This window comes from Sphingomonas sp., assembly GCF_035714405.1.
Lineage (GTDB): Bacteria > Pseudomonadota > Alphaproteobacteria > Sphingomonadales > Sphingomonadaceae > Sphingomonas.
The window spans coordinates 54,998-111,958 of the sequence record NZ_DASTMA010000018.1; the positions used below are offsets into that span (position 1 = coordinate 54,998).

Genomic DNA, 56,961 nt, shown 5'->3' on the forward strand with positions numbered 1-56,961 from the left:
CAATGTCTCGACCTTCGCGGCGGCTTTCCCGATGGACGCGCCGCGCTATGTGGTGATCGCCATGATGGACTCGCCCAAGCGCGTCGAAGCGAACCAGTTCCAGACGACGGCGGCCTATACCGCCGCGCCGGTGGTCAGCCGCGTCATCACGCGTGTCGGCGCGATGCTGGGCGTGATGCCGGACGAGCGCCGCGACGTCGATCTCACCGACCTCAAACCGATGATCTGGCGCGCGCCGGGCGAGGCGGGCTCGCATGGCGAGTAGGCGATGAAGCTCGGCGCGTTGACCGGCGGCGACGAGCAGGTCGCCATCACCGGCTTCGCGATCGACCATCGCAAGGTGGCGCCCGGCACGGTGTTCGGTGCCTTTCCGGGCGCGCGTGTCAACGGCGAGGACTATATCCCCGACGCGGTGCGCGCAGGCGCCGCGGCGGTGGTCGCGCGGCCCGAGGCGCGCGTCGAGGGCACTACGCACATCGTCGCCGACGAGCCGCGGCAGCGGTTCGCCGCGCTCGCCGCGCGGTTCTTCGCGCCGTTCCCCGCTACCTGCGTCGCGGTGACCGGCACCAACGGCAAGACCTCCACCGTCGAGATGACGCGGCAGCTGTGGCGGATGGCGGGGCACCATGCCGCTTCTCTCGGCACACTTGGCGTGACTACCGCCGACGAGCGGGTGACGACCGGGCTCACCACGCCCGACGTGGTGACGTTCCTGTCCAACGTCGCCGGGCTGGCGCGCGAGGGCGTGACGCACCTCGCCTTCGAGGCGTCGAGCCATGGGCTATCGCAATACCGGACCGAGGGACTACCGATCGCGGCGGCGGCGTTCACCAACCTGTCGCGCGACCATCTCGACTATCATGGCGACATGGCGGCGTATCTGACCGCCAAGCTGCGGCTGTTCTCCGAGGTGCTCGCCGATGACGGTGCGGCGGTGGTGTGGGCGGATGATCCGGAGTCGGCACGGGTGATCGACCTGGCGCGCGAGCGGGGCAACCGGCTGCTGACGGTCGGTACCCGCGGCTGCGCGCTGCGGCTGACCGGGAGTGACCCGACGCTGCTGGGCCAGGGGCTGACGATCGAGGCGGCGGGGCGGACGTTTCATGTGCGGCTGCCGCTGATCGGGGGCTATCAGGCGGCGAATGCGCTGGTCGCGGCGGGGCTGGTGATCGCGACCGGCGGCGATGTCGCGGAGACGCTGGCGAACCTCGCGCGGTTGCAGCCGGTGCGCGGGCGCCTTGAGCGCGCGGCGATCACGCGGGCAGGCGCGCCGGTCTATGTCGATTATGCCCACACCCCGGACGCGATCGAGGCGGCGGCGGCGGCGTTGAAGCCGCATGCCGGCGGCAGGCTGATCCTGGTGTTCGGCGCCGGCGGCGACCGCGACGAGGGCAAGCGCGAGGCAATGGGCCGGGTGGCGGCGGCTAACGCCGACCGCGTCATCGTCACGGACGACAACCCGCGGTCGGAGGATGCGGGTGCCATCCGCGCGGCAGTGCTGAAAGGCGCGGTGGGCGCGGAAGAGATCGGCGACCGGCGCGCGGCGATCGCGGCGGCGGTGACGGACGCCGGGCCGGAGGACATCGTGCTTATCGCCGGCAAGGGTCACGAGCAGGGGCAGATTGTCGGCGACCTGGTGCTGCCGTTCGACGATGTGCAGGTGGTGCGGGAGTGTTGTTCGTGATCGGGGCGGCATTCCCTGCCCACTTGCGGGAGCGGCTAGGGGAGGGGATGTTTCTCGACCGCCCCGAACATGCCCTCCCCCAGCCCCTCCCGCAAGCGGGAGGGGAGTTTTGACGGTCCTCTGGACCGCCGCTGAGATCGCTGCCGCTTGCCACGGGACCGCGTCTGGTGACTTCGCCGTGACCGGCGTTGCGTTCGACTCGCGCGAAGTCGGGGCGGGCGACTTGTTCGTAGCCTTGAAGGGCGGGGCGACGGATGGTCACCGCTTCCTGCCGCATGCGTTTGCGCAAGGCGGGGCGGGGGCGATCGTCTCGGAAGCCTGCGACCATCCGCATGTGCTGGTCGCCGATACGATACTGGCGCTCGACGACCTCGCGCGTGCCAGTCGTGCGCGAACGGCCGCGACGATCGTCGGTGTCACGGGATCGGTCGGCAAGACGAGTGCCAAGGAGGCGCTGTGGGCGGCGCTCGATCGCGGCGCGCCGGGACGGGTGCATCGCTCGGTCAAGAGCTACAACAACCATACCGGGGTGCCACTAAGCCTAGCGCGGATGCCGCGCGACAGCCGGTTCGCGGTGTTCGAGATGGGCATGAACCATGCCGGCGAACTGGCGCAGCTGACCCGGCTGGTGCGCCCGCATGTGGCCGTGATAACCACCGTCGCCGCGGTCCACATGGAGTTCTTCGCGGACGAGGCGGCCATCGCTGACGCCAAGGCGGAAATCTTCCAGAGCCTGGAGCCGGGCGGCACCGCGATCGTGCCGTTCGACAATCCCCACCGCGAGCGGCTAATCGCGGCGGCACGACCTCATGCGGGGCGGCTAGTCACCTTCGGCAGCGCTGACGGTGCGGACGTGCGCGCGCTGGAGGTGATGCGCTCGGACAGCGGCGGCAGCTTCGTGACCGCGCGGGTCGGGGAGCGCGAGCTGTCCTTCACCTTGTCGCAGCCTGGCGCACACTGGGTGGCCAATGCGCTGGCGGTGCTGGCGGCGGTTGACGCGGCGGGCGCCGATCTGGGGCTGGCCGGGCTGGCGCTGGCGGAACTGGGCGGGCTGCCGGGGCGCGGCGCGCGGTTCCGGACCGCGAGCGGCGCGCTGGTGCTGGACGAGAGCTACAACGCCAACCCGACATCGATGCGCGCAACGCTGGCGGTGCTGGCGGACGAGCCCGGACGGCACGTCGCGGTGCTCGGCGCGATGGCGGAGTTGGGCGTCGACTCAGCGGCCTACCATGCCGATCTGGCGCAGCCGGTGCTCGACGCGGGCGTCGAGACGATTCTGCTGGTCGGCGAAGCAATGGCGCCGCTAGCCACAGCGCTTGAGCAAAAGGTTAACGTCGTGCATGTGCCCGATGCGGCCGCGGCGGTGGCGGCTTTGCGCGATGTCGTGCGGTCAGGCGACGCGGTGCTGGTCAAGGGCAGCAATTCGGTCGGGCTGTCGCGTGTGATCTCGGCGCTTGGGGGTAAGGCGTAGATGCTGTTATGGATTGCCGAATATCTGGGCTTTCCGGGGCTGCTCAACCTCGTGCGCTATCAGAGCTTCCGGACCGGGGCGGCGGTGACCACGGCGCTGTTCTTCGGGCTGCTGATCGGGCCGAAGTTCATCGGTTGGCTGCGCGTGCGCCAGGGCAAGGGACAGCCGATCCGCGCCGACGGGCCGCAGACCCACCTCGCCAAGCGCGGCACGCCGACGATGGGCGGGCTGATGATCCTGACCGCGATGAGCCTGGCCATCCTGCTGTGGATGGACCTGACCAATTCCTATGTCTGGGTGTGCCTGTTCGTCACGCTGGGGTTCGGCGCGATCGGGTTCCTCGACGATTACGACAAGGTGACCAAGGCGACCACGGCGGGCGTGCCGGGGCGGGTGCGGCTGCTGCTGGAGTTCATCATTGCCGGCGTCGCGGCGTGGATCATCATGGAGCAGAACGGGCCGCGCCTGTACCTGCCCTTCACCCAGGCGATGTATTTCGAGCTGGGCTGGTTCTTCCCGCTGTTCGCCGCCTTCACCATCGTCGCGTTCGGCAATGCGGTGAACCTGACCGACGGGCTGGACGGCTTGGCGACGATGCCGGTAATCATCGCCTCGGTCGCGTTCATGATCATCGTCTATCTGAGCGGCAACGCCAAGTTCGCCGACTACCTGGGCATCCCGCATGTGCGCGGTGCGGGCGAGCTGGCGCTCTTCTGCGGCGCGGTGATCGGGGCGGGGCTGGCGTTCCTGTGGTACAATGCGCCGCCGGCGGCGGTGTTCATGGGCGACACCGGCAGTCTCGCGCTCGGCGGGGCGCTCGGCACCATCGCGGTGGTGGCGCATCACGAGATCGTGCTGGGGATCATCGGCGGGCTGTTCGTGGTCGAGGCGATGAGCGTCATCGTCCAGGTGTTCTGGTACAAGCGCACCGGCAAGCGCGTGTTCCGCATGGCGCCGATCCACCACCATTTCGAGCAGCTCGGCTGGAGCGAGCCGACGGTGGTGATCCGCTTCTGGATCGTCAGCCTGGTGCTGGCGTTGGCTGGACTCAGCACGTTGAAGCTGCGGTGATCACCAACAGCGCCTGGGCGGGGAAGCGGTTCGCGGTGCTCGGGCTGGCGCGCTCCGGCGCGGCGGCGGTTGCTGCGCTGGTGGCGAGTGGCGCGAGCGTAGTGGCATGGGATGCTGACGCAGATCGCCGAGCTGGCTTTTCTAACTTCCCCGGCGTCCGCCGGGGAGGGGTCGGGATGGGCGATCTGGATGATCTCTCCGGCTTCGACGCTCTGGTGGTGTCGCCTGGGGTGCCGCTCAACACGCATCTGCTGGCCGCGAAGGCACATGATGCGGGTGTGCCGATCATCGGCGACATCGAGCTGTTCGCGCAGGCCCGCGCCGAACTGCCGCCGCACAAGGTGGTCGGCATTACCGGCACCAACGGCAAGTCGACCACTACGGCGCTGGTCCACCACATCCTCCAGACCGCCGGCTTGCCGAGTCTGATGGGCGGCAATATCGGGCTGCCGATCCTCAGCGTCGAGCCACTGCCCGAGGGCGGCGTGTATGTGCTGGAGCTGTCATCCTATCAGATCGACCTGACGCACACGCTCGACTGCGACGTGGCCGTGCTGCTCAACGTCACGCCCGATCATCTCGACCGCTATGACGGGTTCGAGGCCTATGCGGCGTCGAAGGCGCGGCTGTTCGCGATGCAGTCGCCTCGTCACGAGGCGGTAATCGGGATCGGGAACCTCCCTTCCGCGAAGATCGCGCGTTCGCTCGCGGATCGGGGTGAGCGTCTGACCAAGATCGCGCCGGGCGTGTGCCTCGACCAAGGGCGCTGGCCGGCGCTACAGGGGCCGCACAACGCGCAGAACGCGCTTGCCGCGATCGCCGTGTGCAAGGCGCTGGGTGTCGCCGAGCGCGACATCGACCGAGGGTTGGAGAGCTTCGCCGGCCTGCCGCATCGCATGGAGCGGGTGGCGACTCGTGGCGGGGTGCTGTTCGTAAACGATTCCAAGGCGACCAACCCGGACAGCACCGCGCCGGCGCTGGCGGCCTATGATCGCGTGCACTGGATCCTGGGCGGCCGCGCGAAGGGCGACGACCTCGACGCATGCGCCCCGCATTTCGGGCATGTCGCGCGTGCTTACACGATTGGCGAGGCGGCACCCGTGTTCGCCCGCGCGCTCGACGGCCGCGTGCCGGTCGAGCAGGCGGAGACGCTCGACCGCGCCGTGGCGAGTGCCGCGTCCTACGCGCGGGCCGGCGACACGGTGCTGCTCAGCCCGGCCGCCGCCAGCTTCGACCAATTCCGTGACTATGAGGATCGCGGCGCCACGTTCCGGCAGTTGGTGGAGGCGCTCGCGTGACCGATGTGATGCGCCGCGAGGGTCTGGTTGCGAAGGTCAAGCGGCGCGGCGGGCGTGGCGATCGGTCGCCGCTGGGCACCTGGTTCTGGGACATCGACAGGATGCTGCTGGGGCTCACCCTGTTCCTGATCGCGATCGGGCTGGTGGCGGTGGCCGCCGCGAGCCCGGCGACGGCGGTGCGTTATTCGGGCGAGAAGCATCAGATCGCCCCGCTCTACTATTTCTGGCGGCAGGTGATGTGGGTCGCGGTGTCGCTGCCGGTGCTGATCGGCATTTCCATGCTGCCGATCGCCACCGCGCGCCGCTTCGCCTTGGCGGGCGCGGTGTGCTTTGCGACGCTGCTGGCGCTGACCCCATTCATCGGCGTGGTCCATAACGGCGCGCGGCGCTGGCTAAGCCTGGGCCTTTCCGAGTTCCAGCCGTCGGAGTTCCTGAAGCCCTTCTTCATCGTCGCGATGGCCTGGGTGCTGTCGCTGAAGTCGAAGGAGGAGGAACTGCCGGTCGTGCCGATCACGATGGGCATGACCGGCGTGGTCGCGGTGCTGCTGATGATGCAGCCCGATTTCGGGCAGACGGTGATCTATTGCTCGGTGTGGCTGGCGCTGTTGATGATCGCCGGCACGCCGATGCGGGTGCTGGGCGGCTTGCTGGCGATGGTGCCGGTGGGGTTGGTTGCGGCCTATTTCTTCTACAGCACCGCGCGCGAGCGGATCGACGCCTTCCTGTTTCCCGGCCACGAAGGGGACGGCGCGGCCGATCATTTCCAGACCGATGCCGCGCATGCGACGCTGACCGCCGGCGGCTGGACGGGCACCGGCCCTGGCGGCGGACAGGCAAAGTTCGGGCTGCCCGAGGCGCATACCGACTATATCTTTTCGGTCATCGGCGAGGAGTTCGGGCTGCTCGCCTGCATGGTGATCAGCGTCGTCTTCTTGGCGATCGTGGTAAGAGTGTTCGTCAAGCTGCTGGACGAGCAGGACGAATTCAAACTGCTCGCCGCGTCCGGGCTGGCGGTGCAGTTCGGGGCGCAGGCGCTGGTCAGCATGGCGGTCAACACCGGGCTGGCGCCGTCAAAGGGGATGACGCTGCCGTTCATTTCCTATGGCGGGTCGTCGATGATCGCGCTGTCGATCGGCATGGGAATGCTGCTGGCGTTCACGCGGCGCAACCCGTTCCTGACGCGAAGCCCTTACGTTGTTAAGTGGGGCGCATGAAGAGCAAGCATTATGTCCTCGCCGCCGGAGGGACGGGTGGCCACATGGTCCCCGCTGCGGCGCTGGCGACCGAGTTGATGAACCGCGGGCATCGCGTGGCGCTGGTCAGTGACGCGCGGGGGGTGCGCTTTCCCGGACTGTTCGAGGGCGTGCAGACGCATGTCCTGCCGGCCGGGCGCTTTCAGGCCAAGCGGCCGCTGGGGTGGCTGAGTGCTGCGCGCGAGATGTGGCGTGGGCGGGCGATGGCGCGCGAGCTGTATCGTACGTTCAAGCCTGCCGCGGTGGTCGGCTTCGGCGGGTATCCGGCCTTCCCCGCGCTGCTCGCGGCGTTCGCGGACAAGATCCCGACTGCGGTGCACGAGCAGAATGCGGTGCTCGGACGAGTCAACCGGCTGGCGGCGCGGCGCGTCGACGCGATCGCGACCTCCTACGACACGACCGAGCGGCTGCCGGCGACGCTGAACCCCAAGGTCCATGTGGTCGGCAACCCGGTGCGCGAAGCGGTGCTGCGGCTGCGCACCAAGGCCTATCCGCTGCTGGAAGAGGACGGCATCTTCCGCGTCCTCGTTACCGGCGGCAGTCAGGGCGCGAGCATCCTCAGCCAGGTGGTGCCGGACGGGCTGGCGATGCTGCCGGTGCAGTTCCGTCGCCGACTGCAGGTGACGCAGCAGGCGCGGATCGAGGACATCGACGCGGTGCGCGCCGCCTATGCCGCGCACCAGATCCCCGCCGATCTCGCCACCTATCTGCCCGACATGCCCGAGCAGCTCGGCTGGGCGCATCTGGTGATCGCACGCGCCGGCGCCTCGACGATCGCGGAGCTGACCGCCGCGGGGCGGCCGGCGATCCTGGTGCCGCTGCCGGGTGCTACCGACGACCACCAGACCGTCAACGCGCGCGAGATCACGCAAGCCGGCGGCGCGCGGACGATCGCGCAAGGAAAGTTCACCGCCGTCGAGCTCGCCAAGCAGATGCAGAAGCTGGGGCTCGATCCCGCCGCGCTGGAGAATGCGGCAGGGCGGGCGAAGAGCGTCGGCAAACCCGATGCGGTTAGCGATCTCGCCGATCTGGTCGAGAGCCTCGACGCCCCCGTCTCACGCCTGCCGGTGGTGGCGCCGAGCCGGCCCAGGGAGGCCTGGGCTTGAAGCAGCTCCAGACCGATATCGGCACGATCCATTTCGTCGGCATCGGCGGGATCGGCATGTCCGGAATCGCGGAGGTGATGAAGAACCTTGGCTACCGCGTGCAGGGGTCCGACGTGGCGGAGGGCTATGTCGTGCAGGGGTTGCGCGACAAGGGCATTCCGGTCGCCATCGGGCATGACGCGGGCAATCTGGGCGACGCGGCGGTGGTCGTGGTCTCCACCGCGATCGTGCGCTCCAATCCTGAGGTGGAGAGCGCGCTGGAGCGGCGGATCCCGGTGGTGCGGCGCGCCGAGATGCTGGCCGAACTGATGCGGCTGAAGTCGACCGTCGCGGTGGCGGGAACGCACGGCAAGACGACGACCACCAGCATGATCGCGGCGCTGCTCGACGCAGGCGGGGTCGATCCGACCGTCATAAACGGTGGGATCATCAACAGTTACGGGTCGAACGCGCGACTGGGTGCGAGCGACTGGATGGTGGTCGAAGCCGACGAGAGCGACGGTTCGTTCCTGCGGCTCGACGGCACGGTCGCCGTGGTCACCAACATCGATCCCGAGCACCTCGACCATTATGGCTCCTTCGACGCGGTCAAGGATGCGTTCGTGGAGTTCGTCGAAAACGTGCCCTTCTATGGCGCGGCACTGCTGTGCCTGGACCACCCCGAGGTACAGGGCATCCTGCCGCGGCTGCGCGACCGGCGGATCGTCACCTATGGCTTCTCGGCGCAGGCGGACGTGCGCGGGGTCAATGTGCAGCCGGTCAAGGGCGGCAACCGCTTCGAGGTGATCGTGCGCGAACGCGACGGTGGCACGCGCTCGATCGAGGATATCGAGCTGCCGATGCCGGGGCGCCACAACGTCCAGAACGCGCTGGCGGCAATCGGCGTCGCGTTGGAGCTGGGCATCGACGACGCGACGATCCAGCGCGGGTTCCACCTGTTTGGTGGCGTCAAAAGGCGCTTCACCAAGGTCGGCGAGGTGCCTTGTGCCGACGGCGGTGGCGCGACGATCATTGACGATTATGGTCATCACCCGGTCGAGATCCGGGCGGTGCTGGCAGCAGCGCGGGAGAGCGCGGTCGGGCGGGTTTTCGCGGTGGTGCAGCCGCATCGCTATTCGCGGCTCGGCAGCCTGATGGAGGAGTTCCAGACCGCGTTCAACGACGCCGACCGGGTGCTGGTGACGCCGGTCTATGCCGCGGGCGAAGCGCCGGTCGCGGGCGTCGACGCGCAGGCGCTGGTCGACGGACTGAAGCGGCGCGGACATCGCGGCGCGGCGCCGGTCGCGGACGCGGACGCTCTCGCCGCGGAACTGGCGGGCGAGCTGCGCGCGGGCGATCAGGTGGTGTGCCTGGGCGCCGGCGACATCACCAAGTGGGCGGCCGGGCTGGCGAATGGGATTGTCGCCAAGCTCCCCTCCCGCTTGCGGGAGGGGTTGGGGGAGGGGATGTCCGCATGACCGCCGCTTCGCTCGCGACAAGCCCTCCCCTAGCCCCTCCCGCGAGCGGGAGGGTGAGCCCTCGCGGCCGTCTCACGTCCGACGCTCCGCTGGCGCCGTTGGTGTGGTTCAAGGCGGGCGGCGCCGCGGAGCAGCTGTTCGAGCCTGCGGATCGCGACGATCTCGTTGCGTTCCTGCAGGTGCTTGACCCGGCGGTGCCGGTCTATCCGCTCGGGCTCGGCTCCAACCTGATCGTGCGCGACGGCGGGATGCCGGGCGTGGTGGTGCGACTGGGCAAGCCGTTCGCCAGGGTCGAGCGGATCGACGCCATGGCGCTGCGCTGCGGCGGCGGGGCGAGCGGGATCCTGGTCTCCTCGACTGCGCGCGATGCCGGGATCGCCGGCGTTGAGTTCCTGCGGTCGATCCCCGGCACCGTCGGCGGGTTCGTGCGGATGAACGGCGGCGCCTATGGCCGGGAGGTCAAGGACGTGCTGGTCGAGGCGACGGTGGTGATGCGCGACGGCTCCGTCGAGGTCTGGCCGGCCGAGCGGCTCGGCTACACCTATCGGCACTCCGAGCTGCCGGCCGGCGCGATCGTGAGCGAGGCGGTGTTCCGCGGCGTGCCCGGCGACCCGGCCGCAATCGGCGCGGAGATGGACCGCATCGCCGCCGAGCGCGAGGCATCGCAACCGCTGCGTTCGCGCACCGGCGGATCGACCTTCAAGAACCCGCCGGGGCACAAGGCCTGGGTGCTGATCGACACGGCTGGCTGTCGCGGGTTGCGGCGCGGAGACGCGCAGGTCAGCGACAAACATTGCAACTTCCTGCTCAACCTTGGTGCCGCGACGAGCGCGGATATCGAGGCTCTGGGCGAAGAGGTGCGGGCCCGGGTGAAGGCGCATTCCGGCGTGACGTTGGAGTGGGAAATCCAGCGCGTGGGCGAGTTCCCCTCCTTGCGGGAGGAGTTAGGGGAAGGGATGTCACCACTCGCCAGAAAAGCCTTCCCCCAGTCCGTCCCGCAAGAGGGAGGGGAGCTTGGCGCCGCGCGCCTGTCCCTCTCCCCCGAAGGGAGAGGGTGATGACCTCGCTGCATATTGCGGTTCTCTACGGCGGCTGGTCCGCCGAGCGCGAGGTGTCCCTGCTGTCGGGCACAGGGGTTGCCGAGGCGCTGGAATCGCTCGGGCATAGCGTCACGCGCATCGACATGGGTCGCGACGTCGCCGCCAGGCTGGCGGAGGCGAAGCCCGATCTGGTGTTCAATGCCCTGCACGGTACGCCCGGCGAGGATGGCTCGGTGCAGGGCATGATGGACCTGATGGGGCTGCGCTACACCCATTCCGGAATGGCGACGTCCGTGATCGCGGTGGACAAGCAGCTGACCAAGCAGGTGCTGGTGCCGCACGGCATCCCGATGCCCGGCGGGCGCATCGTCCGGTCGGCCGAGCTGTTCGCGGGCGATCCGCTGGCGCGACCCTATGTGCTCAAACCAGTCAACGAGGGCTCATCGGTGGGCGTCGCGATCGTCACGGCAGAAGGCAATTACGGCGCGCCGATCGGCCGCGACGTGGCCGGGCCGTGGCAGGACTTCGAAGAGCTGTTAGCCGAGCCGTTCATCCGCGGGCGCGAGCTGACGACGGCGGTGCTAGGCGGGCGCGCATTTGGGGTCACCGAGCTGCGGCCACGCTCCGGCTTCTACGATTATGACGCCAAGTACACCGAGGGCATGACCGAGCATCTCTATCCGGCGCCGATCCCCGACGAGGTGGCGCGGGCGTGCGAGAGCGTGGCGCTGGAGTCCCACCGGCTGCTGGGCTGCAAGGGCGCCAGCCGCGCCGACTTCCGCTGGGACGACGATCGAGGGGTCGACGGGCTGTTCCTGCTGGAGGTGAACACGCAGCCCGGCATGACGCCGCTCAGCTTAGTGCCGGAGCAAGCGAAGCATAACGGCATCGACTATCCAACCCTGGTGCAGATGATCGTCGACGAGGCCTTGCTGTGAGCCGCACCATCAAGCGCGGCACACCGCCCCGTCGGCCGACGGTGAAGCGGCGCACCAAGCCCAAGGTGTCGCGGCTCGACCGGCTGATGGCGCGGCTGCCGGCGAGCGAGGAAACGCTGAAACGGTGGGCGACGCGCGGCATCCTGGGCATCGGTGCCGCGGCGCTGCTGCTGGGAGCGTCCTATGCCGGTGTGCCCGGGATGGTGGGCACGGCGCTGGGCGAGGCAACCGGGCGTGCCGGGTTCCGGCTGGACGAGGTGCAGGCGCCGGGGCTGAAGCGGATGGACTTCATGACCGTCAACGCCATCGTGCTCGAGCAGCAATCGCGCGCGCTGCCGCTGATCGACCTGGAGCGCATCCGCGAGCGGCTCCTGGCCTATGGCTGGGTCAAGGACGCGGCGGTGTCGCGGCGGTACCCGAACAAGATCCTGGTGCGGATCACCGAGCGGACGCCGGCGGCGGTCTGGCAGCACAATGGCGAGCTGACGCTGATCGACGCCGAGGGGGTACTGCTGGATCCGGTCGAGCGCGACGCGATCCCGGACCTGCCGCTGATCATCGGCCCCGGCGCGGACAAGCAGGAAGCGGCATATCAGAAGCTGCTCGGCGCGGCGCCGGCGCTGAAGCCGCGGGTGGTTGCGGCGACCTGGGTGGGCAACCGGCGCTGGGATCTGCGCTTCGATTCCGGCGAGACGTTGAAGCTGCCGGAAGAGGGCGCGGCGGCGGCGCTGCTCAGTTTCGCCAAGCGCGACGGCGCGCGGCCGCTGCTGGGGCGTGGCTGGCTGAGCTTCGACCTGCGCAACCCCGACAAGATGGTGGTGCGCAAGCCCAAGACCGAAAACAGGCAAGTGGCCGATCCGGGCGAACCGGTCAGCGCCACGCCGCCGAGCGAAGGGCGCACACGGGGGATGGAAGGTTGAAGAACTCCGTTCGTGGTGAGGAGAGGCTGAGCTCGTCGAAGCCTCGTCTCGAACCACATTGTCCTTCGAGACGCCACTTCGACAAGCTCAGTGGCTCCTCAGGACGAACGGTTTTGCGCTGGCGAGAGGGGTAAGGACATGGCCAAGGCGGCACCCGAGGGACTGATCACGGCTCTGGACATCGGCTCGTCCAAGGTGTCGGCGATGATCGCGCAGCCGGGAGACGGCGGCGAACTGATCGTGCTCGGCACCGGTCAGCGCGAGAGCCGGGGGGTCAAGCGCGGCTATATCGCCGACATGGTGGCGACCGAGGCCGCGGTGCGCGAGGCGGTGGAGCAGGCCGAGCGGATCGCCGGGCTCAACATCGAGGACGTTTGGGTGGGCTTTTCCGCCGGTGGTCTGGTCAGCGACGTCGCCGAGGTCGAGTTCGAGCTGGGCGGGCACCGGGTCGAGCAGAGCGACATCGACGCGCTGCTTCACGCCGGGCGCAGCTCGATCGACCCGCAGGGCCGGATGGTGCTGCACGCGCAGCCGGCGCTTTATACGCTCGACGGCCTTACCGGCGTCAAGAAGCCGCTCGGGTTGCATGCCGATCGGCTGGGTGTGCACATCCATGTCGTCGCCGCCGACGGTTCGCCGGTGCGCAACCTCGACCTGTGCGTCCGCTCGGCGCATCTGGAGGTCAAGTCGATCATCGCCGCGCCGGTCGCGACCGGGCTCGCCTGCCTGTCGGAGGAGGAGCGCGAGCTGGGGGTGGCGCTGGTCGAGTTGGGCGCCGGGATTACCAACGTGTCGCTGTTCGCGGGCGGGATGCTGGTGGGGCTGACCTCTATCCCGATTGGTTCGGCGGACATCACCGACGATATCGCCTCCGCCTTCGGCACCCGGCGGCAGCAGGCGGAGCGCATGAAATGCTTTCACGGCTCCGCCAATGCGAGCCCGCGCGACAATCACGAGATGATCCCGCTGGTCGGGCTGGGCGAGGAAGAGGCGCGCGACGGCAACCAGATCACCAAGGCGCAGCTGATCGGCGTCATCCGCCAGCGGCTGGAGCACCATATGGGCGAGATCCGCGCGGCGCTTGCAAAGCTGAAGTTCGAAGGGCCGGTGGGTCGCCAGGTGGTGCTGACCGGCGGGGGCGCCGAGCTGAAGGGCATCGCCGACTATGCCCAGGCGGCGCTCGGCCGCTCGGTCCGGATCGGGCGACCGCGCGGGCTGACGGGGCTGCCGGAGGCCCATGCCGGCCCGGCCTTCGCGACGCTCGCGGGACTCGCCTTCTATGCCGCGAGCGACCCGGTCGACCTGCGCAGCGCGCAGCCGGTAACCACCGCGGTGCATCGGCCCAAGGGTGCGGGCCTTGTCCGCAAGTTGATCCAGGCTGCGCGGGCGAACTATTAAGACACTCTCTGCGCTTTTCGGCTGGAATGCCGGGAATCGTTGGGGCAGAACGGTTAATCATGTCACTTGAGTGACTGGACCAGAATTCCTGGGGGCGGAGTAGCAGCGCGATGAGTATCGAATTTCTGGCCCAAGACGATCATGGCGAAGTCGACGAGCTGACACCGCGCATCGCGGTGATCGGCGTCGGCGGCGCGGGCGGCAACGCCATCGCCAACATGATGCGGGCCGAGGTGCAGGGTGTGGACTTCCTGGTCTGCAACACCGACGCGCAGGCGCTGAAACAATCCACCGCGCCGACGCGCATCCAGCTCGGCACCAAGATCACGCAAGGGCTGGGCGCGGGCAGCCGGCCGGAGATCGGCCGCGCCGCCGCCGAGGAGTCGATTGACGACCTCGCCAAGCGGCTGGAGGGGGCGCACATGTGCTTCATCGCCGCGGGCATGGGCGGCGGCACCGGCACCGGCGCCGCGCCGGTGATCGCCAAGGCGGCGCGCGATATGGGCATCCTGACCGTTGGCGTGGTGACCAAGCCGTTCGCGTTCGAGGGCAACCGTCGCGCCAAGTCGGCCGAGGGCGGCATCGAGGAGCTGCAGAAGTACGTCGATACGCTGATCGTCATCCCCAACCAGAACCTGTTCCTGATCGCCAACGCCAACACCACCTTCAAGGAAGCGTTCGCGATGGCGGACGAGGTGCTGCAGCAGGGCGTGCGCGGCATCACCGACCTGATGGTGATGCCGGGCCTCATCAACCTCGACTTTGCCGACGTCCGCTCGGTGATGCAGGAGATGGGCAAGGCGATGATGGGCACCGGTGAGGCGAGCGGCGACAACCGCGCGCTCGAAGCCGCGCAAAAGGCGATCGCCAACCCGCTGCTCGACGGCGTGTCGATGCAGGGCGCCAAGGGCGTCATCATCTCGATCACCGGCGGCGACGACATGCGCCTGCTGGAGGTCGACGAGGCGGCGAACCACATCCGCGACCTGGTCGATCCGGACGCTAACATCATCTGGGGCTCGGCGTTCAACCCCGATCTGGAGGGGCGCATCCGCGTCTCGGTGGTGGCGACCGGCATCGAAGCGCAGGCACGTCCCGCCGAGCAGCCGGCCGCCGCGGCGCCGGCGCGCTCGTTTTCGTTCGGCGGCGGCAAGCGCGAGGAGACCACTTCCTTCCGCCCCAGCGACGCGCAGCAGCCGGTCGCGGCCGCGCAGCCCGAAGCGGCGCCGGAGCCGGAGGTCGCGGCCGCCGATGAGGAGCCGCTCGATCTCGGCATGGCCGCGGATCTTGCGCCTGAGACGGCGGACGCCGCCGACGAGGAACTGGTGCTGGGCGCCGAGGCCATCGTGTCGACGCCTCCGAAGACCTTCTCCGACGATGCCTATGGCGTCCCGCCGGTGCGTCCCGCTGAGCCCGCGCGCCGCTGGCTTGCCCCTGGCAACGAGACCGATTCGGCGCCGGCGCAGCCGACGCCACGCGTGAAGCTTGGCGGTACGTTGTTCGAGCGCATGTCCAACGCGGCGCGTGGCGCGCAGCGCGACGAGGCTGCGGACGGAGCGGAGGCGGTGGATATCCCCCGGTTCCTGCACAAGCAGGGTAATCAGTAGCGCGCGGGCGCCGCGCCAATGGGGTCGGCGGCGCTCCTCCCTCCAACGATGCTGTTCCGCTGCGGCGTAGCCAGTTGCCTGCAAGCCATCCATACTCGCCTTTGTCAGAGGATGCGGGACTCGTCGGCGGACTGCGGAGGTGAGGACCTGTCCTTGACGAGCGAAGACGCTCCGTCGCGGCAGCTAACTGCCCGAGCCACGCCGAACCGCTAAGTCTCCCTTCTCTCTCGCCGCGGTGAGGGAGGGCTCCGCAACCACTTCGTCTTCCCCGCGCCTCCGGCTGCCGCGCGGACGCTTGCGGTCGGAGCACGCGTCGAGTGTAACGGTTGCCTTGATCGATGTTGCGTTCGGTTGCGCCGCTACTAACTGGAAGTCCATGACTTTTCCGCGAATGACCTTGGCCTTGTTGCTTGCCACGGCTTCGGCGCCGGTGCTTGGACAGGGGATGTACCAGCCGGTCGGCGTGTCGGACGCCGATGCTTTGGCGATGGCGGTGCGGCGTGTCGGGTCCAACCCGCTCGATCTTGATGCGCTGCTGACCGCGGGCGAGCTGTCGGTACGACTGGAGGATTTGACCGCCGCGGGCTCGTTCTTCGTGCGGGCCGGAAAGATCGACCCGCGCTCTGGCCGCGCCAAGGCAGGGGAGGGCGCGATCCTGGTCCGCTCGCAGCGGCCGGCGGAGGCGATGCGCTATTTCGCGACGGCGGAGCTCTATGGGCTGCCGGCGGCGCGCTTCGCCGGCGACCGGGGCTTGGCCTGGGACCTGCTGGGCGACCCAGGGCGGGCTCATCGCGACTACAAGCTCGCGCTCGCCAGCCGGCCCGACGCGGAGACGCGGCGGCGCTATGCGATGTCGCTGGCGATCGCGGGCCGGCAAGCACAGGCATTGGACGAACTCGCGCCGCTGATCCGCCAGAATGACCGGGCGGCGTGGCGCACGCGGGCGTTCGTGCTGGCGTTGAGCGGGGATGCGGCGGAAGCGTCTCGAATCGCGCAGACCATGATGCCGCCCGGCGCGGCGACGGGGTTGAGCAGCTTCTTCGCCGAACTGCCCCGCCTGTCGCCAATCGACCGGGCGTTCGCGGTGCATTTCGGCGAGACGCGGCCGTCGCAGGTGCGGCTGGCCGATGCGCGGCTGGCGCCACGACAGGCGCCGCTCGCGCTGGAGCCGTTGCCGGTGCGGATCGCGGCCGCGCGGCCCGCACCGGCCGTCGAGCCAAAGCGCAATCGGCGCGATCGTGACCGGGACAATCGCGATTGGCGCGACCGCTATAGCCGGGATCGCGACGGAGAGGATCGCGATCGGCAGGCTCGTGACAGGCGAGATCGCGACCGGCGGGAACCGGTACAGCTCGCGACGGTGCCGCCGCCGCCGGTCATGCAGCCGGCGCCGCAGCCGCCCGCCTATCAGGCGCCGCTCTACCAACCGCCCTCGACGGTGACGGCGATGCGCGATCGGCCGCTGTCGCAGGGCGAGCTCGCCAGCCTCACGCGCGCGGGCTTGCGCAACGTGCCGCGCACGACGCGGTCAAGCGAGTCTCGAGGGACGAGCGTGGCTCCGGTCAATGGCCGTGCCTTGACCCAAGCGGAGCAGGCGAGCCTCGCCGCCGCGACGATCCGTCCGCGGGGCACGATCCCCGCCCCCCTCCGTCGCGATCCGGTGTTGGCGGCGAGTGCGGCGGTGCCGATGGCGGTGGCGACTCGATCACCGGTGCCGCGTGTCGGGGTGGCGCCGCAGACGTCGCTCGCGCTCGGCCCGACCGATCCGACGACCACGACCGTCGTGGCGCCGATCCCGCGCGAGCCGGTCATGGCGCCGGTCCCGACCGCGGCGGCTAACAACACAGCCGTCGCGAATGCACTGGCTCCGCCGATGACGCTCGGGTTGGCGTCTACGATTATCAGCCCGGCGCCGAGCCCGGCCGCCGGAGCGGCGCGGGCGCCGACGCCGGGCTTTACGGTTCCGCCCGTTGCCCCTGCGACCATCCTTGCCCCGTCGACGCCGGTACCGACCGTGACCGTTCCTGTAGCGAGCGGCGCGCCGGTGACAGCTATGACGGGCATGGCCGCTCCCGAGGTTGTGGCGCCGCAGCCGCCGGTCGCGCCTCCCTTGGCTGCGGTCCTGCCCGCTCCGCTCGCAGCCGGGCCGCAAGCCAACGGCGACCCCGGCGTGAGCCTACCTGCCGCCGTCGTGGCGACCCCGTCACCGGTCGCGGCCAGCCCTTCCGCCACGATCGTGGCCGCAGCCCCAACGCCGCTGCCGGTGGGGATCTCCACGAGCGACGCGCCGGCCCGTCCGGTCATCGCCGTCGAGCCTGCGAGCCCTGCGGTCGCGGCGGCACAGACGCCGATCACGACTGTGGCGCCGGTTGCCGTGCCGACAGCCGTCGTGTCGACGCCGCTGGCACCGCTCGTCGCCCGGGTCCAGGCCCCGCCGGTGCTGGCCTCACGCCGTTCCCGTTTGGCGCGGGGCGAGGGGGACACGGCTTTGTCGAAGATCGTCGCCGGCCTGACCATCCCGGCATCCGAACTGGACGTGGCGCAAACCGGGCCGCAGCGTACGGCCGCTCGGCGCATGACCGAGGCCAAGAGCCTGGTGGATCGGACCGCGGATAAGGCCGCCGCGGACAAGAAGGCGCTGGCCGAAAAGAAGGCGGTGGCGGACCGCAAGGCTGCGCAGGACAAGAAAGCGGCGTCTGACAAGAAGGTGCTCGCCGAGAAAAAGGATGCCACGGACAAGAAGGCCGTGGCCGACAAGGCGGCGGCCGCCGAGAAGAAGCTCGTCAGCGCGGAGCCGAAGCGGATTTGGGTGCAGGTCGCCGGCGGCGCCAACGAGGGCGACCTTATCAAGGCGTGGCGCGCCGCCAGCACCAAGGCGCCCGACGCGCTGTCGGGCCGGCGCGGTTATACGACCCCGTTGCGCGCAACCAACCGCGTGCTCACCGGCCCATTCAAGACCGATGCCGAGGCGCGCGCGCACGTCAACCAGCTCGCCAAGGCAGGCGTCTCGGCCTTTACCTTCACCAGCGAGCCCGGACAGAAGATCACGCGCCTGGACGCCAAGTGACGCCTGCCCCTTATGCCGCGGACCCGGCGCGGAGCCGGGGGCGGCGGCACCATGAACCGACCGACGCGCTGCGTGGGCCTCGGGATGCTTTCCAGCGTGATCGCGACCGGGTCATCCACTCGATCAGCTTCCGGCGGCTTCGCCACAAGACGCAGGTATTCATGGCGCCCGACGGCGACCATTTCCGCGTCCGCCTGACGCACAGCCTGGAGGTGGCACAGATCGGCCGCACCGTTGCGCGCGCGCTCGGGCTGAACGAGGATCTGACCGAGGCGATCTGCCTCGCGCACGACATCGGCCATCCACCCTTCGGCCATGCCGGCGAGGATGCCCTGAAAGCGGCGCTGAACGAGGCCGGAGGCTTCGACCATAACGGCCACACGCTGCGCGTATTGACCGCGATCGAGCGGCCGTATCCGGGCTGGGATGGGCTGAACCTCACCTGGGAATGCCTGGAGGGGCTGGCCAAGCACAACGGCCCGCAGCGGCACTCCGGCTGGGCGATGCGCGAGGCGGATGCGGCTTTTCCGCTACAGCTCGACAGCTGGCCCTCGCTGGAGGCCCAAGTCGCGGCGATCGCCGACGACATCGCCTATGACAATCACGACATCGACGACGGTCTGCGCGCAGGGCTGTTGACGCTGGACCAGTTGATGGAAGTCCCGATGGTCGCGCGCGGCTGGGCGGCGGTGCAGGCGCGCTTCCCGGACATCGCGGCCGATGCTTCGGGCTTGCGGCTCCATCGCGAGCTGGTGCGCGCGCAGATCGGCGTGATGGTCAACGACCTGCTCGCGGAGACCCGCGCGCGGATCGCCGAGGCGCGGATCGACAGCGTGGACGCGGTGCGCACGACTCGGCATGCGCTGGTCGGCTTCACTGCCGCGATGCGAGAGGAGGAGCGGACGCTGAAACGCTTCATGTACGCCAATCTCTACCACCATCCCCATCAGCTGACCGCCGCGGCCGCGGCACGGACGGTGGTCGCCGGCCTATTCGACGCCTTCCACGCCGAGCCAGCACTGATGGGAGACAGGTGGAGCGTCGTGCCGTCCGACGAGCCGGGACGAAGTCGGCAGGTGGCCGACTATATCGCAGGCATGACCGATCGCTTCGCCGTGTCGAAGTACCGAGAGATCATCGGGCCGGTGGAGTTGCCCGAAGGCTTCTAGTCACGTCACCTCGGGTTCGGCCCCGAGGCGACGTGACCGAAGTCAGCGTGCGGCGACGAGGGTCGCGCTCGGCTTGGGAGTCCGGAACGACACGGGTTGCCCGCCGGACATGCCGTCGACGCGCTTGCCGTTCACGACCAGCCGGAATGCCGAGCCGCTGGGCAGGCGGTGGCCCTCGATGACCTGGCGGCCCTTGGCGGCCGGAGTGACCGTGTAGACGTAGGTCATGCCGTCGCGGGTGAAGCGCTGCTCAGCGGCCTGCGCGAACGCCGTGGCGGGGATGAAGAGGGCGGCCAGCGCCGCGCTCGAGAGAAACGTCTTCATGATCAGACCCTCGCTGTTTGATGCGTCGAGCCCGTCAGGTCCTTCCTCTAAACTTCTACTGCCTGAATATTGCGCTGCAGCATGAGTTGCAAATGCAAACGCAATGCCGCCGATTGCGCCGGGTGCATGTGCAGGTCAGCCTCTTTGCGGTCCCTGCGCTATGCCGCTAGGGCGACGCCATGTCTCTTTACGCCCGCTACGCCGCGCATGTGGATGCCGCGCTCGACCAGCTGACCGCCGTGGGCACGCTGCCGGGCGGCGTGGACCGCTGCAATGTGACGGTCGAGCCGCCGCGCGACACCGGTCACGGCGACCTCGCCACCAATGCGGCGATGGTGCTCGCCAAGCCCGCCGGCACCAATCCCAAGGTGCTCGCAGAAGCGCTGGCGGTCGAGCTGCGCAAGCTGGATGAGGTCGCCGAGGTCGCGGTCGCCGGGCCGGGCTTCATCAACCTGCGGCTGAGCGACGGCGCGTGGCGCGAGGAGGTAGCGGCGATCACGTCCGCCGGAGACGACTATGGTCGTTCCGACCGTTACCGCGGCATCACCGTCAACATCGAATATGTCTCCGCCAACCCGACCGGGCCAATGCATATGGGGCATTGTCGCGGTGCGGTGGTGGGCGACGCGCTTGCCGGACTGCTGGAGTTCGCGGGCGCCGAGGTGATCCGCGAATATTACGTCAACGATGCGGGTGGGCAGGTCGACGTGCTCGCCCGCTCCGTCCACCTGAGGTACCGCGAGGCGCTCGGCGAGGCGGTGGAGATCGGCGAGGGACTGTACCCCGGCGATTATCTTGTACCGGTAGGACACGCACTTGCCGCCGAGTTCTCCGATCGATTCTCGGGTGCGGCCGAGGCCGAATGGCTGCCGCTGTTCCGGACGCACGCGGTGGCGGCGATGATGGACCTGATCCGGGGCGACCTGGCGCTGCTCGGCATCCATCATCAGGTCTTCGCATCCGAGGCTCAGCTGCAGGCGGCGGGCAAACCGGCAGTGGCGGAGGCCGAGCTGCGCGCGCGCGACCTGATCTATGACGGGGTGCTGCCGGCGCCCAAGGGCGAGACACCGGACGACTGGGAGCCGGTGGTGCTGCCGCTGTTCCGCTCCACGGCGTTCGGCGATGACCAGGACCGACCGATCCGCAAGTCGAACGGGCAGTGGACCTATTTCGGCGCCGACATGGCCTATCATTTCCAGAAGGCCGAACGTGCCGATCAGCTGATCGACATCTGGGGCGCGGACCATGCCGGCACCGTCAAGCGGATCGTTGCGGCCGTGGCGGCCCTGACGGGCGGGGCCAAGCCGCTGGACGTCAAGCTGGTGCAGATGGTGCGGCTGCTCCGTAACGGCGAGCCGGTGAAAATGTCCAAGCGTTCGGGTAACTTCGTGACGCTTGCTGATGTCGTGGAAGAGGTTGGCCGCGACGTCGTGCGCTTCACGATGCTGACCCGGCGCTCCGACGCGCAGATGGATTTCGACTTCGCCAAGGTGGTCGAGGCGTCCAAGGACAATCCCGTCTTCTACGTCCAATACGCGCATGCCCGCATCGCTTCGCTGCACCGGCGGGCGATCGAGGCGGGGATCGCCGACGGCGCCGGCGACCTGTCCCTGCTTGGGACGGAGGCGCTGCAGCTGGTCAGGCTGGCGGCGCAGTTCCCGCGCGTGGTCGAGACCGCGGCGGCGGCACGCGAGCCGCACCGCATCGCTTTTTATCTCTACGACTTGGCGGCGGCCTTTCACGGGGAGTGGAATGCGGGCAACGACGATCCCGCGCGGCGTTTTCTCCAGCCCGACGACCATGAGGCGACGCGCGCGCGTCTCGCCTTGGCGGACGCGGTCGGACAGATTATCCGTAACGGGCTGGCGCTCATGGGCGTCGAAGCGGTCTCGGAGATGAAGTGATGGCGGATGCGGTGGATCTGAGGGACGAGGATCGCCTGCCTTGGCTGGAGACGGTGGAGCCGGACGAGCCGGAGGGTCCCCCCGCCGGCCGCGTGATCGCGCTGGTGCTGCTCGGCCTCGCCGTGCTGGCGATGATCATCTTCGGCATCTACCAGCTGCAGAACCGCACCCCCGCCGCCGATGGCGAGCTGATCGCCGCCCAGGAAGGCGACTACAAGATCAAACCGGAAGACCCGGGCGGGCTGAAGGTCAAGGGCGAGGGCACGACCGCGGTCGCGACCAGCGACGGCAAGCCGGGCAGCGGCGCCATCGACCTGAAGGCGGTGCCCGAAGCGCCGGTCGACGGCAGGCGCGCGGCGCAGCCGCTGCCCCTGGGAGGTGCGGGCGGACGCAATGCGGTGGCGCAGGTGCCCGCTTCGGGCGGCAAGCTGGTGGCCGCCAAGCCGCTGACGGCAACACGCACCACCGCGCCTGGGGCAGCCTCGGGTGGCTCGCTGGTGCAGCTCGGCGCCTATCCGACCGAAGCGGCGGCGAATGCGTCGTGGACGTCGTTCTCGAAGCGGTTTGCCTATCTGGCGCCGCTCGGCAAGTCGGTGCAGCCGGTCGCGACCGGGGGCAAGACGCTGTATCGCCTGCGCGTTAATGCCGGCGGTGCAAACCAGGCGGCGGACATCTGTGGCCGGCTGAAGGTCGCGGGCGAGAGCTGCTTCGTCGCGAGCTGAAATACCGGGGCGTAGATAGGATCACGGCCAAGTTCAGGGTGACGAAGGCGGGGTGGGGAGGTTAGACCCTCGCCATGAAGCCCGTCATCTACGGCCTGTCCGGCCCTACGCTCACCGCCGACGAGCGCGCCTTGTTCCTCGACGCGCAGCCGTTGGGGTTCATCCTGTTCGGACGTAACATCCAGAATCGGGCGCAAGTGCTTGCGTTGACGGACTCGCTGCGGGCGATGACCGGTCGCGACGACCTGCCGATCCTGATCGATCAGGAGGGCGGGCGGGTCGCGCGAATGGCGCCGCCGGAATGGCCCGCCTTTCCTGCCGGCCCCGCCTTTGATCGTCTTTACGAAATCGCGCCGATGACCGCGATCCAGGCGATGCGCGCCAATGCCGAGGCGCTAGGCCTGATGCTGCGGGAAGTCGGCGTGACCGTGGACTGTGCGCCGATCCTGGATGTGGCGCGACCCGACACGACCGAAGCGATCACCTGCCGCGCCTATGGCGCTGAACCCATGCGGGTCGCGGCCTTGGGGCGGGCCATGCTGGAAGGCCTGCGCGCGGGCGGTGTGGTCGGCGTCATCAAGCACATGCCCGGCCATGGTCTGGCGCGGGTGGACACCCATCATCTCCTGCCGACCGTGACCGCGACGGCGGCGGAGCTGGAGGTCGATCTGGAGCCGTTCCGCACGCTCAACGGTGCCGGCATGGGAATGACCTCGCACATCGTGTTCGAAGCCTGGGACCGCGAGCGACCGGCGACGCTGTCCCCGACCGTCATCGCGCAGGTCATCCGCGGTGCCATCGGCTTCGACGGCTTGCTGATGACCGACGACATCGACATGAAGGCGCTGTCGGGCAGCGCGGGCGAGAAGGCGGCGGGCGCGATCGCTGCGGGTTGCGACGTGGCGCTCGATTGCTGGGCACGCATGGACGAGATGGTCGAGATCGCGTCGCTCTTGGGCGACGCACCACCGGCGACCTTGGCGCGGCTGGAGCGGGCGATGGCGATGCGGGATACGCCGGACGGCGACTTTGACGAGCTGATCGCGCGCCGGGACGCGTTCCTGGCGATAACGGGCTGAACCTTCGCCAATGCGAGGTGGCAAATGACGGCAAGGGCGCCTAAATGCCGTTGCTGTCACCAGGAGATACGTCATGGGCGGCTTCAGCCCCATCCATCTGCTCATCCTTGCGGTCGTCGCGATCCTGCTGCTCGGCGGCGGACGCTTCTCCAGCCTAATGGGCGACGTCGCGAAGGGCGTAAAGAACTTCAAGCGAGGCATGTCGGAGGAAGACACCGATCCCGCCAAGCCGGCGTCGCGGATCGAGGGGCAGAAGGGGGCCGAGCCCGCCTTTGACCGCGACGGCAACCGAGTGCGCGACGAGCAACGGTGATCGTCTCCTCGCTCGCCGGCTGAGCTGAATGTTCGACATCGCGCCGTCCGAATTCCTGCTGGTGGCGATCATCGCCCTCGTGGTGATCGGGCCCAAGGACCTGCCCAAGGCCATGCGGGTGCTCGGCTATTGGGTCGGGCGCGCCCGTGGCGTCGCGCGCCAGTTCCGCTCGGGGTTCGACGGCATGGTGCGTGAGGCGGAGCTGGCCGAGATGGAGAAGAAATGGGCGGAGGAGAATGCCCGAATCATGGCGGAGCACAGCGCGGGCGGACCGGCGGATGCTCCGTCGACCGACGAGGTCGCGACGACCGACCACGATGCGTCGCCGGCAAATCCGCAAGGCCGTGAGCCGGGTGCTGAAGATGAGCCGGATCTCTTCAGCCAGCCCGTCATGGTCGAGCAGCCGGTGCTGAAGCCCGCGCCTGGTGACATTGGCCCTCCCGCTGACGCCAAGGCTCCATCGTGAGCGAAGAACCGGAAGCAGACGCCAGCCGGGCGCCGCTGCTGGACCATCTGATCGAGCTGCGCCGCCGCCTGCTCTGGTCCTTGTTGGCGCTGGTGCTGGCGTTTTGCGGAGCCTTGTATTTCGCGCGGCCGATCCTGGCGATCCTGGTGGCGCCGCTGCCGCTGGCGGGGCAGAGTGAACTGATCAACACCGACGTCTACGGTGCTTTCCTCGTCGAGGTGAAGGTGGCGTTTTTTGCCGGTCTGATGGTGTCGTTCCCGATCATCGCCAATCAGATTTGGCGGTTCGTGGCACCTGGGCTGTACAAGAACGAGAAGCGGGCGCTGCTGCCATTCCTGATGGCCACTCCCGTGCTGTTCGGCGCCGGCGCGGCACTGGCGTATTTCTTCGCGATCCCGATTGCGCTCAAGTTCCTGTTGGGGTTTCAGGGCGAGCTGGGTGGCGTCACCCAGCGGCCGCTGCTGGAAGTGTCGAGCTACCTCAAGTTCGTCATGCAATTCCTGTTTGGGTTCGGGCTCGCGTTCCTGCTGCCGGTGCTGCTGATGCTGCTCGAAACGGCGGGGATCGTGACCAGGAAACAGCTGGTGGGCGCTCGGCGCTATGCCATCGTCGCAAATTTCGCGGTGGCTGCTGTGCTGACCCCGCCGGATGTCGGGTCGATGCTACTGCTGGCGATCCCGCTGTGCCTGCTTTACGAACTGGCCCTACTCGGCATCCTGTTCACCGAGCGCAAGCGCGAGAGGGCGACGGCCGGGGCCGAGGTCTAGCCCCGACCGTCCGAAATTTACTTGTTGTCGTCGGCGGTCTTGGCGACCGTGTCGCCCGCGGACTTCACGTCCTTGCCCACGCCTTCGACCGTGTTGCAGGCCGACACCATGAACGCGCCGGCAGCAAGCGCGACGCCGATCAGTTTACGCATGATATTCTCCTCGATAACGCGAGTTCGCGCACGGACGAGAATGGTCGAGCCGCGGATTTCGTTCCGCTGCCGGCACTCATCTAGACCAAGCAGAAACGTTGAAGGCCCGGAAGCGCCTCCAGGGGGGGGAGGGGAGACGCTTCCGGGCCTAGTCGTGGATCGCGAGAGCGGGGGGGCTTAAGGTCGCGATCCGAAGGTCATAACGGCCTTATTCGATGGGGGTTCCAGCGTAGCTAGAAATTTTTCGAACGCTCTTCCGGCTCATGCCCGACCGATGATCGCAAAGGCGATCTCGTAGGCGCCACCAAGCGGCTCATGGTGCAGCGGCGCGCGTAGCTGGCGCGACAGACCCTCCATGACGCGGGCATAGCGGGTGCGGGTCAACTCGCGCAGGGCATCGCTCTCGATCAACGCGCGCGACACGACCCGCAGCACCGCCCGCCCCTGCTCCTGGCCGGTATGAATTGAAATCCTCACCTGTGCGGCCGGATCGCAGTTCATCGCCAATTCGATCGTCTCGGTCACCAGAAATGCGACGGCGACAGCAACATCCTGGTTCGCCATCAGCGGCTCGACATCCAGCGTGATGCCCAATTGTCCGGGGCCCTCAATGGCGGTGGCGCGGATGTTCGCGGCAAGTTCACCGAGCATGGTGCGGAGGTTGAGTCCGCGATTCTCCTCATTCTCCGCGAAGTGGTTGCGGTGGACGACCGCCAACGCGTCGACCCGCCGCTGGATCGACGAATAGGCCGCCGTCGCATCGGCACTCGGCGCGCCACGGGCATGGAAGTTGATCAGGCTGGAGATCACCTGCAGGTTGTTCTTGACGCGGTGATGGACCTCGCGGGTCAATTTGGTCTGGCGGACCAATCCTTCGGCAAGCCCCTTTTCATGGATCGCGACGGTGCGGCTGATCGCGCGGAAGGTGTCACCGAGTTCGCGGATTTCGGCGGCAGGCAGGGCTCCGGCGCCGCCGACCTCGATCACTTCGCCCGGCCGGAAGGCGGCGACACTGGCGCGCAGGCGGCGCAGCGGCCGGATCAGCAGGCGGTCCACCACCAGCCATGAAATGCCCGCCGCGGCGATCCACATCAGCAGCGGCAGCAACAAGGCCACGATCAGCGAGGAGGAAATCGGCGCGCTGCGGATGCTGGTGCGCAGCGACAGGCCCGCGATGCCCAGATCGGTCTCCATCGTCTCGAGACGGTCGAGCGCGCTCACATCAGGGATCGTCTTCAGCACCAGGCTCGTGCCGTCATGTTCGAGCGTGCTGCTGAACGGCATGGCGCGGCTGGTCGGCTCGGCCAGCGCGGCCAATCGTTCGGTCGGGAAGAAGGCGCGAACGGACAGCCTGTTTCGTGCCGTTCTCATCGCGAGGAGCGCGCCGCGTCCGGGGATGATCGTTCCCGACACCACGTTGCTGTCCGTCGTCTCCTGAGCGGCAAAGGGGATCGCTTCACCGCACAGGACCTCGCCGCGACCATTGACGATCGTGAAACGCTTACCCGCCGACGTCCGCTGAGCGAAAACGCCGGCTGCCCGCGCGCAACTCGGCGCGTCGAGTGGGTCGGCACCCAAGGCGTCTGCCGCCGCATGGAGCGCGCGCATGTCGCCCACCAGCTCGATCGCGATCGCGCGGGCGGTCTCGATGCTGGACACCCGCAGCCGCGCGCGTGCCTCCGCATCGGCGATCCGGGTGGTCTGCAACGTCGCCGCCATGGCAATCAGAACGAGCGGCAGCAGACCCAGGCTGAGAATGATGAAGAGCTTGACACCCGTCGGCTGGCGCGAAAGCCACGACAGCTTGTTTCGAACACGCGAGCGCCCGGGCCCAGGCTGGCCGTCATCGGCGATCGGTTCGGTGGAAGGCGAGGGAAGCGAGGCCATTGGCCCCGTGTCAGTCTAGCTTGCTGAGAAGGTCAAGCATTTCATCGGGAACGGCCTCCTCGACCGTCTTCTGATAGACGGAGCGGAGCGCAACACCCATTTGTGGATCGCCTGGAGGCCTTTTGGCCGCGCTCTGTGCCGCCGCCTTCTTCTCACTCTTGTCGGCCAAGCTGAACCCATCCCCTTGCACGTCCTCGGCGGCATGCCAGCCATAAGACGCCATGCCGTTGCGATCGCAACGTGCCCCGCGAAACCAGATTTGTCGGGCGATGAAACCAAAATCGGGGCCGTTGGTTCCGCACTTGCGCGAATAATCCGCAAAGCCCAGGGGGCGGGTTGGGGGGTTCGATCGGACCGATCATATCGAAGCGACCGGCCTTCGCAGGGGCGGCGCGACACCAGGGAGTACCGCATACCCATGTCGCTTGGACAGCAACTCGCACCGCATCTTCCCTTTCTGCGGCGCTACGGACGGGCGCTTACTGGCAGCCAGCAGCATGGCGACAAGTATGTTCGGGCGACCCTGGAAGCGATCGTCGCGGCGCCCGATCAGTTCCCGCGCGACGTCGATCCGCGCCTAGGCTTGTACCGAATGTTCCAGGTGATCTGGAACTCCGCGAATTTCGATGAAACCGGTCATGAGCCGTCGGGCGATACCGGTGCCGACTTGGGCGCCGACGACCAAGAGGCGGTGGCGCGTGCGCGGCTGTCCCGCATCACGCCGCTGTCGCGCCAGGCGCTGCTGCTGACCGCGATGGAGGGCTTCACGCCCGAAGACGCCGCCTATCTGATCGAGGTCGATGCCGCCGAGGTCGAGACTCTGGTTGCGGAAGCCCTGCGCGAAATCGAGAAACAGACCCATGCTCGGGTGCTCATCATCGAGGACGAGCCGATCATCGCGATGGATATCGAGACCATCGTGCGCGACCTGGGTCACGAGGTCACCGGCGTCGCGGTGACCCGCGACGAAGCGCTAGCGCTGGCGATGGAAGATCGCCCCGGACTGGTGCTCGCCGACATCCAGCTCGCGGACGACAGCTCCGGCATTGATGCGGTGAAGGACATCCTTGCCGAGTTCGAGGTGCCGGTGATCTTTATCACCGCATTCCCTGAGCGGCTGCTGACCGGTGAGCGGCCGGAGCCAACCTTTCTGATCACCAAGCCGTTTCAGCGTTCGACGGTGAAGGCGGCGATCAGCCAGGCGCTGTTTTTCGACCAGAACACCTTGCCGACCGACGCATGACGGCGGTTCGCGGACACATTTCGGGGATAGAGGGTTACATAAGTCATGGCTGACCCGAACGAGCAGATCCACATCAACACCACGGAGGCACGCGCCGGCGCAACGCCGGGCATGACCCGGTACGTCTTGGGCGTCGGATTGGCGCTCGTGATCGTCGCTTTCCTGGTGGTGTTCCTGATCGGCTGACCCCGATCTTAACCTCAGACTAGCATTGGCGGGCGCACGACCTATGTTGTTGCCCTTACCGTCTTTGCGGGTAAGCTCCGCCCCAGCATCGCCTTTCGAACGGATCTGATGACCCAACCGCTGCTGCGCGACGACGACGACGAGGCGCCCGCGCCTGTCGTCGAGCATGTCTCGCTATCGGACCCTGAGTTCAAGGCGCAGCTGGCGCAGGTCATCCCCCACCTGCGCGCGTTCGGGCGTTCGCTGTCGGGTAGCAGGGATCTGGCCGACGATCTGGTCCAGGAGACGCTGCTGAAGGCGTGGGCTGCGCGGCAGCGGTTCCAGGCGGGCACCAACATGCGCGCATGGACTTTCATCATCTTGCGCAACCTTTATCTCAGCCAGATGCGGCGCGCGCGTTTCAAGGGCGAGTGGGACGATCTGGTCGCCGACCGCATCCTCGCCGCGCCTGCGACCCAGGACCGTCATGTCGAACTCGGCGACATGCAGCGTGCGTTGATGCACCTGCCGCAGCCGCAGCGAGAGGCGCTGATCCTGGTCGGCGCCGGCGGGTTCGCCTATGAGGAGGCCGCCGAAATCTGTCAGGTGGCCGTGGGTACGATCAAAAGCCGCGTCGCGCGCGGACGGGTCGCGCTGGAGGCGCTGCTGACCGAGGGCGTCCTACCGTCACGGCGCGATCACGACGCGGATACGAGCAAGACCGCGCTCGACACGATCATGGGCGAGGTCGAGGAGCTTAGCCGCGGCCGTTAGGTAGCGGCGTGACGTCGTCACCCGGGGTGGCTCGGCAAGGGACGGCTTGTTATTTCCCGTCGATGCGGCGTAGCAGATGCGCCATGTCGTCGGGCAAGGCTGGGCACTCGAACACACCGCGCAGCGCCGCGCCCACCGCGTCGGATGCCTTCGGGCGGCCGACGACCTGGTCCGTATCACGGCCTGTGTTGAGGTAGAGGGCAGGCATGCGACAAGAACCTTTAACTTGGAGCATGGTTGCGACAATTCGACTTGCCCATATGGGAACGAGTTGGGTTCAGGCTTGATCGTCGCCTTCCAAGGGCCGGAATTGAAGTCCGCGAGCGACCGGGCACGGGCATGCTCCCCGTTCTTGGCGATGCTGTCCACGCGGGAGCCCGCGCTTGTTGAACAGTTTGATCGTGGCGCCGTTTATCTTGATCTCGATACCGTCGCGCCCGACCTGGGGATCGGCGCGCAACTGCGGCTCCAGCGCCGTGCCTTGGCGCTGGCGGTGGCGGTGGGCGATCTTGCCGGCGCGCTCGACCTTGGTACCGTCACCGGCCTGCTGACCCGTTTCGCGGACGAGGCGCTCGACCGGGCGATCATCGCCGCGATCGCCGAACGGACCCCAGGCGCCCGACCTTGCGGTTTCGCGGCTATCGCGCTCGGCAAGCAGGGCAGCTGCGAGCTCAACTATTCGTCCGATATCGACCCAATCCTCCTCTACGACCCGGCGACGCTACCGTGCCGCCCCCGCGAGGAGCCCGGCGACGCCGCGATCCGCATCGCCCGTCGCGTCGTTGAGCTGCTGCAGGCACGCGATGCGGAGGGTTATGTGCTGCGCGTCGACCTGCGCTTGCGGCCGTCGCCCGAGGTGACGCCGATCGCGCTGCCGGTCGACGCGGCGATCGGCTATTATGAAAGCCAGGCGCTGCCCTGGGAACGCGCCGCGTTCATCCGCGCGCGGGCAGCCGCGGGCGATGTCGAATTGGGGCGCCGGTTTTTGGAGGCGGTGCGGCCGTTCGTGTGGCGGCGGACGCTGGATTTCAGTGCGATGGGCGAGCTGCGGGCTCTGACCAATCGCATCCGCGCTCATTATGCCGGCGGTCAGGCCTTCGGGCCGGGCTATGACCTGAAGCGCGGGCGGGGCGGCATCCGCGAGGTGGAGTTCTTCGCGCAGATCCATCAGCTCATCCATGGTGGCCGCAACCCGACGCTGCGCGCGCCAGCCACGCGCGATGCACTGGCGGCCTTGGCCGCTGCGGGGCACATTGCCGCCGAGGACGCGGCGACGCTGGCCGATGCCTATACGCTGCTCCGCACGGTCGAGCATCGTGTGCAGATGGTCGACGACCGTCAGACGCATCTGCTGCCGGCCGGACCGCAGGCTCTGGAAGGGGTGGCCCGGCTGCATGGCGTGGCGGACGGACCTGCCCTGCTCCACCTACTGCGCCCCCATGTCGCGGCAGTCGCACATCGGTACGACCAGCTCGACGGCGACGCGCCCGCGGCGCTCCCGCGCGATCCGGCGGCATTGGGGTCCTCGGTCGGAGAGGCCGGGGCGCGGCGGATCGCGGCGTGGCGCGCGGGCGCCTATCCGGCCGTCCGTTCGGCGGCGGCGCAGGCGGCGCTGGAAGCGGTGCTGCCGACCCTGGTGCCGGCGCTCGCGGCCGCGCCCGATGCAGAGGCGGCGGTGATCCGCTTCGATGCGATGCTCGAGCGATTGCCGAGTGCGATCAATATCTTCCGCCTGCTGGAGGCGCGGCCGGGGCTGCTGGCGCTGGTCGTCCAGATCCTCAGCCACGCCGAACCCCTGGCCCGCGAGCTCGGTCGACGGCCGGCGCTGCTCGACGGACTGGTCGATGCCGGCGCATTCGAGCCGGTTGCACCCGTACAACTGCTTGCCGACGAAATGCACGGCGGCGATGTCAGCGATTATGGTGCGCGGCTGGACCATGTCCGGCGGGTGGTCGGCGAGAAGCGGTTTGCGTTGGGTGTACAGATCGTCGCCGGGCGCGGCGACCCGCTGGAGGTGGCGGCAGGCTATGCGCGCGTGGCGGAGGCCGCGGTCGAGGTGCTCACCGCCGCCACGGTCGCGGAGTTCCGGACGGCGCATGGACGCGTGCCGGACAGCGAGCTCCTGATCCTGGGGCTTGGCCGATTCGGCGGCGGGGCGTTGACCCATGCCTCGGACCTCGATGTCATCTACCTGTTCACCGGCGACTTCGCGGCGACCTCCGACGGCGCCAAGCCGCTGGGCGCCACCCTCTACTACAATCGCCTGGCGCAGCGGGTGACCGCAGCGCTGAGCGTCGCGACCGCCGGCGGCGCGCTGTACCAGGTCGACACCCGCCTGCGGCCGCAGGGCGCACAGGGGCCGATCGCGGTCAGCCTCGACAGCTTCGCGCGGTATCAGGAGCAGGAGGCATGGACGTGGGAACACATGGCGCTGACCCGCGCCCGGCCGGTGTTCGGCTCCGCTACCGCGCGGGCGGCCCTGGAGGCGGTCATCGCCCGGGTGCTGAACGGGGCGCGGGGGTCGCGGCCATTGATCGCCGACGCGGTCCGGATGCGGAACGAGATGGCGGCCCACAAGCCGCCCTCAGGCCCGCTTGACGCCAAGATGTCGGCCGGCGGGCTGGTCGATCTGGAGTTCGCGGTGCATCTCGTCCAGTTGAGCCACACCGCCGGCTTCGACCCGCGGCTGGACCGCGCGATCGACGCGCTGGCGGTCGCTGGACTGGCGCCGCAGACGCTGCGGCCTGCCCATGACCTGCTCACCCGGCTGCTGGTCACGCTCCGCCTCGTGGCGCCCGACGCGGCCGAGCCGGCGCCCGCCACCCGCGCCCTGATCGCGCGCGCGGTCGGTCTGGACGATTGGGCCGCGGTAGTTGCCACCCTGGAAGCGACCCGGCAGGAGGTGCGTGGCTATTGGGAGGAAGTGACGCGTGGAGACGGCAACGCCGCTGCCTGAGGTCAGCGTTACGCTCGCGGATGGTATGCCGCTGGCGCTGCCGAGCCTGACCGGGGCGCCTGCGGTACTGTATTTTTACCCCAAGGCGGACACCACCGGCTGCACCCGCGAGGCGCAGGATTTCTCCGCGCTTTCGGAGCGGTTCTCGCAGGCGGGCGCACGGGTGATCGGTATCTCCAAGGACGCGCCCGCCAAGCTCGTCAAATTCGCCGCCAAATACGATCTCGCCGTCCAGCTCGCCGCCGATGAGAGCGGTGCTGCCTGCGAAGCGTTTGGCGTGTGGGGCGAGAAGCAGCTCTATGGCCGCACTTATTGGGGCATCGAGCGCGCGACCTTTCTGTTCGGGGCTGATGGTCACTTGATCCGGGAATGGCGCAAGGTGCGGGTCGCCGGCCATGCCGAGGCGGTGCTGACGGCGCTCGGCTGAGCGATGGCCAAGCTGAAGGTCTTTCGCACGCCGATCGGCTTTCATGACGCCTATGTCGCGGCGCCGAGCCGGCATGCGGCCCTGAAAGCATGGGGCGCCGACGCGGACCTGTTCGCGCGCGGGGTCGCGGAGCTGGTCACCGATCCGGCATTGACCGCCGAGCCGCTGGCGCGGCCGGGCGAAGTTGTGAAGCGGTCGCGGGGCTCGGTGGCCGAGCAGCTGGCCGCCGCCGCGCCACCTGAGCGGCCGGAAAAGGCACCGGCCCGGCAGGCGAAGGCAAAGCCGGCACTGCCGCGTCCGGAGCGCGATGCGGTGGAGGCGGCGGAGACCGCTCTCGCCCACGCCGAGGCCTCTCACAAAGCGGCGGAGCAGGCGCTTGCCCGCGAAGAGGCCGCGCTGGCCGAACGTCGGCGCGCTTTGCGTGATCGGTGGGCGAGCGAGCGGGAGGCGCTCGAGAATACGCGCGACGTCGCGGCGCAGCGGTATGAAGCGGCGATGCGGGCGTGGCGGAAGGTCGGGGGCTAGCGACCCCGACCCGGGCTAGTCTCGGGTGAGGTCGCGCATGGTGCTGCCGGCGATCGGCTGGTCGAAGCGGCAGCCCATTCGCTCGCCATCGGCCCACACCACCGTCGCCGGGATCGGCCAGCCGCCGTCGAGCCGCAGCCACAGCCGGTCGCCCGCCGCATGCTCGCCCAAGGCAGCGATTCGGCAACCATAAACGGACACGTCGAGGAGCGTGGCGTCCGCCGCCGACTGTCCCTGCCCGCGCACTGTCGCGCGCGACACCACGACCGTGTGCCGGCCGGCCCGGCGGAGTTCGATCGCTTCGGCGGTGTCCAACTGCCAGACATCGGTTGCCATGCCCATCCCCTTCTGACTGGCCGATCTAGCATCCGAACCTCGCCGAATTGTTAAGGCCGATGCGACCGGATGTCGGCGATAGTGCCGCCAGCAAAAACGAGTTGCGGATCGAAACCAGGTTGACTGCCTGGGCAACCATTGCCAAGGCAATGGCATGGGCTTCTACTGCGACGCCGATTTCCAGCCGGACGTCTCGGTCGGCTACCTGGCCAAGCGGGTGCATCAACTCGCGCAAGGCGGGCTGGAGCCGCTCTTCGCGCGCGAGGGTTTGACCAACGTGCAGTGGCATGCGCTGATCTCGATCTATTTCGGCCGCGGCACCACATCGGCGAAGCTGGCCCGCGATCTCAGTTACGACAAGGGCGCCACGACGCGGCTGATCGACCAGCTGGAACTGCGCGGCTGGGTGGAGCGCGCGCGCGGGCAGGGCGACCGCCGGCTGGTCGCGCTCAAGCTGACGCCAACCGGCGAGGCGGTGGCTCGTAAGTGCCGGCGGCTGGTGGTGCGCGCGTGGAACGAGTGGCTGAGCGACTGGCCGGAGCAGGACATCGTCGCCGCGATCGCGGCGTTGCAGCGGCTGCGCGGTACGTTGGAGCAGGTGGGGCGGTGAGGCGCGCGGCGGTCGCGCTGATGGTGCTGCTCGCCGGCTGTGCCGCGCCCATGTTGCGCCAGGAGGTGGCGCCGATCGCGCCTGCGGCGCTCGGGCTGACAGGGGCGTCCACCCCGGTTGCCGACCATGACTGGTGGCGGAGCTTCGGCGACCCGCAGCTGGACCGGCTGGTAGATGAGGCAATAGCGGGCGCTCCGGGACTGGCGGCGGCGCTCGCGCGGCTGTCGCAGGCGCAGGCGGTGCTGGGCCAACGTCGTGCCGAGGATGGGCCCCAAGCGGCGCTGCAGACGCAGCTGCAGGCGGCGCGGCTGTCCGGCCGCTACACCGTAGCGCCGCCATTTGGCGGCTCGGTGCGGACGGTCGGCACCGTTGGCGTCGATCTCGGCTATACGCTCTACCTATTCGGGCGGCAGCGGCTGGCGATCGACGGGGCTTCGGCGTCGTCCAAAGCGGCGGGTCTGGACCTCGCCGCCGCGCGGCTGGCGATCGCGAGCGCGGTCACCCAGACCTATCTCGATCTCGCACGCGCCGAGGCGCAGGCGACCATCGCGCGTCGTACCATCGCGACGCGGCAAGGAGCGTCGCGGCTGATCCGTGCGCAGCTGCGCAACCACCTGGCGAGCAAAGTCGAGTTGACCGCCGCGGACACCTTGGTAGCGGAGGCGCAAGCCGCGCTGACCCGGGCCGCCGGCGGGCGGGCGCTGGCCGCCAACGCACTGGCGGCGCTGGCCGGACGGGGGCCGGACCGTGCGGCGGCGATCGAGCCGGCCGCCCTGCGCCTCGACAACGGCCTGCAGCCTCCCGCCCAGTTACCGGCCGATCTGCTCGGCCGCCGTGCCGACGTCGCGGCCGCCCTGGCGCGGATTGAGGCAGCGCAAGCGGGTCGGAAGCTCGCCCGACGCGCCTGGTTTCCCAACATCAATCTCGGCGCGCTGATCGGCTTGCAGGCGATCGGGCTCGGTAACCTATTGTCGCTTGATGCCGCCCAGCTTGGGGTAGGGCCCGCGCTCAGCCTGCCGCTGTTCGACAATGGCCGCCGACGCGCCGATCTCGCGGGCGCCACCGCCGGCGTTGATCTGGCCACCGCCACCTACAATGAGGCGGTGGTGGGCGCGGTGCGCGAAGCGGCGGACGCGCTCGCGCTCGTCCGCAACCTCGGGCAGCAGCAGCGCGATGTCAGGGCGGTCGTGCGCGGATTGGCCGAGACTGCGCGGCTCAACGCGGTCCGGGTGCGCGCCGGCCTCGAGTCGAAACTCGGGGTGGTCGAAACCGACACGCGGCTGCTCGACGCCGAGCTCGCCCAGGTCAATCTCGCCGCCGATGCCACGCGCGCGCGCGTCCAGCTGCTGGTGGCGCTGGGCGGCGGCTGGGAGATGGGACGATGAGCGATCCTTTGACCGGCCGCCCCCGGGCGCGCAGGCGAGGGCTGCTGATCCTCGCCGGGATCGTGGCGCTGGCGGCGCTGGCCTGGGCGGTCATGGCATTTGCACTCGGTACGCCAAACGAGGATACGGACGACGCTTATGTCGCGGGCGACGTGGTGACGGTGACCGCGCGCGAGGCGGGTGTGGTGCTGGCGATCCACGCCGACACCACGCAGGTGGTGAAGGCGGGGCAGCCGCTGATCGACCTCGACACGGCGTCGGCGGACATCGCCTTGGCCCGGGCCGAAGCCGAACTTGCCCGCGCGGTGCGCGCGACGCGGGCGCAGATCACCGAGGTCGGCGGCGCGACGGCACAGGTCGTGCTCGCCCGCGCGCAGCTGGAGCGCGCCAATGCTGATTTCCGGCGCCGTCGCGGCGCGGCAGCAGAAGGCGCGGTGTCCGGCGAGGAACTGGCGCATGCCGCCGATCAGATAAAGGTCGCGCGCGCGCAGCTTCAGCTGGCGCAGGCGCAGCAACGCCAGAGCCAGGCGGCGGTGCAGGGCACAGATGCGAGCTCCAATCCTCAGGTGCTCGCCGCCGCCGCTGCCGTGCGTCAGGCGGCGATCGTCAGGGGGCACATGCGGGTGACGGCTCCGATCGACGGCACCGTCGCGCTACGGCCGGTGCAGCTTGGGCAGCAGATCGCCGCGGGCACCCCGCTGATGTCGGTGGTGCCGCTCGAACGGGTGTGGGTGGACGCCAACTTTCGCGAAACCCAGCTCAAGGATCTCCGCATCGGCCAGCGCGCGACGGTTACGGCGGACATGTATGGTGACGATCTGGTCTTTCACGGCCGCGTGATCGGTGTCGGCGCCGGCAGCGGCAGCGCTTTTGCCCTGCTGCCGCCGCAGAATGCGAGCGGCAACTGGATCAAGGTGGTCCAGCGCGTGCCCGTCCGCATCGCGCTCGACGCGGGCGAGCTCCGGCGCAACCCGCTGCGCATCGGCCTGTCGGTGCACGCCACCGTCGACACGGCCGATCGGTCTGGGCCCCGCCTCGGTGCCACGGCGACGCGCGCGTATCAGGGGGTCGCGACCGAGCAGCGCGCGCCGGCGGTTGAGGCACGGATCCGGCAAATCATCGCGAGCAACCGGTGACGCCGTCCTTCGTGCCGCCGCCGCTCACCGGCGCGAAGCTGGCGATCATCGCTCTCGCGCTCGCGCTGGGCACCTTCATGATGGTGCTCGACACCACCATCGCCAACGTCTCGCTGCCGACGATCGCCGGCAGTCTCGGTGTCGCGTCGGACGAGTCGACCTGGGTCATCACCGCCTTCGCGGTCGCGCAGGGAATCTCCGTGCCGCTGACCGGCTGGCTGATGGGCCGGTTCGGGGTGGTGCGCGTGTTCTGCACGTCGGTTTTCCTGTTCACGGTCGCGTCCTTCCTCTGCGGCATCGCCTGGAGCCTGCAGTCGCTGATCGTCTTTCGGATCATGCAAGGTGCGATGTCGGGACCGATGATGCCGGGCAGCCAGGCGTTGATGATTTCCGTCTTTCCGCCCGAGAAGCGGGCGACCGCGCTGGGGCTGTGGTCGATGACGACGCTGGTGGCGCCGATCATGGGACCGATGCTGGGCGGGTTCATCTCCGACAACCTGCATTGGAGCTGGATCTTCCTGATCAACGTGCCGGTCGGGCTCGGCTGCGCGGCGGTCTGCTGGAGCGGACTGAAGAACCGGGAGACACCGACACGGAAGCTGCCGATCGACACAGGCGGGCTGGTGCTGCTGGTGATCTGGGTCGGCGCGCTGCAGATCATGCTCGACCTCGGCAAGAACGCCGACTGGTTCCACTCGACCCGCATTGTCGTGCTGGCGCTGGTCGCGGCGATCGGCTTCGTCGCCTGGGTGATCTGGGAGCTGACCGACGGCAACCCGGCCGTCGATCTCAGCCTTTTCCGCAACCGCAATTTCGCGTTTGGAAACATCGCCTTTTCGGTCGGTTACGCGGTTTTGTTCGCGAACATACTGCTCATGCCGTTGTGGCTGCAAACTCAGCTGGGCTTTACCGCCAGCTGGGCCGGGCTGATAGCAGCACCCGCTGGGCTGGTGGCGGTGGTGCTGACCCCGCTGGTCGCACGAGCTTCGGGGAAGATCGACGTGCGGCTGCTAGCCACGGTGGCGTTTGTCTGCTTCGCGATCTCCTATTGGATGCGCGCCGGGCTGACCACGCAGGCCGATGTGTGGAGCCTGATCGCGCCGCAGCTGGTGGCAGGGGTGGCAATGAGCTGCTTCTTCCTGTCGATGGTGACGATCTGCCTTGAGGGTGTGCCGCCCGAACGGATGCCGTCGGCGACCGGGCTGTCCAGTTTCACGCGGATCATCGCTGCGTCCTTCGCCGCGTCGCTCGTCACCACCGCCTGGGACCGGCGCGAGGCGTTGCACCAGAGCCGCATTGCGGAGAATGTCGGCGACGGCGCCCCGCTGGGACAAGCAATGGATGCGCTGGGGCGATTAGGCCTGAGCGAGGCCCAAGCCGCCGCTGTCGTCACGCGACAGCTGGTCGGCCAGGCATATCTGCTTGCGTCCACGGACCTGTTCTGGCTGTCCGCGCTGCTGTCGGCCGGTGGCGTCGTGCTCATCTGGCTGACCCGGCGGCCGACCTCACCCAAGGCCGCTGTCGCCGCCGAGTAACTTGCGGGCTCACCGCGGCTATGGTGAGGTGGCACTGAGAGGATCCTATCATGGCCACCGCCGCAGCCGACCGCTTTCCCGCGCCCAAGGGGTTGCCGGTGGTCGGGCATCTCCACCAGATCGCACGATCCGGGCTGGTCGGCCATCTGCTCAAGGTATCGCGCGATTTCCCCGGCGGCGTGTTTCAGCTGAAGTTCGGCAGCCGGGTCGGCATCTTCGTGACCGATCCCGACGTGGTGGCGGAACTGAGCGACGAGACCCGCTTCCGCAAAATGCCTGGACCCGGGCTGCGCGTCGTGCGCCGCTTTGCCGGCGACGGACTGTTCACCGCCTTCAGCGAGGAGCCGAACTGGGGCAAGGCGCACCGGATCCTGCTGCCCGCGTTTTCGCAACGCGCGATGAAGGGTTATTTCGACCTGATCGTCGAGGTCTGCGATCAGCTCGTCGGCAAGTGGGAGCGGGCGGCGGGCACCCCAGGGGGCAGGGATGTGCTGGTCGCCGACGACATGACGCGGCTGACGCTCGACTCGATCGCGATCGCGGGGTTCGGGCACCGGTTCAACAGCTTCGAAAAAGACGAGCTTGACAGCTTCCTGGTGGCGTTGGGCGACGCGCTGAGCGAGTCGATGAGCACGATCACGCGGATGCCGTTCCAAAAGCCATTCGCGAAGAAGGCGCAGGCGCGGTTCGACGCCGCCATCGCGGAGATGAACACGCTGGTCGACGGCATCATCGCCGAACGTCGCCGCAACCCGGACGCTGCGGCCAAGGACCTGCTCAACCTGATGCTGACCGCAGTCGATCCGGAGACCGGCGAGCGCCTCGACGACCTCAATATCCGTTATCAGGTGCTGACCTTCCTGATCGCGGGTCACGAGACGACCAGCGGCATGTTGACCTTTGCGTTCAGCTATTTACTGCGCAATCCTGCGATCCTGGCGCAGGCCTATGCCGAAGTCGATCGCGTGCTGCCGAGCGACACGCTGCCCGACTATGCGCAGGTGGCGAAGCTGGAGGTGATCGAGCGCATCCTGAAGGAAGCGCTGCGGCTGTGGCCGACCGCGCCCTCGTTCAGCCTGGCACCGTTCCAGGACGAGGTGGTCGCGGGCTTCCAGTTTCGCAAGGACCGCCCGGTCAACGTCTTCTCGCCCGGCCTCCACCGCAATCCGAAGGTCTGGGCGGACCCCGACGAGTTCGACATCGACCGCTGGCTGCCGGAGAACGAGGCGAAGCATCACCCGCATGCCTACAAGCCGTTCGGCAATGGCGAGCGGGCCTGCATCGGTCGGCAGTTCGCGATGGTGGAGGCGAAGATCGCGATGGCGATGCTGCTCCGCCGCTACGCGGTCAGCGATCCGCACGGCTACCGGCTGACCATCAAGGAGACGCTGTCGATCAAGCCGGACAATTTCTACATGCGCGTCCGCTTGCGGGGTGCGCATGAGCGGTTGAGCGTCGCCGCGGTGCAGCCGGTGCAGGCGGACGCGCCGGTTGCGGCGGTGGCCGGCACCGGCAAGAGCTTCGCCGTGCTCTACGGCTCCAGTCTCGGCACGGCGCGCGAGATCGCCGAGGAGATCGCCGAGCGCGCGCGCGTCGATGGCTTCGACGTGGTCGTGCGCGCGATGGACGAGAGCCTGCGCGCTGGCGCCGAACCGGACGACAAGGTGATCGTGGTGGTCACCGCCACCTATAACGGCCGCGCCCCCGACAGCGCGCTGGAGGTCGAACGCGCGCTCGACGCCGGTCACTTCGAGGGCGCCGACTGGTCGGGCGCGAAGTTCGCCGTGCTCGGCATCGGCAACTCGCAATGGCCCAATTACCAGCACTTCCCCAAGCGCGTCGACACCGCGATCGAGGCGGCCGGCGCCGAACGCCTGATCCCCCGCGCCGAAGCGGACGGACAGGGCGATTTCGATGGCGCGGTCACCCGCTTCGTCCGCGACCTCTGGCGAGCGCTCGGCGCGGCGGAGCCGAGCGTCGCCCAGGCCGGCGGGCTGTCGCTCACGCCGGTCGACCTCTCGGCCACGCGCGCGGCAGCATTGCCGGAACACGCCCAGCGGCTGACAGTGTTGGCGAACGAGGAGCTGGTGCGGCCCGCCGAGGGGCTGTGGGACTTCGCGGTCGAGCCGCCGCGTTCCTCGACGCGGTTCGTCCGGCTCGCGTTGCCGGACGGGCAGACCTATCGCGCCGGCGACCACATTGCCGTTTATGCCCGCAACCGCCCCGACCTGGTCGCGCGCGCGGTCGACCGGCTCGGTCTGGACGGCGCATCGCAGGTCCGGGTCGACGGGCAGGGCGGCCGCTTCCGGCATCTGCCGCTCGGCCAGACGGTGACGGTGCGCCAGCTCCTGTCCGATTTCATCGAGCTGTCCGACCCACTGCCGCGCCGGGCGTTGCAGACGGTCGCCACCCGCTGCCCCGACACGCAGCGCCGGCTGGCGGCGCTTGCGGAGGCCTATGACGAGGAGGTCGCGGGCAAACGGCTGACGCTGCTCGACCTGCTCGACCGGTTCCCGGCCGCGGAGCTGTCGCTCGACCAGCTGGTCGAGCTGTCCGCGCCGATCGCGCCGCGCTTCTACTCGATCGCGTCGAGCCCGCTGGTGTCTCCGCACGCGGTCGATCTGATCGTCGGCACCACCGTCGCGCCCGCCTGGTCGGGGCTCGGCGAGCATCGCGGCTTTGCGTCGGGCTACATGGCGTCGGTCGCACCGGGAGCGGGCATTTTCGGCTATGTCCGCCGCCCCAACCCGCCCTTTGAGCCGCCCGCCGACCCCGCCGTGCCGATGATCCTGATCGGCCCGGGCACCGGCTTCGCGCCGCTGCGTGGCTTCCTGCAGGAACAGGAAGCCAGGGGCGGAGCGCCCGCGCTGCTGTTCTTCGGCTGCCGTCACCCCGACCATGACTGGTTCTGCCGCGACGAGGTGGAGGCCTGGCGCGACGCCGGGCTGGTCGAGCCATTCATCGCCTTTTCCGCCGTACCCGGACACCCCTGGCGCTTCGTCCAGGACGCGCTGTGGGCCGAGCAGGGCCGCGTCTGGGCGGCGCTCGAAGCGGGCGCGCAGGTGTTCCTGTGCGGCGATGGCCGCCACATGGCGCCGGCGGTGCGCGACACACTGATCAGCATCTGGATGCAGCAGGTCGGCGGCGACCATGCGCAAGGGTCGGCGTGGCTGGAGGGGTTGATCGAGACCGGGTGTTTCCATCAGGATGTATTTGGATTCGGCAAGTAGGGCGGCACTCACGGGGGGATAGGTCATGCGGGGGAAGTGGTTGATCGCAGGCGTCACGGTCGCGACGGGCGCGGTGGCGCAGGAGCGGGTCAAGCCTGCCGACTGGCCGGGCAAGCCGCCGGTGGCGGCGGTCAGGCCGGTGACCGAGACGCTGCACGGTACGACCTTGGTCGATCCCTATCGCTACATGGAGACGGCCGACGCCGAGACGATCGGCTGGATCAAGGCGCAAGGGAGCCATACCCGGTCGGTGCTCGACGCGATCCCGGCCCGCGCGGACTATGCCGCCAAGCTGGCGGCGCTGAGCGGATCGTTTGGCTATGTCCTCGACTATCGCGAGGCGGGTGGGCGCAGCTTCTATCAGGAGCGGCCGGCGGGCGGTGACGTGTACGACCTGATGGTCCGCGATGCCGCCGGGCCCCCGCGCAAGCTGGTCGATGTCGCCGGGCTGATCGCGCGTACGGGCAAGCCTCACGCGATCAATTACTACGAGCCGTCGCCCGATGGCCGGCTGGTAGCGATCGGCATCTCCGCCGGCGGCAACGAGAATGCGGACCTGACCGTCGTCGACGTCGCCTCCGGCCGCACGGTCGCGGGGCCGCTGCCCTATGCACGCTTCGCCGGACCGTCGTTTACGCCCGACGGCAAGCTGGCGCTGACGCTGTCGCAGGTGCTCAAACCCGGGGAGGCGCGCACCGGCACCTTCCTGAACCGCCGCTCGGTGATCTGGGACATGAAGGGCACACCGGTGGACGTGGTCGGCGCGCCGGTCGCCGCGGCGGCGGTCAAGCTCCGCCCGGACGAGGCGCCTTACGTCGGCTTCGAGCGCGGCTCGCGCTGGGCGGCGCTGATCGTGTCCGAAGGCGTGCGCAACGAAGCCGATTTCTACCTGGCCGATGCCGCCGCGGCGGCGGAGGGCAAGGCGCGCTGGCGCCGGGTCGCGGAGCGTGAGGCCGACCGCGTCACCTATGGCACGGTGATCGGCGATCGCGTCTATCTGCTCACCAAAAAGGACGCGCCCACCTTCAAGGTCAGCCGCCTCGATGCCGCCGCCGGCACCGCCGCGACCGCCGTCACCGTGGTGCCGGCGAAGCCCGGCCGGGTGCTGGAGATGCTCGCCGGCGCCGGCGACGCGCTGTATGTCGGCGGGCTGGAGGGCGTGTACGGCAAGCTGCTGCGGGTGCCGCATGGCGGCGGTGCGCCCGAAGAGGTGCCGCTGCCGGTCAAGGGTACGATCGGCCAGATGTGGGCCGACTCCACGCGGCCGGGTGTCGTCGTGCTGATGGCGGGGTGGACCGCGCCGCCGACCCATTATCGCTACGATCCGGCGACCAAGCGGTTCACCCAGCTCTGGTCGGGTCAGCGTCCGGTGGTGGATGCCGCGCGCGTCGCGGTCCATGACCTGCGCGCGACTGCCAAGGACGGTGTGCAGGTGCCCTTTTCTGTGGTCGCGCCTGCCGGTCCGCCGCGACCACGGCCGCTGCTGATCAACGCCTATGGCTCGTACGGCATCTCGCAGCTGCCGGGGTTCAGCCCCTGGCGGCTGGCGCTGGTCGATGCCGGCGCGGCGGTCGCGACCTGTCATGTCCGTGGCGGCGGTGAGCTGGGCGAGGCATGGCGGCTGGGGGGCAAGGACGACAGGAAGTTCAACACCTGGCGCGACCTGATCGCCTGCGCCGAACATGCCATCGCGCAAGGATGGACGACCAAGGACCAGCTGGTGATCACCGGCGGCTCGGCGGGCGGCATCCCAATGGGCCGGGCGATGATCGAGCGGCCGGAGCTGTTCGCGGGCGTCATCAGCCAGGTGCCGATGGCGAGCGCGATTCGCGCCGAGTTCCAACAGAACGGCCCCGTCAACACCGTCGAGTTCGGCACCATCAAGGAGCCGACCGGCTTCAAGAACCTGCTGGCGATGGATCACGCTGAAGGAGGGCACGGCCTATCCGCCGGTGATGTTCACCACCGGCCTCAACGACAGCCGCGTCGACAGCTGGCAGCCGGCCAAGGCGGCGGCGCGGATGCAGGCGCTGCCCTCGCCCAACCCGGTGCTGCTGCGCGTCGAGGGCGAGGGCGGCCACGGCATCGGTGCGACGCGCAAGCAGGGTGACGCGCTGCAGGCGGACATCGCCGCCTTCCTGTTCTGGCGCGCGGGCCTGCCGGGCTGGCAACCGGTGCCGCCGCGCCGCTGATCTCGCCCGCCGGGCGGGTCAATCCGGATCGGAACTTCACGAACCGCGCGACCCGTCCGCGGCCGGATCATCGTCCGGCGCGCGAACGGACGGCGGAGTATTGTGGTTCTGCAGGTAGCTCTCCCACTCCGCATCGCGCCGCGCTTGGTCGGCCGCTTCGCGCACGCGATCGCTCTCCTCATCGAGACGCTCCTGCTCGGCGATCTCGCGCGGGTCGTCCATCAGCCGCATCGTCTTCAGCAGCGGCCGGGCCGGGCGGGGCCGGCCGACCGCATCGGCGGCGGCATCCTCCGCCAGGTGGCGCACGGCTTGCTTGAGCATCTGCGCTGCGCCGTCGGGGTGGTCGCGATGCTGTTGCGCCGCCTCGCGCCATTTGCCGTAGCGTTCGGGCGCACGAATACGCAAAACGAACATGGCCAGTTGATTGTCGAAGCGGCGTTTCTCGCCGATCTGCTCGCCCTTGTAGAAGATCGGCGTGACCTCGCCATGGATTGCACGGCCGATCACCGCGTCGGAGAGTCGCTGGACACCGACATCGAGCGCCAGCTCCACCGCCTGGCGGAAGCTGTCGGCTCCGGGACGCGCCCGCAGATCGTAAAAGGACCGGGGCGACATGCCGACCGCCGCGCACGCCTCTTCCACGCATCCGCACGCCGCCAACGCCTGCACGACGGCGACCTGGCGCGCGGGCGTCCAGCCGTCATGCCGCGGCCGGACCTCGACGGGGGTGAAGGACGTGGCGGGCCGGGCGCCGACGGACTGCCGGGATTGCCGGCGCTTGTGCTGCTTGTTCATCCGACAGGATAGGCCACAACAGGCGGCTTGTAGGACAGCGTTTTTTCGCGGCGCCGTGTACCCACCTGCCGTCCCTTTGCAGTACGCGCTACCGACGCCGCGCGCTTGCCGGAATCGCCGCCGCAGTCCAGCATGGATCAAGAGCACGCGCCGAAGCGCGCCCGGGAGAGTTTCGATGCAGCAATTGTCCGCGCAGGACGCGTCCTTCGTCTATCTGGAGACGCCGCACACGCCGATGCATATCGGCTCGGTCGGCATCTATGACCCCTCCACGGCACCGGGCGGGTTCGTTCGGTTCAAGGACATCCTGCGCTTCATCGAGCAGCGGCTGCCCGGCGCGCGCTCGTTCCGTCAGCGGCTGGTGCGGGTGCCGTTCGACCTCGATCATCCCTATTGGATCGAGGATCCGGAGTTCGACATCGAGTTTCACGTCCGCCACATCGCGCTGCCCAAGCCGGGTGACTGGCGCCAGCTGTGCATCCAGGTCGCCCGGCTCCACGCGCGGCCGATGGACCTGACCAAGCCCCTGTGGGAGTTCACCATCGTCGAGGGCCTCGACAATATCGACGGCCTGCCGCCGGGCTGCTTCGCGCTGGTATCGAAGGTCCACCATGCCGCGATCGACGGGATGAGCGGGGTGGAGATGTCCGCGGCCGTCCACGACCTGGACGCGAAGATGACGCCGCCCGACAAGGCCGATGGCTGGCAACCGGACAACATGCCCAAGGTCGCCGATCTGCTCGCCCGATCCTATGTCAACGGGCTGGTGCAGCCGATGCGGATCATGGAGACGATCGGCCGCTCGCTGCCCGGCATGGGCAAGCTCGCAGCTTCGGTCGGCAAGGGCGACGTGTCCGTACGCAGCGCGCGCCCGGCGCCCAAGACCCGGTTCAACGGCAAGGTCTCCGCCCATCGCGCCTGGGACGCGGTGCCGTTCAAGCTCGCCGACATCCGCCAGATCAAGGACGCGGTGCCGGGTGCGACCGTCAACGACGTGATCCTGGCGGTCGTCGGCGGCGCGTTGCGCAGCTACCTTTTAGGCAAAAGCGAGCTGCCCAAGGAGACGCTGACCGCGATGGCGCCGATCTCCGTGCGGGCCGAGGGCGAGAAGGCGGCGCTGGGTAACCTCGTCAGCGCGATGGTCGTCGGGCTCGGCACGACGGTGGAAGACCCGCTGGAGCGGCTGCGCTTCGTTCATGACGAGGCGGTCAATTCCAAAGCCATGACCAACGCAGTCGGCGCGCGGACGCTGACCGATTACAGCCAGCTGATGCCGAGTGCGCTCGCCGGCATCGCGGCGCGGCTCTATACCCGCGTCGGTGCCGCCAATGCGCATGCGCCGGTGTTCAACTGCGTGGTGACGAACGTGCCGGGCAGCCGTGTGCCGCTGTATTTCGGCGGCGCGCGGATGGTGGCGATGTACGGCACCGGGCCGGTGTTCGACGGCATGGGGCTGATCAACACCATCTACAGCTATGGCCCGACCGTCGCGATCTCCTTTACGGGCTGCCGCGACGCGCTGCCCGATCCGCAGGGCTATGCCGACGCCCTGCGCGAGTCCTTCCGCGCGCTCAAGGTGGCGGCACAGGCCCATGCGGGGGAACGCAGCCCGTCGCCGCCGGTTGAACTCAACGACAACAGGCCCGCCAATAAGGTCGGCAGCAGGAGGAAGAGCAATGGCTGACACGGACAACGCCGCCGGCACCGCTGCCGACGAGGCGAAGAGGAACGCCGACTTCGCCGCCAATCAGGCGAAATCGGGTGCCGACCAGGCGGCGAACTTTGCCAAGGGCGCGACCGACCGGATGCGCGACGCAGGGCAAAAGGCGCAGTCCGCCTTTCAGGAGCGCGTGATGGAACCGGCACAGCGCGCCGGCCAGGCGATGCGCGAAGGCGGGCAGAAGATCGCCGAGAACAACCAGCAGATCGGCGTCAAGCTGATCGACCAGGCCGAGCAGAATACCGCCGAGGCGTTCGCGGCGATGCGCAAGGCGGCGGAGGCCAAGGACCTGTCCGACGTGATGCGCATCCAGGGCGAGTATCTGCGCGAGCAGAGCCAGCGCAGCATGGCGCAGGCGCGCGAGATCGGCGAGCTGATCGTCAGTTTCGGCCGCGATGCAGTGGGCGCGATGCGCAGCGGTGCGGGCGGACCGCGGACCGGCGGCGAATAGGGTATCGGCCACCCCGGCGGTCGGCCGGGGTGGCCCGTTGCTCAGGCGTTGCCCGCGCCGGGGTACATCCAGCTCTTGAAACCGCGGCGGTCGAAGCGGCGCTGTTCGCCCGGCTTGCGTGCGAGCCGGTCCGCGACGGCATAGAGCACCGCCGGGTTGACGCCCAGCCCGCAATGCGAGCCATGGACCTCGATATTCTCGGCCGTGTCGCTCTCGACCTCCTGGCAGGTCTCCCACGCGACGACGCCATCACCCTTGGTGTAGATGGCGGTGGAGGGGACGCTGGGCGGCGCGGCGATCTCGGCGATCATGCCCTGGGTATGCTGCCCGTCAACCGCGGTGCCGCTCATATACTCATAGAGCCGCCAGACGTTGGACGACTTCGGGCTGCCGTTGAAGGGGCTGCCGAGGGTGATGACCTGGCGGACATGGTCCGGCGCGCGGCGGGCGAGCAGGCGGGCCATGACGCCGCCGAGGCTCCAGCCGACGAGGCTTACCTTTTGACCGGTCGCTTCATGGACCTCTCGCAGGCGCTCGACGAGCTTCTCGCCCTGCTGCCCGATCGCACGGGGGCCGAGATTGCGGCCGAGGTTCCAGGTATGCGCGTCGTAGCCCAGCGTCCGCAGGAACCGGCGCAGCACGCGGGTTGATGTGTCGCTGGTCATGAAGCCGGGCAGCACGAGCACCGGGTGGCCGTCGCCGCGCGGAGCGGTGGCGATCAGCGTGCCCATCGAAACGGCCATGCTGCCCCACTCGGCAATAGCGCGGGGCAGCTCGGTCAGCGCGAGCAGGGCCGAGGGCGGCTGGATGCGGCGGGGTTGGGTCATGTTGAGGGCGGCGGTCGCCATCGGAAGTTCTCCTTGCAGTGCAACATAACCGTCGGCGGCGAGGTTGGTTCACTCACACCCCGAACGCCTGCTGGCGGGCGGCATGGCGGGCGGCGTCGAACGACAGGATCGCGAGGTCGTGCGAGCGGCCGTCACGGCCACGCACCTGGTCCTTGAGCAGCGCCTCCGCGCGGAAGCCCAGCCCCTCGAACAATGCCACCGACCCGCTCTGGTCCGGGGTCATCCGCGCAGTCAGCTTGGCGAGGCCGCGGTCGCGCGCGATGGCGAAGATCGCCTCGAGCAGGTCGCGGCCGACGCCCGCGCCGCGACGGTCGGGACTAACCAGCAGCCGCACCTCGCCGACATGCGCGCTCCAGCCGAGCGGGTCGCGCACCAGCGCCGCCGTGCCGGCCACCCGAGGCTCTGCGGCGTCCTGGTCTACCGCCAGCAGGCTGTCGATCCAGCCGTCGCCGATCGCCTCCAGCCACGCCTCGATCACGCGCGGGTGGTTGAGGTCGCGACCCAGGAAGAGCAGGTCATGCTCCGGCAGCGTCCGGGCGAACGCCGCGACCCGTTCGCGGTCAGCGGGGTCGAAGCGGCGGATGAGGTGGCTCATGTGCTTCGCTGTCCCAGCCAATCGACGAGCTTCGGCCACAGCCGCTTGATCGCGTTGCCGCCCGCGACGAGGCTGACATGCCCGCCCTTCAACACGACCTCTTCCTTGTCGGCGGAGCCGATCATGCCGATCAGCGGTGCCGACGCGGCAGTGGGCACGATGTGGTCGTGCTGCGCGGCGACGTGGAGGAACGGCACCTGGATGCCGCCGAGCTCGACCGGTCGCCCGCCTACGTCCATGCGCTCGTGGAGTAGCCGGTTGTCCCACATCAGCTTCTTGGTGGTCTCCCTGAAATACTCGCCGGCCAAGGGCAGGATATCGCTCGCCCAGCGATCGAACATCCGAAAGGATTTCACGAACTGCTCGTCATAGAGCTGGTCGACGACCCTGATCTGTTGCGCGATCCGGGCACCCGGTTTCAGCATATCGAAGGCGGTGTAGAGATAGTCGCCAGGGCAGTTGCCGAGCGTGTCGACCAGCCGGTCGACATCGAAGAAGCGGCGGTCGGACCAGCTCTGGAACATGTCCATCGCGGTGAAGTCCACCGGCGTGGTGAAAGTGACGAGGTTGGCGAGGCCCTGGCGTGAACCCTCCAGCGCCGCCCACAGCAGCGACAGGACGCCGCCGAAGCAATAGCCGACCACGGTCAGATCGGGCTCGCCGGTCTCGCGCCTCACCCGCTCGACCGCGCTGGGCAGGAAGTCGAGGACGTAGCTTTCCAGTGTCAGCGTCTTCTCGTCGGCGCGTGGCGCCTCCCAGTCGAGCATGAACACGTCAAAACCGGCGCGGAGCAGATACTCGACCAGGCTTTGGCCCGGCACCATGTCGAAGATGTAGCCGCGGTTGGTGGTCGCCATCACCAGCAGGATCGGCACGCGGTACACGTCATCGACCAGGGGGCGGTAATGGTAGAGCCGCATCGTGCCGCGCTCAATCAGCACATCCTTGGGCGTGGCGCCGAGCTGCGGGCCGGCAGTGGTGAAGTATTCCAGCCCCTTCAGATTGCGTTGCAGCGCCCGCTCGAACTCGGTCGCGGCGGCGCTGAAGAGCTCGGGCGCGCGCAGGCCCGCGGCGGTGGCCATGCCGCGCCTAGCCGCCGGCAGCCGGGGCGGGCGGCTTGCGACCGCGCGTCGGCTTGGGGCGGATCGGCGCGGGCAGGGCGGTGCCGGTCAGGTGCGCCTCGATCCGCTCCAGCGTCGTCTCGATCCGGCCGATCCGGGCGGAGAGGTCGGCGAACTCGGTGCGGCTGGGCAGGTTGGCGGCGGCGAGCGCGCGCTCGGTGATGCCGTTCATCGCCGCCTGCGCCTCCACCTGCGCGGTTTGGCCGGCATGCATGACACGCGACCACTCGCCGGTCTTGAGCACGTCGCCGCCGACCCCGTTGGCGAGCTTCTCCCATTCGCCAAGCATAGTACGGAAAAAGGCGCCCGGGTCCGTGGCCATGCTGCGCAGCATCGGCGCGGCATGGGGGCGCGTCAAGGGGTCGGGGAGAGCGCCGCCAAGGTCGAGTCGCCGCCGAGCGCACGGTACAGCGCCACCCGGTTGCTCGCGCCGACCAGGCCCGTGCTCACCAGCGTGCGTTGCGCGGCATAGAGCGAACGCTGCGCGTCGAGACTGGCGAGGAAGGTGTCGATACCGCCGCGATAGCGTGCCTCAGTCAGGCGCTGGGTATCGGCGGCGGCGGCGACGAAGCGGCGGTTGGCGGCGATCTGGGCCTCGATCGTGCCTTGGCGGGCGAGCGCGTCCGCGGTTTCCCGGAAGGCGATCTGGATGGATCGTTCATAGGTGGCGAGCGCGGCGTCGCGCTGCGCCTGGGTCAGGGCCACGTTGGCGCGGCCGGCGCCGGCGGAGAAGATGTTGTAGCCGATGCTCGGGCCTGCCGAGAAGTTGAACGCGCCGCCGCTGAACAGCGAGGTGAGCGCGTTCGAAGCGAAACCGAGCACCCCAGTCAGCGACAGGCGCGGAAACAGTGCCGCCCGCGCCGCACCGATATCGCCGTTGGCGGCGCGGAGCTGATATTCGGCCTGGACCACGTCGGGCCGGCGCAGCAGGACGCTGCTGTCGACCCCCGCCGGCAGCGCGACGATGCGGGGCGCGGCCTCGTCGATGCTCATCGGCAGCAGCGGCGCCTCGACCGGCGCGCCGACGAGCAGTTCCAGTGCGTTGCGATCTTGCGCGACGGCGGTGGTCTGTTCCGCCACGTCCGCCTGCGCGGTCGCCAGGATCTGCTCGGCCTGGGCGAGGTCGGTGCGGGGGCTGACACCGCCCTGCAGCCGCGCGCGGGTGAGGCGAACGCTCTGCTCGGAGACGGTCACCGTCTGCTGCGCCAGCCGCAACAGACTACGATCCGCCGCCAGCTGCAGCCAGGCATCGGCGATGTCACCGACCAGCGTCAGGCGGGTTGCGCGCGCGGCGGCTTCGGTCGCGAAATAGCGGTCGAGCGCGGCGCCCGTCAGCGAACGAATGCGGCCGAACAGGTCGATCTCGAACGCGGTGACGCCGACATCGACCGAGAAGCGGCTGTTGGTGCCGCCGCCGCTGCTGACCGAGCCGCCGATGCCGGTGGTGTTGGCGTTGCCGCCGCCGCTCCGCGACAGGCTATAGTCCGCGCCGGTGTCGACGCGCGGCAGCCGTTCGGCGCGCTGGATCCGGTACTGCGCCCGTGCTGCTTCGATGTTGGCGACCGCGACGCGGAGATCGCGGTTGTTGACGAGCGCGCGGGCGATGAGCTGTTGCAGGCGCGGATCGGCGAATACCTGCGCATAGGTGACGGACGGCAGCGCCGCTTCCGACTGGCGCAGATAGGCGTCGCCGACGGGCCATGATGTGGGCACGGGCAGCGCGGGTTGGACGTATTTGGGCGCCAGCGAACAGCCCGACAGGGCGGCGAGCGCGATGGCGGCGACGACCGGCCGGTTCATGCCGGCTCCGCCTTCGCGCCCTGATGTCCGGTCGGTTTGCCGCGCAGCTTGGCGATGCCGTCGCGCACGCCACGGCGGACCAGGATGAAGAAGAAGGGGATATAGAATACCGCCAGCACGGTCGCGGTCACCATCCCGCCGATCACCGACGTGCCGATCGCGATCCGCGCGTTGGCGCCGGCACCGGTCGAGATGGCGAGCGGCAACACGCCGAAGATGAAGGCGAGGCTGGTCATCAGGATCGGCCGCAGCCGCAGCCGCGCCGCCTCCAGCGCGGCGTCGATCACGCGCGCGCCCTTGCGTTCGGCCTGTTCGGCGAACTCGATCATCAGGATCGCGTTCTTGGCGGCGAGACCCATCGTCGTAAGCAGCCCGATCTGCAGGTACACGTCGTTCTGAAGGCCGCGCAGCGTCACCGCCAGGATCGCGCCGATCAGCCCCAGCGGGATGACGAGCAGGACGGCGAGCGGGATCGACCAGCTTTCGTACAGGGCGGCCAGGCACAGGAAAACGACCAGCAGCGAGAGCGCATAGAGCAAGGGCGCCTGGCCGGCGGACAGCCGCTCCTGATAGGACAGGCCGGCCCAGGCGACCGAGGTGCCGGGCAGGTCGGCGGCGAGCTGTGCCATGCGCTCCATCGCCTCGCCCGACGACGAGCCCGGCGCCGGCTGCCCCTGGAACTCAAAGGACGGGATGCCAGAGAAGCGCGACAGCGTCGTCGGCGCCTGTGCCCAGGAAATCTGCGCGAACGAGGAAAAGGGCGCCATCTGGCCATTGGCCCCGCGCACGAACCACTGCGAGATGCTTTCCGGGGTCGCGCGGAACGGCGCGTCGCCCTGCACATAGACGCGCTTGACGCGGCCGCGGTCGACGAAATCGTTGACGTAGCGCCCGCCCCAAGCGATCGATAGCGTGTTGTTGACGTCGCTCTGGGTCAGCCCCAGCGCCGCAAGCTCCGCCTGGTCGACATCCAGCTTCAGCGTCGCGATATCTGGCAATTCCGAGAGACGTACGGAGGCGAGCGTCGGGTCCGCATTGGCGGCGGCGAGCAGCCGGTCACGCGCGGCTGCGAACTCCGCCCGCGACAGTCCGCCGCTGTTCTGCAACTCCATCGTGAAGCCGTTGGTCTGGCCCAATCCACGGATCGCGCCCGGCACCAGCGCGAACACCTCCGCGTCGCGCAAGCCGCGAAAGGCCGCAGTGGCGCGCCGGGTGATCGCCTCGGCGCCGTTTTCCTCGCCCTTACGCTCGTCCCACGGTGCGAAGTTGATGAAGCCCTGGCCGGTGTTCTGACCGGCCGCGCCGCCGCCGCCGCCGCCGGACACGGTGAACATGACGGAGACGTTCTTCGCTTCCTGACGCAGGAAATAATCCTGCACCTGCTCCTGGACCTGATAGGTCCGGCCCTGGGTGGCACCCGCGGGCAGGCGGAACTGGACGCTGGCGGCACCCTGGTCCTCGGTCGGCAGGAAGCCGGTGGGCAGCCGCAGGAACAGCACCGCCATCACCGCGACGATGGCGGCATAGACCAGCAGGGCGATCCACTTGCGATCGACGACCGCACGGACCCCGCCCAGATACCGGTCCAGACCGCGTTCGAAGCCGCGGTTGAACCAGTCGCCCGCCCGGCCGATCAGGCCCATCGCCCGTGGGAACCGGCGCGCCAGCCGGCCGCCCTCGGCATGCTCGTCGCGCCGCTTCAGCAGATGCGAGGTGAGCGCGGGACTGAGCACCAGCGCCACCACCACCGACAGGATCATGGCGGAGATGATGGTCAGCGAGAACTGCCGATAGATGACGCCGGTGGAACCGCCGAAAAACGCCATCGGCAGGAACACCGCCGACAGCACCAGGGCGATCGCGATCAGCGCAACCGTGATCTCGTCCATCGACCGGATCGTCGCCTCTCGCGGCGTCATCTCGGGATTCTCGTCGAGCAGCCGCTCGACATTCTCGACGACCACGATCGCATCGTCGACCAGCAGGCCGATCGCCAGCACCAGGCCAAACAGGGTCAGCGTGTTGATAGTGAAGCCCGCGAGCGCGAACACGGCGAAGGTGCCGAGCAGCACCACCGGCACCGCCAGTGTGGGGATAAGCGTCGCGCGCCAGCTCTGCAGGAACACGAACATCACGATAACGACCAGCACGATGGCTTCGATCAGCGTCTTGACGACTTCCTCGATCGACAGCTTGATGAACTGGGTGGTGTCGTTGGCGTAGTTGAACTTGAGGCCCGCCGGAAAGCTCTTCGCGGCATTCTCGACATGCGCCTTGACCAGCTCCGCCGTCCTCAGCGCATCGGCGCCCGGCGCGAGGTTGATCGCCAGACCTGCGCCGGGATGACCGTTGATGCGGTTGCGCGGGTTGTAATTCTCCTGCCCTAGTTCGACCCGGCCGATGTCTCCCACTCGCACGACCGCGCCGTTGGTCTGGGTCTTCAGGACGATGTTGCGGAACTGATCGGCGGTCTGCAGCCGCGACTGGGCTGTCACGGTCGCGTTCAGCATCTGCGTGTCGGGTTGCGGTTGTCCGCCGATCTCGCCGGCCGCGACCTCCGTGTTCTGGGCCTGGATCGCGGTGACCACGTCGCCTGGGATCAACTGGACACTGGCGAGCTTCGCCGGGTCGAGCCAAATGCGCATCGCATATTGCGAGCCGAACACGTTGGTCTCGCCGACGCCCGCGATCCGCCCGATCGGATCCTGCAGCGTCGAGACCATGTAGTCCGACACGTCGCCGTTGGTGCGTCGATCGGTCTCGTCATAGACGCCGACGATCATCAGGAAGTCCGGATTGGACTTGGTGACGGTCAGGCCCTGCTGCTGGACCTGCGCGGGCAGGCGGCTGATCGCCTGCTGCACGCGGTTCTGCACCTGCACCTGCGCGATGTCTGCATCGGTGCCCTTCTCGAAGGTGGCGGAGATCGTGACTTGGCCGCGCGAAGAGGATGAGCTGGTGAAATACAGCAGTCCATCGATGCCGGTCAGCTGTTGTTCGATGATCTGCGTGACGCTGCTCTCCAGCGTGTCGGCGGACGCGCCGGGGAAATTGGCGCGGATGTTCACCTGCGGCGGCGCGACGTCGGGATATTGCGCGATCGGCAGCGTCCGGATCGCTCCCAATCCGGCGAGCATGATGATGATCGCGATGACCCACGCAAAGATCGGGCGGTCGATGAAGATGCGGCTGATCATGGCGTGGGGTTCAGCGCGCGCCGCCGGCCGGCGGCGCCTGGACGCGCTGCGGCGCGTTCGCCGGCACCGGGCGCACCGGGATGCCGCCGCCGCTCTGCGCGGCCGGTGCTGCGCCGCCGGCGCTCGCGGCTGCGCCATTGCGGCTGCCACCGCGCCGGGCGGCGGCTTGCTGAAGGCGGCCGAGCCCCTGAGTGATCACCCGGTCGCCGGGCTGCAAACCCTCCGTCACGACCCAATATTGCCCTTGTGTGCGTTCGGCCTTGACCGTTCGGCGCAGCGCTTGGTTGCCCGGTCCGACGACGTAGAGCGTCGCACCGCCCCGCGGATCGCGGCTGACGGCGGGCTGGGGTACGAGGTACACGCTGTTGTCGATCGCCTGGGCGAAACGGGCGCGGACGAACAGGCCGGGCAGCAACAGCCCGTCGCGGTTGGGAAAGCGCGCGCGCAGGGTCACGGTGCCCGTCTCCGCCCCGACCACCGCTTCCGCGAACTCGACGGTGCCTGCGGCCGGATATTCGCTGCCGTCGGGCAGCGTCAGGCGGACCTCGGCGCGCGCGGGCGCGGCACCGCTCGCCGCCATCTGACGACGGAGCGCGATCAGGTCGGCAGCGGACTGCTGGATGTCGACGAAGATCGGGTCGAGCCGCTGGATCTGCGCGAGCGGCTCGGCCTGGCTGGTAGAGACCAGCGCGCCGACCGTGAACAAGGATCGCCCGATGCGCCCGGATATGGGCGCCGGGACCGTGGTGAATTTGAGGTTGATCCGCGCGGTCTCCAGCGCCGCGCGGTTCTGCGCCACCTGCGCGCTGCCCTGCCGCGCCTGGGCGACCGCGTTGGTATATTCCTGTTGCGACACCGCCTCGATCCGCGCCAGCGGCGCGAACCGTGCCGCCTGGGTCTGCGCGGCCCGGGCGGTGGCCTGGGCTGCCGACAGGTTCGCTGACGCCTGCGCGACGGCGGCCCGGTACAGCGACGGGTCGACCTCGTAGAGCGGCTGACCCTGCCGCACGAGCGCGCCCTCGGTGAAATAGCGGCGGCGGATGATACCCGACACCTGCGGGCGGACATCCGACGACTCGTACGCGCTGGTGCGTCCCGATAGCTCCGCGACGATCGGCGCGGTGGTTGGTTGGACGACGACAAAGCCGACCTCGGGGGGGCCTTGACCGGCCCCGCCGCGTCCGCCCGCCGGCTGCTCGGTCCCGGAGCCGCAGGACGTGAGCAACAGCATCGCCGCCGGGCCGACCATCATCCGTGCGCGTGCCTTGCTCAAATCGCCTCGCTTGCTGCTCTCTTCACGGATGCTCCGCCCTTGCCCCAAGGTCAGCCTTGTTGCCATAGCTCCGGCGCCGAAATTGTGCAGCTGCGAAAGCATCGGTTGCATGTTAGGTTCCTTGGCCATGACATTCGACAACAAGAAGCTCGCCGCGGAAGCCGCGGTCGCGGAAGTGCGCGACGGCATGGTGGTGGGGTTGGGCACCGGCTCCACCGCCGCTTTCGCGATCGACGCGATCGGCCGGCGGGTGGCGCAAGGGCTGCGGGTGACCGCGGTCGCGACCTCCGTCGCCAGCGCCGAGCAGGCGAGGCGGCTGAATATCCCGCTGCTCGACTTCGCCGACGTGGCCCGGGTCGACCTGACGATCGACGGCACCGACGAGATCGACGGCGCGTTGGTCGCGGTGAAGGGCGCGGGCGGGGCGATGCTGCGCGAAAAGGCGGTCGCGGCTGCGTCGACGCGGATGGTGGTGATCGCGGACGGCTCCAAACAGGTCGAGCGGCTGGGCGCGGCCAAGCTGCCGGTCGAGGTGCTGCCGTTCGCCCGCGCCTTCGTGCTCAGCCGGCTGGTCGAGCTGTTCGACCGGGTCGAGCTGCGCGACGCGGGGTCGTATCGGACGGATAACGACAACGTCGTCGCCGATTGCCACGATGCGCAGGTGTCGGACCCGGGTGTGCTGGCGGCGGTGCTGCAGGCGATCCCGGGCGTGGTCGGTCACGGGCTGTTCCTTGATGAGGTCGACGCCGCCTATATCGCGACGGACGGTGTCGTTGCGAGGGTGGAACGGGGCGGCTAGGGCAACCCGCAACTGCCTTGCCGCGTTGGGCGGGTTCTAGAGCGAGGAAACACATGGCCGAAGCCTCCACCGTCGCGGCGGACCCCAGCCTGCACGAGGACGGCTCGCCTGAGCGGTTGCAGATCGATACCATCCGCACCCTGTCGATGGACGCGGTGCAGGCCGCAAATTCCGGTCATCCGGGGACGCCAATGGCCTTGGCGCCGGTCGGGCATACGGTGTGGACCAAGTTCCTGCGCTATGATCCGGCCAACCCGGACTGGCCCAACCGCGACCGCTTCGTACTGTCGGTCGGCCATGCCTCCATGCTGCTCTACGCGCTGATCCACCTGGCCGGGATCGAGGAGATCGACGCGGACGGCAAGAAGTCGGGGCGCGAGGCGGTGAGCCTCGACGATATCCGTGCGTTCCGGCAGCTCGGGTCGAAGACGCCGGGCCACCCCGAATATCGGCATACCACCGGCGTCGAGACGACCACCGGCCCGCTGGGGGCTGGTTGCGGCAACTCGGTCGGTATGGCGATCGCCGAGCGCTGGCTGGCGGCGCGGTACAACCGGCCCGGTTTCACGCTGTTCGATCACGACGTGTACGTCATCGCCGGCGACGGTGACATGATGGAGGGCGTGGCCAGCGAGGCGGCGTCGCTGGCGGGGCATCTGAAGCTCTCCAACCTTTGCTGGATCTACGACAGCAACTCGATCTCGATCGAGGGCGATACCGACCTCGCCTTCATCGAGGATACGGGCAAACGGTTC

The 56,961-nt window shown here is 68.9% G+C and carries 51 protein-coding genes and 1 pseudogene (2 of these 52 only partly in view); 38 read left to right on the forward strand and 14 right to left on the reverse strand.

Annotation, left to right across the window (positions count from 1 at the left end):
* From VFQ64_RS07105 to VFQ64_RS07175, 15 genes are all read left to right on the forward strand, one after another.
* Positions 1–265, forward strand: partial view of a penicillin-binding protein 2 gene (locus VFQ64_RS07105; protein ID WP_325102604.1) — the 3' end only. The gene continues 1,442 nt to the left of window position 1, outside the view; the window shows 265 of its 1,707 coding nt (coding positions 1,443–1,707); its start codon lies off the left edge, out of view; its stop codon occupies positions 263–265.
* 3 nt (positions 266–268) lie between these two features.
* Complete coding sequence (locus VFQ64_RS07110; protein ID WP_325102605.1) at positions 269–1,684, forward strand: UDP-N-acetylmuramoyl-L-alanyl-D-glutamate--2,6-diaminopimelate ligase; 1,416 nt, start codon at positions 269–271, stop codon at positions 1,682–1,684.
* Between the two features lie 109 nt (positions 1,685–1,793).
* Entirely contained in the window at positions 1,794–3,155 is a 1,362-nt protein-coding gene (locus VFQ64_RS07115; RefSeq protein ID WP_325102606.1) for a UDP-N-acetylmuramoyl-tripeptide--D-alanyl-D-alanine ligase, read from the forward strand.
* Complete coding sequence (mraY, locus tag VFQ64_RS07120) at positions 3,156–4,226, forward strand: phospho-N-acetylmuramoyl-pentapeptide-transferase (RefSeq protein WP_325102607.1); 1,071 nt, start codon at positions 3,156–3,158, stop codon at positions 4,224–4,226.
* Positions 4,223–5,524, forward strand: coding sequence for a UDP-N-acetylmuramoyl-L-alanine--D-glutamate ligase (murD, locus tag VFQ64_RS07125; protein WP_325102608.1), 1,302 nt, complete (start codon positions 4,223–4,225; stop codon positions 5,522–5,524). Before mraY ends, murD begins: the two co-directional genes overlap by 4 nt.
* A gap of 8 nt (positions 5,525–5,532) precedes the next feature.
* Positions 5,533–6,738 (forward strand): putative peptidoglycan glycosyltransferase FtsW, encoded by a 1,206-nt coding sequence (locus tag VFQ64_RS07130; RefSeq protein WP_325103405.1) that lies wholly within the window; start codon positions 5,533–5,535, stop codon positions 6,736–6,738.
* Complete coding sequence (gene murG / locus VFQ64_RS07135; RefSeq protein ID WP_325102609.1) at positions 6,735–7,883, forward strand: undecaprenyldiphospho-muramoylpentapeptide beta-N-acetylglucosaminyltransferase; 1,149 nt, start codon at positions 6,735–6,737, stop codon at positions 7,881–7,883. The genes VFQ64_RS07130 and murG overlap by 4 nt, the downstream gene beginning before the upstream one ends.
* Entirely contained in the window at positions 7,880–9,340 is a 1,461-nt protein-coding gene (gene murC / locus VFQ64_RS07140) for a UDP-N-acetylmuramate--L-alanine ligase (RefSeq protein ID WP_325102610.1), read from the forward strand. The genes murG and murC overlap by 4 nt, the downstream gene beginning before the upstream one ends.
* Positions 9,337–10,398 (forward strand): UDP-N-acetylmuramate dehydrogenase, encoded by a 1,062-nt coding sequence (gene murB / locus VFQ64_RS07145; RefSeq protein ID WP_325102611.1) that lies wholly within the window; start codon positions 9,337–9,339, stop codon positions 10,396–10,398. Before murC ends, murB begins: the two co-directional genes overlap by 4 nt.
* Complete coding sequence (locus VFQ64_RS07150) at positions 10,398–11,318, forward strand: D-alanine--D-alanine ligase (protein ID WP_325102612.1); 921 nt, start codon at positions 10,398–10,400, stop codon at positions 11,316–11,318. The genes murB and VFQ64_RS07150 overlap by 1 nt, the downstream gene beginning before the upstream one ends.
* The gene (locus tag VFQ64_RS07155) at positions 11,315–12,238 is read left to right on the forward strand and encodes a cell division protein FtsQ/DivIB (protein WP_325102613.1); all 924 of its coding nucleotides are present in this window, start codon (positions 11,315–11,317) and stop codon (positions 12,236–12,238) included. The genes VFQ64_RS07150 and VFQ64_RS07155 overlap by 4 nt, the downstream gene beginning before the upstream one ends.
* A 138-nt stretch (positions 12,239–12,376) precedes the next feature.
* A complete protein-coding gene (gene ftsA, locus VFQ64_RS07160) occupies positions 12,377–13,636 on the forward strand; it encodes a cell division protein FtsA (protein ID WP_325102614.1) in 1,260 nt (419 codons plus the stop codon).
* 110 nt (positions 13,637–13,746) lie between these two features.
* A complete protein-coding gene (ftsZ, locus tag VFQ64_RS07165) occupies positions 13,747–15,243 on the forward strand; it encodes a cell division protein FtsZ (RefSeq protein WP_325102615.1) in 1,497 nt (498 codons plus the stop codon).
* A 376-nt stretch (positions 15,244–15,619) separates the two neighbouring features.
* Positions 15,620–18,310, forward strand: a complete 2,691-nt coding sequence (locus tag VFQ64_RS07170) for an SPOR domain-containing protein (protein WP_325102616.1) — start codon at positions 15,620–15,622, stop codon at positions 18,308–18,310.
* Positions 18,307–19,479, forward strand: a complete 1,173-nt coding sequence (locus VFQ64_RS07175) for a deoxyguanosinetriphosphate triphosphohydrolase (RefSeq protein ID WP_325102617.1) — start codon at positions 18,307–18,309, stop codon at positions 19,477–19,479. Before VFQ64_RS07170 ends, VFQ64_RS07175 begins: the two co-directional genes overlap by 4 nt.
* A gap of 42 nt (positions 19,480–19,521) precedes the next feature.
* Here VFQ64_RS07175 and VFQ64_RS07180 read toward each other — a convergent pair whose 3' ends face one another.
* Positions 19,522–19,803, reverse strand: coding sequence for a hypothetical protein (locus tag VFQ64_RS07180; RefSeq protein ID WP_325102618.1), 282 nt, complete (start codon positions 19,801–19,803; stop codon positions 19,522–19,524).
* Positions 19,804–19,982: 179 nt separating this feature from the next.
* Here VFQ64_RS07180 and argS point away from each other — a divergent pair, with 179 nt between their 5' ends.
* The 6 genes from argS (at position 19,983) to tatC (ending at position 25,054) form a co-directional block, all read left to right on the forward strand.
* Positions 19,983–21,707, forward strand: a complete 1,725-nt coding sequence (argS, locus tag VFQ64_RS07185; RefSeq protein ID WP_325102619.1) for an arginine--tRNA ligase — start codon at positions 19,983–19,985, stop codon at positions 21,705–21,707.
* On the forward strand, positions 21,707–22,429 hold the full coding sequence (locus tag VFQ64_RS07190) for an SPOR domain-containing protein (protein WP_325102620.1): 723 nt from the start codon (positions 21,707–21,709) through the stop codon (positions 22,427–22,429). The genes argS and VFQ64_RS07190 overlap by 1 nt, the downstream gene beginning before the upstream one ends.
* A gap of 74 nt (positions 22,430–22,503) precedes the next feature.
* A complete protein-coding gene (locus VFQ64_RS07195) occupies positions 22,504–23,508 on the forward strand; it encodes a glycoside hydrolase family 3 N-terminal domain-containing protein (protein ID WP_325102621.1) in 1,005 nt (334 codons plus the stop codon).
* Between the two features lie 73 nt (positions 23,509–23,581).
* Positions 23,582–23,821 carry a twin-arginine translocase TatA/TatE family subunit gene (locus VFQ64_RS07200; RefSeq protein ID WP_325102622.1) on the forward strand — a complete coding sequence of 80 codons (240 nt, stop codon included), beginning with the start codon at positions 23,582–23,584 and terminating at the stop codon, positions 23,819–23,821.
* Between the two features lie 28 nt (positions 23,822–23,849).
* Positions 23,850–24,287: a Sec-independent protein translocase protein TatB gene (tatB, locus tag VFQ64_RS07205; RefSeq protein WP_325102623.1), complete on the forward strand. Its 438-nt coding sequence runs from the start codon at positions 23,850–23,852 to the stop codon at positions 24,285–24,287.
* Complete coding sequence (gene tatC, locus VFQ64_RS07210) at positions 24,284–25,054, forward strand: twin-arginine translocase subunit TatC (protein WP_414712878.1); 771 nt, start codon at positions 24,284–24,286, stop codon at positions 25,052–25,054. The genes tatB and tatC overlap by 4 nt, the downstream gene beginning before the upstream one ends.
* A 17-nt stretch (positions 25,055–25,071) precedes the next feature.
* Here the strand turns inward: tatC and VFQ64_RS07215 are convergent, their stop codons facing one another.
* From VFQ64_RS07215 to VFQ64_RS07225, 3 genes are all read right to left on the reverse strand, one after another.
* Positions 25,072–25,206 (reverse strand): entericidin A/B family lipoprotein, encoded by a 135-nt coding sequence (locus VFQ64_RS07215; protein ID WP_325102624.1) that lies wholly within the window; start codon positions 25,204–25,206, stop codon positions 25,072–25,074.
* 261 nt (positions 25,207–25,467) lie between these two features.
* Positions 25,468–27,093, reverse strand: coding sequence for a sensor histidine kinase (locus VFQ64_RS07220; RefSeq protein ID WP_325102625.1), 1,626 nt, complete (start codon positions 27,091–27,093; stop codon positions 25,468–25,470).
* Between the two features lie 10 nt (positions 27,094–27,103).
* On the reverse strand, positions 27,104–27,316 hold the full coding sequence (locus VFQ64_RS07225) for a NepR family anti-sigma factor (RefSeq protein WP_325102626.1): 213 nt from the start codon (positions 27,314–27,316) through the stop codon (positions 27,104–27,106).
* 195 nt (positions 27,317–27,511) lie between these two features.
* Here VFQ64_RS07225 and VFQ64_RS07230 point away from each other — a divergent pair, with 195 nt between their 5' ends.
* The 3 genes from VFQ64_RS07230 (at position 27,512) to VFQ64_RS07240 (ending at position 29,275) form a co-directional block, all read left to right on the forward strand.
* Entirely contained in the window at positions 27,512–28,336 is an 825-nt protein-coding gene (locus tag VFQ64_RS07230) for a response regulator (RefSeq protein ID WP_325103407.1), read from the forward strand.
* 45 nt (positions 28,337–28,381) lie between these two features.
* Complete coding sequence (locus VFQ64_RS07235; RefSeq protein WP_325102627.1) at positions 28,382–28,522, forward strand: hypothetical protein; 141 nt, start codon at positions 28,382–28,384, stop codon at positions 28,520–28,522.
* Positions 28,523–28,630: 108 nt separating this feature from the next.
* Positions 28,631–29,275 (forward strand): sigma-70 family RNA polymerase sigma factor, encoded by a 645-nt coding sequence (locus VFQ64_RS07240; protein ID WP_325102628.1) that lies wholly within the window; start codon positions 28,631–28,633, stop codon positions 29,273–29,275.
* 49 nt (positions 29,276–29,324) lie between these two features.
* On the opposite strand, the gene VFQ64_RS07245 is transcribed toward VFQ64_RS07240, so the two are convergent.
* Complete coding sequence (locus VFQ64_RS07245) at positions 29,325–29,483, reverse strand: hypothetical protein (protein WP_325102629.1); 159 nt, start codon at positions 29,481–29,483, stop codon at positions 29,325–29,327.
* A gap of 150 nt (positions 29,484–29,633) precedes the next feature.
* Here VFQ64_RS07245 and VFQ64_RS07250 point away from each other — a divergent pair, with 150 nt between their 5' ends.
* The 3 genes from VFQ64_RS07250 to VFQ64_RS07260 are packed head-to-tail and all read left to right on the forward strand — an operon-like array spanning position 29,634 to position 33,183.
* A complete protein-coding gene (locus VFQ64_RS07250) occupies positions 29,634–32,231 on the forward strand; it encodes a DUF294 nucleotidyltransferase-like domain-containing protein (RefSeq protein WP_325103408.1) in 2,598 nt (865 codons plus the stop codon).
* 25 nt (positions 32,232–32,256) lie between these two features.
* On the forward strand, positions 32,257–32,658 hold the full coding sequence (locus tag VFQ64_RS07255) for a peroxiredoxin (protein WP_325103409.1): 402 nt from the start codon (positions 32,257–32,259) through the stop codon (positions 32,656–32,658).
* A gap of 3 nt (positions 32,659–32,661) precedes the next feature.
* Positions 32,662–33,183 (forward strand): hypothetical protein, encoded by a 522-nt coding sequence (locus VFQ64_RS07260; protein ID WP_325102630.1) that lies wholly within the window; start codon positions 32,662–32,664, stop codon positions 33,181–33,183.
* A 15-nt stretch (positions 33,184–33,198) separates the two neighbouring features.
* On the opposite strand, the gene VFQ64_RS07265 is transcribed toward VFQ64_RS07260, so the two are convergent.
* Positions 33,199–33,519: a PilZ domain-containing protein gene (locus tag VFQ64_RS07265; protein WP_325102631.1), complete on the reverse strand. Its 321-nt coding sequence runs from the start codon at positions 33,517–33,519 to the stop codon at positions 33,199–33,201.
* A gap of 154 nt (positions 33,520–33,673) precedes the next feature.
* Between VFQ64_RS07265 and VFQ64_RS07270 the strand changes: the two genes are divergently transcribed.
* From VFQ64_RS07270 to VFQ64_RS07300, 7 genes and pseudogenes are all read left to right on the forward strand, one after another.
* Positions 33,674–34,129, forward strand: coding sequence for a MarR family transcriptional regulator (locus VFQ64_RS07270; RefSeq protein WP_325102632.1), 456 nt, complete (start codon positions 33,674–33,676; stop codon positions 34,127–34,129).
* The gene (locus tag VFQ64_RS07275) at positions 34,126–35,514 is read left to right on the forward strand and encodes an efflux transporter outer membrane subunit (protein ID WP_325102633.1); all 1,389 of its coding nucleotides are present in this window, start codon (positions 34,126–34,128) and stop codon (positions 35,512–35,514) included. Before VFQ64_RS07270 ends, VFQ64_RS07275 begins: the two co-directional genes overlap by 4 nt.
* Positions 35,511–36,650, forward strand: coding sequence for an efflux RND transporter periplasmic adaptor subunit (locus VFQ64_RS07280; RefSeq protein ID WP_325102634.1), 1,140 nt, complete (start codon positions 35,511–35,513; stop codon positions 36,648–36,650). The genes VFQ64_RS07275 and VFQ64_RS07280 overlap by 4 nt, the downstream gene beginning before the upstream one ends.
* On the forward strand, positions 36,647–38,185 hold the full coding sequence (locus tag VFQ64_RS07285; RefSeq protein WP_325102635.1) for a DHA2 family efflux MFS transporter permease subunit: 1,539 nt from the start codon (positions 36,647–36,649) through the stop codon (positions 38,183–38,185). The genes VFQ64_RS07280 and VFQ64_RS07285 overlap by 4 nt, the downstream gene beginning before the upstream one ends.
* 50 nt (positions 38,186–38,235) lie before the next feature.
* The gene (locus tag VFQ64_RS07290; protein ID WP_325102636.1) at positions 38,236–41,415 is read left to right on the forward strand and encodes a bifunctional cytochrome P450/NADPH--P450 reductase; all 3,180 of its coding nucleotides are present in this window, start codon (positions 38,236–38,238) and stop codon (positions 41,413–41,415) included.
* A gap of 25 nt (positions 41,416–41,440) precedes the next feature.
* A pseudogene (locus tag VFQ64_RS07295) lies at positions 41,441–43,330 on the forward strand (prolyl oligopeptidase family serine peptidase); the annotation flags it as partial.
* A 40-nt stretch (positions 43,331–43,370) separates the two neighbouring features.
* The gene (locus tag VFQ64_RS07300; protein WP_325102637.1) at positions 43,371–43,607 is read left to right on the forward strand and encodes a prolyl oligopeptidase family serine peptidase; all 237 of its coding nucleotides are present in this window, start codon (positions 43,371–43,373) and stop codon (positions 43,605–43,607) included.
* 36 nt (positions 43,608–43,643) lie between these two features.
* On the opposite strand, the gene VFQ64_RS07305 is transcribed toward VFQ64_RS07300, so the two are convergent.
* On the reverse strand, positions 43,644–44,402 hold the full coding sequence (locus VFQ64_RS07305; RefSeq protein ID WP_325102638.1) for a hypothetical protein: 759 nt from the start codon (positions 44,400–44,402) through the stop codon (positions 43,644–43,646).
* A gap of 175 nt (positions 44,403–44,577) precedes the next feature.
* Between VFQ64_RS07305 and VFQ64_RS07310 the strand changes: the two genes are divergently transcribed.
* Positions 44,578–46,086 carry a wax ester/triacylglycerol synthase family O-acyltransferase gene (locus VFQ64_RS07310; protein WP_325102639.1) on the forward strand — a complete coding sequence of 503 codons (1,509 nt, stop codon included), beginning with the start codon at positions 44,578–44,580 and terminating at the stop codon, positions 46,084–46,086.
* A complete protein-coding gene (locus tag VFQ64_RS07315; protein WP_325102640.1) occupies positions 46,079–46,573 on the forward strand; it encodes a phasin family protein in 495 nt (164 codons plus the stop codon). The genes VFQ64_RS07310 and VFQ64_RS07315 overlap by 8 nt, the downstream gene beginning before the upstream one ends.
* Before the next feature lie 41 nt (positions 46,574–46,614).
* On the opposite strand, the gene VFQ64_RS07320 is transcribed toward VFQ64_RS07315, so the two are convergent.
* Genes VFQ64_RS07320 through VFQ64_RS07350 form a run of 7 tightly spaced genes read right to left on the reverse strand, consistent with a single transcriptional unit; the run spans position 46,615 to position 55,383 of the window.
* Positions 46,615–47,421 carry an alpha/beta hydrolase gene (locus VFQ64_RS07320; protein ID WP_325102641.1) on the reverse strand — a complete coding sequence of 269 codons (807 nt, stop codon included), beginning with the start codon at positions 47,419–47,421 and terminating at the stop codon, positions 46,615–46,617.
* A 52-nt stretch (positions 47,422–47,473) separates the two neighbouring features.
* Positions 47,474–48,016 carry a GNAT family N-acetyltransferase gene (locus VFQ64_RS07325; protein WP_325102642.1) on the reverse strand — a complete coding sequence of 181 codons (543 nt, stop codon included), beginning with the start codon at positions 48,014–48,016 and terminating at the stop codon, positions 47,474–47,476.
* Entirely contained in the window at positions 48,013–49,098 is a 1,086-nt protein-coding gene (locus VFQ64_RS07330) for an alpha/beta fold hydrolase (protein ID WP_325102643.1), read from the reverse strand. The genes VFQ64_RS07325 and VFQ64_RS07330 overlap by 4 nt, the downstream gene beginning before the upstream one ends.
* A gap of 7 nt (positions 49,099–49,105) precedes the next feature.
* Complete coding sequence (locus VFQ64_RS07335) at positions 49,106–49,459, reverse strand: hypothetical protein (RefSeq protein ID WP_325102644.1); 354 nt, start codon at positions 49,457–49,459, stop codon at positions 49,106–49,108.
* Between the two features lie 32 nt (positions 49,460–49,491).
* Complete coding sequence (locus tag VFQ64_RS07340) at positions 49,492–50,937, reverse strand: efflux transporter outer membrane subunit (RefSeq protein ID WP_325102645.1); 1,446 nt, start codon at positions 50,935–50,937, stop codon at positions 49,492–49,494.
* Positions 50,934–54,134 (reverse strand): efflux RND transporter permease subunit, encoded by a 3,201-nt coding sequence (locus tag VFQ64_RS07345; RefSeq protein ID WP_325102646.1) that lies wholly within the window; start codon positions 54,132–54,134, stop codon positions 50,934–50,936. Before VFQ64_RS07345 ends, VFQ64_RS07340 begins: the two co-directional genes overlap by 4 nt.
* 10 nt (positions 54,135–54,144) lie before the next feature.
* Positions 54,145–55,383 (reverse strand): efflux RND transporter periplasmic adaptor subunit, encoded by a 1,239-nt coding sequence (locus VFQ64_RS07350; RefSeq protein WP_414712890.1) that lies wholly within the window; start codon positions 55,381–55,383, stop codon positions 54,145–54,147.
* 151 nt (positions 55,384–55,534) lie between these two features.
* Between VFQ64_RS07350 and rpiA the strand changes: the two genes are divergently transcribed.
* Positions 55,535–56,206 (forward strand): ribose-5-phosphate isomerase RpiA, encoded by a 672-nt coding sequence (gene rpiA / locus VFQ64_RS07355; RefSeq protein ID WP_325102647.1) that lies wholly within the window; start codon positions 55,535–55,537, stop codon positions 56,204–56,206.
* A gap of 53 nt (positions 56,207–56,259) precedes the next feature.
* A protein-coding gene (gene tkt / locus VFQ64_RS07360) for a transketolase (RefSeq protein WP_325102648.1) crosses the window boundary here: on the forward strand, positions 56,260–56,961 show its start. Its footprint extends 1,389 nt past the window's final position; 702 of the gene's 2,091 nt are visible here — the first part of the coding sequence; it begins with the start codon at positions 56,260–56,262; its stop codon lies off the right edge, out of view.

Coding starts and splice junctions, on each gene's coding strand:
- VFQ64_RS07230 (WP_325103407.1), top strand. CDS start 27,512: ATGTCGCTTGGACAGCAACTCGCACCGCATCTTCCCTTTCTGCGGCGC.
- VFQ64_RS07150 (WP_325102612.1), top strand. CDS start 10,398: ATGACCTCGCTGCATATTGCGGTTCTCTACGGCGGCTGGTCCGCCGAG.
- ftsA (WP_325102614.1), top strand. CDS start 12,377: ATGGCCAAGGCGGCACCCGAGGGACTGATCACGGCTCTGGACATCGGC.
- VFQ64_RS07195 (WP_325102621.1), top strand. CDS start 22,504: ATGAAGCCCGTCATCTACGGCCTGTCCGGCCCTACGCTCACCGCCGAC.
- VFQ64_RS07350 (WP_414712890.1), bottom strand. CDS start 55,383: ATGGTCGGCCCGGCGGCGATGCTGTTGCTCACGTCCTGCGGCTCCGGG.
- VFQ64_RS07245 (WP_325102629.1), bottom strand. CDS start 29,483: ATGCCTGCCCTCTACCTCAACACAGGCCGTGATACGGACCAGGTCGTC.
- VFQ64_RS07220 (WP_325102625.1), bottom strand. CDS start 27,093: ATGGCCTCGCTTCCCTCGCCTTCCACCGAACCGATCGCCGATGACGGC.
- VFQ64_RS07240 (WP_325102628.1), top strand. CDS start 28,631: ATGACCCAACCGCTGCTGCGCGACGACGACGACGAGGCGCCCGCGCCT.
- VFQ64_RS07260 (WP_325102630.1), top strand. CDS start 32,662: ATGGCCAAGCTGAAGGTCTTTCGCACGCCGATCGGCTTTCATGACGCC.
- tatB (WP_325102623.1), top strand. CDS start 23,850: ATGTTCGACATCGCGCCGTCCGAATTCCTGCTGGTGGCGATCATCGCC.
- VFQ64_RS07305 (WP_325102638.1), bottom strand. CDS start 44,402: ATGAACAAGCAGCACAAGCGCCGGCAATCCCGGCAGTCCGTCGGCGCC.
- VFQ64_RS07130 (WP_325103405.1), top strand. CDS start 5,533: ATGCGCCGCGAGGGTCTGGTTGCGAAGGTCAAGCGGCGCGGCGGGCGT.
- VFQ64_RS07300 (WP_325102637.1), top strand. CDS start 43,371: ATGTTCACCACCGGCCTCAACGACAGCCGCGTCGACAGCTGGCAGCCG.
- ftsZ (WP_325102615.1), top strand. CDS start 13,747: ATGAGTATCGAATTTCTGGCCCAAGACGATCATGGCGAAGTCGACGAG.
- VFQ64_RS07335 (WP_325102644.1), bottom strand. CDS start 49,459: ATGGCCACGGACCCGGGCGCCTTTTTCCGTACTATGCTTGGCGAATGG.
- VFQ64_RS07315 (WP_325102640.1), top strand. CDS start 46,079: ATGGCTGACACGGACAACGCCGCCGGCACCGCTGCCGACGAGGCGAAG.
- VFQ64_RS07345 (WP_325102646.1), bottom strand. CDS start 54,134: ATGATCAGCCGCATCTTCATCGACCGCCCGATCTTTGCGTGGGTCATC.
- VFQ64_RS07250 (WP_325103408.1), top strand. CDS start 29,634: ATGCTGTCCACGCGGGAGCCCGCGCTTGTTGAACAGTTTGATCGTGGC.
- VFQ64_RS07235 (WP_325102627.1), top strand. CDS start 28,382: ATGGCTGACCCGAACGAGCAGATCCACATCAACACCACGGAGGCACGC.
- murG (WP_325102609.1), top strand. CDS start 6,735: ATGAAGAGCAAGCATTATGTCCTCGCCGCCGGAGGGACGGGTGGCCAC.
- murB (WP_325102611.1), top strand. CDS start 9,337: ATGACCGCCGCTTCGCTCGCGACAAGCCCTCCCCTAGCCCCTCCCGCG.
- VFQ64_RS07215 (WP_325102624.1), bottom strand. CDS start 25,206: ATGCGTAAACTGATCGGCGTCGCGCTTGCTGCCGGCGCGTTCATGGTG.
- VFQ64_RS07325 (WP_325102642.1), bottom strand. CDS start 48,016: ATGAGCCACCTCATCCGCCGCTTCGACCCCGCTGACCGCGAACGGGTC.
- VFQ64_RS07340 (WP_325102645.1), bottom strand. CDS start 50,937: ATGAACCGGCCGGTCGTCGCCGCCATCGCGCTCGCCGCCCTGTCGGGC.
- VFQ64_RS07225 (WP_325102626.1), bottom strand. CDS start 27,316: ATGGCGTCTTATGGCTGGCATGCCGCCGAGGACGTGCAAGGGGATGGG.
- VFQ64_RS07170 (WP_325102616.1), top strand. CDS start 15,620: ATGACTTTTCCGCGAATGACCTTGGCCTTGTTGCTTGCCACGGCTTCG.
- VFQ64_RS07200 (WP_325102622.1), top strand. CDS start 23,582: ATGGGCGGCTTCAGCCCCATCCATCTGCTCATCCTTGCGGTCGTCGCG.
- VFQ64_RS07190 (WP_325102620.1), top strand. CDS start 21,707: ATGGCGGATGCGGTGGATCTGAGGGACGAGGATCGCCTGCCTTGGCTG.
- VFQ64_RS07320 (WP_325102641.1), bottom strand. CDS start 47,421: ATGGCGACCGCCGCCCTCAACATGACCCAACCCCGCCGCATCCAGCCG.
- rpiA (WP_325102647.1), top strand. CDS start 55,535: ATGACATTCGACAACAAGAAGCTCGCCGCGGAAGCCGCGGTCGCGGAA.
- VFQ64_RS07330 (WP_325102643.1), bottom strand. CDS start 49,098: ATGGCCACCGCCGCGGGCCTGCGCGCGCCCGAGCTCTTCAGCGCCGCC.
- VFQ64_RS07310 (WP_325102639.1), top strand. CDS start 44,578: ATGCAGCAATTGTCCGCGCAGGACGCGTCCTTCGTCTATCTGGAGACG.
- VFQ64_RS07290 (WP_325102636.1), top strand. CDS start 38,236: ATGGCCACCGCCGCAGCCGACCGCTTTCCCGCGCCCAAGGGGTTGCCG.
- VFQ64_RS07110 (WP_325102605.1), top strand. CDS start 269: ATGAAGCTCGGCGCGTTGACCGGCGGCGACGAGCAGGTCGCCATCACC.
- VFQ64_RS07255 (WP_325103409.1), top strand. CDS start 32,257: ATGCCGCTGGCGCTGCCGAGCCTGACCGGGGCGCCTGCGGTACTGTAT.
- VFQ64_RS07270 (WP_325102632.1), top strand. CDS start 33,674: ATGGGCTTCTACTGCGACGCCGATTTCCAGCCGGACGTCTCGGTCGGC.
- VFQ64_RS07265 (WP_325102631.1), bottom strand. CDS start 33,519: ATGGCAACCGATGTCTGGCAGTTGGACACCGCCGAAGCGATCGAACTC.
- mraY (WP_325102607.1), top strand. CDS start 3,156: ATGCTGTTATGGATTGCCGAATATCTGGGCTTTCCGGGGCTGCTCAAC.
- VFQ64_RS07180 (WP_325102618.1), bottom strand. CDS start 19,803: ATGAAGACGTTTCTCTCGAGCGCGGCGCTGGCCGCCCTCTTCATCCCC.
- VFQ64_RS07280 (WP_325102634.1), top strand. CDS start 35,511: ATGAGCGATCCTTTGACCGGCCGCCCCCGGGCGCGCAGGCGAGGGCTG.
- argS (WP_325102619.1), top strand. CDS start 19,983: ATGTCTCTTTACGCCCGCTACGCCGCGCATGTGGATGCCGCGCTCGAC.